The following is a 42,609-nucleotide window of genomic DNA, read 5'->3' on the forward strand; positions in this document are numbered from 1 at the left end:
TTGGGTTTTGCATTATTTAAACGAACGCGTAATCAGCTTTCACCCACATCCGAAGCATTTTTATACCACGCCTCTGTCTTAAGGCTTATGGCGAGTATTCGAGATACTCAGAAAGATGCGGATGCAATTTCCAACAATCAGCTGGGCAGTATTGTCGTCGCTGCTCAACCCATTTTTTGCGATACCTTTTTACTCGACGTTATTAAGCGCTTTAAACAAAAACACCCTAATGTAGGCGTGCGATTGATTGATGCAGGTTTACAAGAGTTGCTTAAAATGATCGACAACAATACCTGCGACGTAGCATTGGGAATTACGCTTGAAGCGGATACCTACGGCGCAAAGGTCACAAGTCTGGCGCGCTGTTCTGCGCGCTGCATCATGCACCGCACCCATCCACTCGCGGAGCAGGACGTTATATCGCTGTCTAGTTTGCAGAATCAGGCATTTGTTGAGCTGATGGCAGATAGCCCTCTGCGTGCCCGTGTGGATTACATGATGCAAACAGTGAATATCAAAAGACATATGGCGGCTGAAATGCGCCATATGCGAGGGGTGTGTGCATTGGTTGACCGAGGACTTGGCGTCGCCGTCATTGATCCTGTTGCAGAACTACTGCTGCCGGGAACAGCCGTCGTGTCAAAGGCGATGGAACCCACCATCGAATGGGAAATTGCCTTGCTTAAATCTAAACACAAGCCGTTAAGCAACGTAGCCGAATCCTTCTGCGAAGAAATATACGCCGAAATCGATAGCTTGCATAAAATGGAAATATTAACGTCCCTTAATGTAAAAAGGGAAACATAAAGCAGTAAAGGGAAATATAGGGCAAAGAGAAGCCACTGGCGGGGCACCTGCCGACGTTTTATGGGAAGCATCACTTGCCCAATGTTACGCCTGGCAGGCGAAGGTGGCCGAAAGCAGTAACTTACGCCTCGCGCCGATAAATCAGATCCCACACGCCGTGGCCCAACTTCTCGCCACGGGCTTCAAACTTGGTCAGTGGGCGGAAGGCGGGGCGGGGTACATAGGGCGCCGTGTCGGCATCGGCTGTGTTGGCGTAGCCGGGAGCGGCTTCCATTACCTCGGCCATCCATTCGGCATACGCTTCCCAGTCGGTCGCCATGTGGAAGGTGCCGCCGGGTTTTAAGCGTGTACGAATCAGTTCGACAAACGCGGGCTGCACAATGCGCCGCTTGTGGTGCTTTTTCTTCGGCCAAGGGTCGGGGAAAAACAGCTGCACGGTGTCGATTGAGCCTTCCGGCAGGCACTTCTCCAGTACGGCCAGCGCGTCTTCCTTGTAGATGCGCAGGTTGGTCAGGCCGCGCTTGTCCACTTCATCCAGCAGCTTGCCGACGCCCGGCGAATGTACTTCGATACCGATAAAGTCGGTGTCCGGGTGGGTTTCGGCCTGCTCGATCAACGAATTACCCATGCCAAAACCGATTTCAACCACGCGGGGGGCTTCCCGGCCAAATAGTGCGGTCAGGTCCTGCAGGCCGTCGTCAATCGTTAGGCCAAAGCGTGGCCATACGTCTTCAAGGCCCCGGTTCTGGGCTTGAGTCATGCGCCCAGCACGGATTACATAGCTTTTAATACCGCGACGATGCAGCGGCGCTTCAGCGCTTTCTGGCCCGGTTGAGGACTCGTCGGTACTTTTAATATCAGTCATAAGATCTCTTAACCGTTAATGCGGCCAGCAAAAGGTGATGAAGGGTCTGCCGTTTGGCGGCGCGGCATGCGCCCGGCCAGGAAAGCATCGCGCCCGGCTTCTACGGCGCTCTTCATAGCGCGCGCCATGCGCAGCGGTTCACGAGCGTGGGCAATGGCGGTATTCAACAGCACGCCATCACAACCCAGTTCCATGGCCATGGCCGCGTCGGACGCCGTGCCGATACCGGCATCCACCAGCACCGGTACGCTGCTTTGTTCCACAATCAGGCGCACGTTGTGTGGGTTCTGAATGCCGTGGCCTGAACCAATCAGCGAGCCCAGCGGCATGATGGCGCAGCAACCCATGGCTTCAAGCTCACGTGCCACAATGGGGTCGTCGCTGGTGTACACCATGACGTCAAAGCCATCGGCCAACAGCGTTTCGGCAGCCTTTAACGTTTCGACGACATTGGGGTAAAGCGTGGTCTCATCGCCCAGTACTTCCAGTTTGACCAACTTGTGGCCATCCAGCAGTTCGCGGGCCAGGCGACAAGTGCGCACGGCGTCTTTGGCGGTGTAGCAGCCTGCCGTGTTGGGCAGCAGGGTATAGCGCGACGGCGAAATCACGTCGAGCAGGTTGGGTCCGGCTTCCTGGCCTAGGTTGGTACGGCGTACGGCAAAGGTCACAATCTCGGCGCCGCTTTCGGCAATCGCCGCACCGGTCTCGTCGAAGTCTTTATATTTGCCGGTGCCGACCAGCAGGCGAGAACTAAAATTACGTCCGGCGATAGTAAACGGCGCATCGTTTTGAAGTGTCATAGCGAATCCTGGATAAAGCGCAAGAAATAGGGCGTAGCCAGTGGAAGAATCATGAGAGCTGCGGGCTAGCCACCGCCAATGGCGTGCACCACTTCAACCTGGTCATCCTCGGCCAAGGGAGTGATCGCTAGCTGGCTGCGTGGCACAATCTCTTCGTTGATCTCTACCGCGACCCGCCGACCCGTAAGCGCCAATTGATCGATTAGATCCGCAGCCGTCAGGCCCGCTTCCAGCGCGTAAGGCTCGCCATTGAGTTGAATTTGCATAAGGGCGTCTCGTCTATCGAGGCATGGGGTCTATAAGAGTTAGGGCTAACCCTAGCGAAATACCAAAAAGTGCCTCTATTGTAGCGGTTTCCTGCGGCGCAAGGTATGCCGAGTCGTACGCGTGCTTACACAGGCGCGCTAACACCTTGAAAGGAGCAATAATGCAACGTAGCGAACGAATCATTTGGTGCCTGGTAGCGCTCTCTGGAGCTATCACGGTCATGGTGGGCGCGTATGCTGCTCATGGTCTGGCCGCGCGAGTATCGGCGGAGTTGGTGCACGCGGCCGAAACCGGCGTGCGCTACCAGGCCTGGCACACACTGGCGATAATGGCGGTACTGGTCGGTCAGCGTGTGTTCGGTTTCAAGGGCTGGCAGTGGCCAGTTGCGCTGTGGGGCTTGGGAATCGTGGGCTTCTCCGGCTCGCTTTATGCCATGGCGATGGCCGGTTTGAATGCAGGCATCGTGACGCCTATTGGTGGCGTTTTACTGATTGCCGGGTGGCTGATGCTGGCGGTAGCGGTGATCAGAAGCCCTTAATCAAGAAGCCCCGGTAGACTTTTTACGGCTGACCTTTAAGCCGCCCAGTGCTTTTACGCACGATCAAGTGACTACTTAGCGTCTGATGCCGAATGGGCTGCTCGCCGCGCAAAAGGTGGAGCAGCAACTGCATGGCCTGCTGGCCGATTTCATTGCGCGGCTGGCTAATGGTCGTCAGTTCCGGGTCGCAGTATTCACTCAGGCCGATATTATCGAAGCCGACAACCGACAGCTGGTCGGGCACGCTAATACCCAACTGGCGGGCGGCTTTCAGCACACCAACCGCCATCTCGTCACTATGACAAAAAATTGCGGTGGGTCGGGGCGTTTTCCCCTCCAGCAGGGCTAGCCCCTGCTGATACCCGGAGCGAAAGCCAAAGTTACCCTCTGCAATACGCGCTTCATTGCTCAATTGATGGGCCGCGAGCGTATCGCGGTAGCCGCGGTTTCTCTCCTCGCAAATAGGGTTGTTCGCCGGGCCGGAAAGCGTGGCAATACGTCGGTGGCCGAGCGACACCAGGTAATCAATCGCCTGACAGCTGGCTTGATGGTTGTCGATAGCAATTAACGGCAGGTCGATATCGCTAAAAAATTCACACGCCATGACCAACGGAAAGTCCGCTTGATTATCCGCTTGCTTGACCAGCGCTTTGGGAATCTCGGAGGTCAACAGCACAATACCATCGGCCTGGTTGGTGGAAAGCAGCCGAAAGTAGGCCTCAGCACGCGCAGGGTCGTGTTCGCAGTCGCCAATCAGTATCTGATAACCCGCCTGATGGGCAACATCCTCCATGCCGCTAATAATCTCGGAGAAGAACGGATTCGAAATATCCGGCAAGAGCGCCACGATGGTTTTGGACTCCGCGCGGCGCAAGTTGCGTGCGGCAATGTTGGGCGAATAGCCCACCTGAGCAATTGCCTGATTCACCCGCTTGCGAGTGGCATCGCTGACTTTTTCAGGCGTTGCCAGGGCGCGTGATACGGTCGCTGTCGAACAGCCCGCCGCTTTCGCCACGTCTTTAATCGTCGGCACGCTATGCGGCTGTTTGCTCGTTACCTGGGTGTTAAGCATTGAACGATGGTCCTGAAAAAACGCGCCTGAAAGTGGGCGGTTAAAGACAGTGTTGGCGCACTACTAACTAGAATGTAAATGTTTACATCCAAATTCTAGCAGTGTTAACCACAATATATAAACGCATCCTTACTATTAGCGCGTTAATTATGCGGCTATTTATTCCCTCTTTTTATTTATTCTTTAGTCTAAAATATAAGCGCTTACCGAGAGGTTTAAGATTTAAAGCCCTTTTACAGCAGTGCGTTATCCATTTTATATCCCCCTTTTTGACGCGCTTGACCGATGTGCGTTGCTCTGCTGAAATGTAATCCATTACATTGTGTCTTTCAGCACTGATTGCTGACGCCAAAACAACAAAACAAATGAGGTCGATGATGAAGACCCTTAAAGGGCCCGCGCTCTTTCTAGCCCAGTACATTGGTGACGAGCCGCCTTTCGATAGCCTGGAAAATATTGCTCGCTGGGCATCGGAGCTGGGCTTTAAAGCGCTGCAAATGCCCACGCTGGATAAGCGGTTTTTTGATCTTGAACGAGCGGCAGAAAGCCAGGTGTATTGCCAGGAAGTCCAAGCGCTTCTAGCGCAATATGACTTGGAAATTTGCGAGCTTTCGACGCATTTGCAGGGCCAATTGGTGGCCGTGCATCCGGTTTATGACAGCCTGTTTGATGGCTTCGCCCCGCCTGAACTGCACGGCGACCCGGTCGCGCGCCAAGCCTGGGCTGTCGAACAGCTAAAGCTTGCTGCCCAGGCCAGCGCCAATCTGGGTTTGAAGGCCCATGCCACGTTCTCCGGCTCGCTGCTTTGGCCGTTTCTTTACCCGTGGCCGCAGCGCCCCGCAGGGCTGGTTGAAGAGGGTTTTGCCGAGCTTGCCAAACGCTGGCGCCCTATTCTGGATGCCTTCGATGCGGCGGGTGTGGACTTATGTTTTGAGATACATCCCGGTGAAGACCTGCACGATGGCGCGACCTTTGAGCGTTTTCTAGCCGCAGTGGACCATCACCCGCGCTGCTGCATGCTGTATGACCCTTCGCACTTAGTGCTCCAGCAGCTTGATCACCTTGCCTTTCTTGACCGCTATCACCCCTATATCCACATGTTTCATGTCAAGGATGCCGAGTTTCATCCTACCGCCCAGCAGGGCGTTTACGGCGGCTACACTTCTTGGGTCGAGCGGGCAGGCCGCTTTCGCTCCTTGGGCGACGGGCAGGTGGATTTCAAAGCGGTGTTCTCGAAACTGGCCCAGTACGATTTTGATGGCTGGGCAGTCATCGAGTGGGAGTGCGCGCTCAAACATCCTGAGCAGGGCGCGGCGGAAGGCGTCACGTTCGTGAACGAGCACATCATTCAGGTGACCGACCGCGCGTTTGATGATTTTGCCGATACCGGAACGGATCGCCAGGCCAACCGCACGCTGCTGGGCCTCGGTTAAATTAACGCTCAGGGATTACTTCATGACAATAATCAATAACACGCCGCGCAGACTTCGCCTCGCCATGATAGGCGGCGGCCAGGGGGCTTTTATCGGCGGTGTGCACCGTATGGCGGCGCGCCTGGACGACCGTTTTGAGCTGGTAGCCGGGGCTTTTTCATCCCAGGCCGAGCGCAACCTGGCGACCGCCAGCGAGTTAGGTATTGATGAGCAGCGTTGCTATACCGACTACGCCGCGCTGTTGGCAGGCGAAGCCGCTCGTGAAGATGGTGCGCAGGTCGTGGCGATTGTGACGCCTAACCACCTGCATTACCCGGCGGCGCTGGCAAGCCTGGAAGCGGGCTTTCACGTGGTGTGTGAAAAACCCATGACGTTCAGCGTTGAGGAAGCCGAACAGCTGGCGCAAGCGGCTGAGAAAAGCGCTCGCCACTTTGTATTAATGCACAACTATGCGGGTTATCCACTGGTTCAGCATGCCCGTGAACTGATTGCCGAAGGCGTGCTGGGGCAGCTTCGCCATGTACAGGTCGAGTATATTCAGGAGTGGTTAAGCGAACCCCCGGAAGCTGATAACCGCCAGGCTGCCTGGCGGCTAGACCCTGCTCAGGCAGGGGCGGCGGGCTGCTTGGGTGATATTGGCGTGCACGCGTTTCAGTTGGCCCAGTTTATAAGCGGCCAGCGCGTCAGTGAGGTCAGCGCTGAGCTGGTGACCGCCGTGCCGGGGCGGGCGTTGGACGATAACGTTCAGGCGCTGCTGCGCTTCAATGGCGGTGCGCGAGGCATGCTGTGGGCAAGCCAGACGGCCGCTGGTTATGAGAACGCGCTAACCATTCGCATCATCGGTGAGAAAGCCAGCCTGCAATGGGCTCAGGAGCAGCCCAACGAGCTGTGGCTGAAACCGCTTAATGGGCCAAGCCAGCGCTTAACGCGGCGCGATGACTGGCTAAGCGCGAATATCGCTCAAGGCGTGCGTGTGCCGGGCGGGCATCCGGAAGGCTACATTGAAGCCTTTGCCAACCTGTATCAGGCGCTGGCCGATGGGTACACATCAGGCGAGTACCCATCCTGGTTGCCCGGCATTGAAGACGGTGTGGATGGCATGCGCTTTATTGCCGCCGCGATTACCTCACACGAGGCGGAGGGTAGCTGGACGCCGCTGCATCTGAGTAAAGCGTCAGGCGCTTCTGGGGGCGCCCCATGAGTGAGCCTATTTTAAAGCTTGAAGGGATCGGTAAAGCCTTCGGCCCCGTTCAAGTACTGAATGATATTTCCCTTTCCGTTATGCCGGGCGAAGTGCTGGGTATTCTGGGGGAAAATGGCGCCGGAAAATCCACTCTGTTAAAGATCATCAGCGGTATTTACACGCCAACGGTGGGTGCGATTCACCTGAATGGCCAGATATTCAGCGCATTGGATCCGATTACGGCGCGTTCTCACGGCGTGGCGATGATCCCCCAAGAATTCAATTTAATCCCCACGCTGCGTGTTTACGAAAATGTCTTTCTCGGCCAGGAAGTACGCCGTCATGGTTTTCTTGACCACGCAGGCATGCGTAAACGCACCCAGCAACTGCTCAGCTCGCTAGAAGTGGACCTGGACCCTGAACTTCCCATCGAGCGGCTAAGCGTTGCCCAAAAGCAGATGGTAGAAGTGGCCAGGGTGCTGGTTAACGACGCGCGACTGCTGATTCTGGATGAGCCCACCACGGTGCTGACCGACCGCGAAGTCGCAGTGCTGTTTAACGTGGTGCGCGCGCTGGTCGCCAAGGGCGTCACGATTCTGTTTATTTCTCACAAGCTAAAAGAGGTCAAAGACCTCTGTGACCGGCTGCTGATTTTACGGGACGGCCAACAAGTAGAACTGTGCGAGACCGCGGCGCTTAATGAAGAGGACATGGCGCGCAAAATGGTTGGGCGTGAGCTGTCACAAATTTACCCTGAGAAGCTTGCGCAACGTGCTGACAATACGCCGCCCGCGCTGCGTGTGCAGGGTTTAAGCCTTAAAGGCAAGCTCAAGGACATCAACCTTGAAGTACGCCGTGGCGAAGTGTTGGGACTTGCCGGGTTAGTAGGTGCGGGGCGCACCGAAATTGCTGAAACCATCATGGGGCTGCACCGTAAAGAGCAGGGCGAGATATTTATCGATGGCGAGCTTGTTGATCTTCGGTCACCCAGCGAAGCCCACGCCCACGGCTTGGCGTATCTGTCGGAAGACCGCCAGGGTAAGGGGCTGATTCTCTCGTTTAACGTCATGCAGAACATTACCGCCCTTAGCCTGAAACGCTATGTGCGCGGGTTTATCAAACATCGCGCTGAACGGCGTCAAGCTGAACATTACCAGCAGCGCTTGGCCATCAAGGCATCCAACCTCGCGGCGCCGGTGAGCCTGTTGAGCGGTGGTAACCAGCAGAAGGTTTACTTCTCGAAGCTGCTTGATATTGAGCCCGATATCCTGATGCTCGATGAGCCCACCCGCGGCATCGACATCAGCGCCAAACAGCAGATTTACCGGTTGATTCGCGACCTTACCGAACAAAATAAAGCTGTTGTCGTGATCTCCTCTGAGCTTGAAGAGGTCATTGGTATTGCGGATCGGGTGTTAGTGATTCGCGAGGGGCAAATAGCCGTTGAGCTTAACGGTGACGAGATCAATGAAGAACAAATAATGCTGTATGCCGCTGGCGCACGGCAGCACGCCAACCGTGAACAAGTGGGGAATCAAGATGGCTCAACCGCCTAATACCAAGACAATGGGGAGCGTTGCACGCCAAGGCCTGCGCAGGCTGCCCCTTAACGCGACGATTCTGGCCCCGCTGGTGGCGCTGATTTTGCTGTTCGTGGTGTCGTCCATCGCCAGCGAATATTTTCTTAATACGCGCAATATTTCCAACGTAATGCGCTAGGTCTCCTATACCGGCATTATCGCTATCGGCATGACCTTTGTGATTATCGCCGGCGGGATCGATCTGTCGGTGGGGTCGATGGTGGCGCTGGTGGGCGTGGTTATCCTGTATATCGTCAATAGCATTAGTGACCCCATTCAGGCGGTGCTTCTCGGCCTGTTGGCCGCTATCGCTGCGGGCGGGTTGTTAGGGCTATTCAACGGCCTGTTAGTCACCCGAGGGCGCATAGCGGCCTTTGTGGTAACGCTTGCCAGTATGTCGATTTTTCGTTCGCTGGCGCTCTACTTCACCGATGCAGCAGTGGTTTCTACCCCCAATCCGCACTTCTCAAGCGTGGGCGGCGGCTTTTTGCTGGGCATTCCGGTTCCGGTGATCGTGTTCTTTGGTTTGGCGATCATCGCTCATGTGTTGCTGTTTCATACCCCTTACGGGCGGCATGTGTGCGCGGTGGGCGCTAATCCTCAGGTAGCACGCTATTCGGGCATCCGGGTTGAGCGCATTGTGCTCTCCACCTTTGTGATTGCGGGCATTTGCGTGGGGCTTTCGGCCATCATGCTGACCTCGCGGCTCAACTCGGTAAGCCCGAGTGATGCGGGCTACTTTTATGAGTTGGATGCTATTGCCGCCGTTGTCATAGGAGGCACGGCGCTTTCCGGTGGGCGCGGCTCGATATGGGGCACGGTCATCGGCGCGCTGATTCTAGGCATTATCAACAATATGCTTAACCTGACCGGCGTTTCCCCTTATTTGCAGGGGCTGGTCAAGGGCGGCGTCATTTTGCTGGCGGTACTGCTGCAGTACAAGCGTGCCTGACTTGTAAAAGCGGACGTTAAAAACGGTCTTTTCGGTCGCTATGCCCAAACAGGGCCGACGATCACACTGGGCGGGGTTGGCTCGCCCATCCACGATGTACGTTAGAAAGGGAGCAATAACAATGACACTATCACGCCTTTTCAAGACTGCCGCGCTGGCAACGGCCATAGCGAGTACGTCCAGCCTGGCGCTGGCCGATGACTACCATATTGGCGTCACCGTGCCGTCCGCTGACCATGGCTGGACCGCAGGCCTTTTATGGTGGGCACAGCAAGCCGCCAACGACCTAAGTGAGGAGTATCCGGATGTCAGTTTTACGGTACTTTCCGCCAACTCCGGCACGGCCCAGGTCTCTAACGTGGAAGATTTGATGATCCGCAACCTGGATGCGCTGGTCATTCTTCCCCACGACCCGGCAACGCTTCAGGCGGTTATTTCTGAAGCCTACGATGAAGGCATCTATACCGTTGTGGTGGACCGCGAGCTTGAAACGCCTGCGCAAAACGTCTTTATTGCGGGCGATAACCCAGGCTTAGGCGAGCACGCCGCGCGTTATATCGCTGAAGAGTTGGGCGGCGAGGGCAATATTCTGGTGCTGGAAGGCCCGCCCATCCCCATCAACAGCCAGCGTGTCGATGCCTTTAACCGGGTGATGGAAAACTACCCCAACATCAATATCCTGGCCTCTCAAACGACCAACTGGAACCCACAGCAGGCGCTTAGCGTAACGGAAGACCTGCTGGGCAGTAACCCGGAAGTAGATGCCATTTGGGCGGGTGACGATGACGTATTGATCTCGGCGCTTCAGGCGGTTGATGAAAACAACCGCGACGATATCCAACTGATTGTGGGCGGTGGCGGTTCTCAGCGCGTGATTGAAATGATCCGTGACGAGCACCCGATGGTTAAAGGCACCGTTACCTATCCGCCGAACATGATTGCCTCTGCCATGGCGCTAGCGGTACACGGCGTGAAAGGCGAGCATCTGGGCGATATGTACCACGGCGTACCTTCACGGCTCATCCTTAACGCTGACCTGATCACCCTCGACAATGTAGAAGAGTACTACGAGCCAGAAGCCGCTTACTAAGCGTTCTAGCCGCCAAAACGCCCCGGGCCCTGGCTTCTTGATAGCCAGGGCCCGGGGCGTTTTTTTGCAAGCTATTCTCTACGATCGCTGCTTACCCCGTTTGTCGGCTGCTACGTAGCGGGCAAGGCATAGCTTGCGGTGACGTGCACAACTGGGCGGCGTTCATCGGCTGCGGAGAATATCTGCACTTCACCCACCGCTAAACGGCGGCCCAGCTTGATCAGTTTAGCGTGGGCGATAATGTCGTGTTCGCCTGAAGCTGCGCGCAGGAAGTGACAGTTTAAGTCGCTGGTCACCGCCATGGGTTCAGGGCCGATTTGAGCAAGGATCGCCACATACAGCGCCACATCGGCAAAGCCCATCATCGTAGGGCCGCTTACTCGGGGGCCGGGGCGCAGGTGTTCATAACCTACCTTTAAGCGCATCGTGGCACACATCTCGCCTACGCTTTCAACTCTGCCCATTCGCTGGGGAAACACCTCATCCAGAAAGTGCTCGATCTGTTCGACAGTCATGATGGTCATTGTTGTTGTCCTTCATAAAAAAGCCCCAAGGCATATGCCTTAGGGCTAGTTGTACCATAAAACGAATTTACTTCGCTTTATGCACCTGGCGCCACTCGTGAAGGAGCGGCTCGGTGTAGCCCGACGGCTGTACGCGGCCTTTGAAAATTAAATCCGATGCTGCCTTGAACGCGGTGGAGTCCTCAAAGTGACTGCTCATCGCGGTGTAAGTGGGGTCGCCTGCGTTTTGCTCATCGACCACTTTCGCCATGCGTTTGAGGGTTTCCTCTACGCGCGGCGCATCGACAATGCCGTGATGCAGCCAGTTGGCAATATGCTGGCTGGAAATACGCAGCGTGGCGCGGTCTTCCATCAGGCCTACATCGTGAATATCCGGCACTTTGGAGCAGCCCACGCCGTGCTCTACCCAGCGTACCACGTAACCCAGAATGCCTTGGCAGTTGTTATCCAGCTCTTGCTGAATCTCGTCATCTGACCAGTTAGGGTTTTCCGCCACTGGGACGCTGAGTAAGTCGTCCAGGAAGTCGGGCTCGCCCAGCGCTTCAAGCTCGCGCTGAACGTCGGTGACATTTACCTGATGATAGTGCAACGCATGTAGGGTAGCGGCCGTGGGTGAAGGTACCCAAGCGGTGTTGGCACCGGCTTTTGGATGGCCGATTTTCTGTTCCAGCATGTTGTGCATTAAATCGGGCATAGCCCACATGCCTTTACCGATCTGGGCGCGACCGCGTAGACCGCAAGCAAGGCCTACTTGTACGTTGCTCTTCTCGTAGGCGGTAATCCACGCGGCGGATTTCATGTCGCCCTTGCGGACCATGGGGCCTGCTTCCATGGCGGTGTGCATCTCATCGCCGGTGCGGTCCAGGAAGCCGGTGTTGATGAACGCCACGCGTGAAGAGGCCTCGGCAATACACGCCTTGAGGTTGACCGTGGTGCGGCGCTCTTCGTCCATGATGCCCATCTTTAGGGTGTCGCGGCTCATGCCAAGGATATCTTCTACGCGGCCAAACAGTTCGTTGGCAAATGCAGCCTCGGCAGGACCGTGCATCTTCGGCTTGACGATATACACCGATCCGGTGCGCGAGTTACGCGGCTGGTCGGCATCTTTTTTAAGATCGTGCAGGGCCAGCAGCGAGGTAACCACGGCATCGAGAATACCTTCCGGCAACTCGTTGCCCTCCTCATCCAGAATCGCGGGCGTGGTCATCAAATGGCCCACATTACGCACAAACATCAGCGAACGGCCGGGTAGGGTCACCTTGCCGCCTTCGGTGGTGTTCCAGGTGCGGTCAGCGTGCAGCTTACGGGCGAAGGTTTTACCGCCCTTGTCGATGTTCTCTTCCAGATCGCCCTTCATCAGGCCGAGCCAGTTGCTATAAACGCCTACCTTGTCTTCGGCATCCACGGCAGCCACGGAGTCTTCGCAGTCCATAATGGTGGTGAGCGCGGCTTCAACGACGACGTCTTTTACGCCCGCCGGGTCAGTTTTGCCAATGGCGTGACTGGCATCGATCTGGATTTCCAGGTGCAGGCCATTATTGGCTAGCAGAATCGTCTCAGGAGCGGACGTTTCACCGGTAAAGCCAATCAGCTTGCCGGAATCTTTTAGGCCTGTTTCCCGGCCGCCTTCCAGCGTAACGACCAAATGACCGTCACGAATCGCGTATTTAACTGCGTCGCGGTGGGAACCGGTGGCCAAGGGCGCCGCACGGTCCAGAACGCCTCGCGCATAGGCAATGACTTTAGCGCCGCGCTTGGGGTTAAAGCGTGTGCCTTTTTCCGCGCCGTCTTCCTCGGAAATAGCGTCGGTGCCGTAGAGCGCGTCATAAAGACTGCCCCAGCGCGCATTCGCCGCATTCAGGGCATAGCGGGCGTTACTTACCGGCACCACCAACTGTGGACCTGCCTGTATGGCAACTTCGCGGTCGACATTGGCGGTGGTCGCTTTTACGTTGGAAGGCAGGTCGGCCAGGTAGCCGATCTCTTTCAAAAACGCCCGGTAGGCTGGCATGTCGCTAACGGGGCCGGGGTTCTCACGATGCCATGCATCAATTTTTTCTTGCAGCGCATCACGCTCTGCTAGCAATTGTTTATTTTTTGGGGTCAGATCATGGAACAGGGCATCGACACCGGCCCAGAAGGCGCTTTCATCAACGCCCGTGCCAGGTAGTGCCTGCTCGTTAATAAAGCGGTCCAGCTCGGTGGCCACCTGCAAACGGTGGCGCGTGATACGCTCGCTCATGGGGTTTCTCCTGTGAAGGTGCCCGTGGGTGGTGAATGGCCACGGCCAGAGTAAAATAAGCGCAAAATACATTTATGGAAAATACTTCCACAACTGTGCAGGCATGTAAACAGCGTAGACGTTAAAGCGGCACAATGCTCGACCAAATGATAAGAAAACAGGGCGCTCATAGAGAGGTTTGGATGCAGGATTTCCAACAGATGGAAAGTTTGTTTCGGCAAACGGCAGGCGAATCAGTCTTTTCCCGATTAGTGCCGGGTGAAGCGCTGTGGGACGTCGTGAAGGGCTATTTTCTGCATTATGGTCTGGAAGCACTCTTTGAAAGCACCGATGAGGTACATGCAGGCTTTATCGATACCGGCCGCTTTGCCTTGTGGTGCCAGGTATGGAGCCCACCCAATCCATCAGGCACAGCCTTTGTGGTGCACGGCTACTTTGACCATTTAGGCCTTTATCGTCACCTGTTAACGCACCTGTTGGCCAAGGGCTGGCGGGTAGTGCTATGGGACCTGCCGGGTCATGGGCTTTCGAGCGGCCCGCGCGCAGAAATTGAAGATTTTGACGACTATCAGCACTGCCTTACCTACATGCAAAACACCCTGATCACGCTAGGCATAGCTCCCAGGCCGTGGTTGGGTGTTGGGCAGAGTACCGGGGGTGCGATTCTTGCAACCGACGCGCTCACCCGGCGCGAAGAGGCCGGTTGGGATGGCCTAGTGCTGCTCGCGCCGTTGGTACGCCCTTGGCGGTGGACTCAGGCGAGTTGGATGCACCTTATCGCTAGCCCGTTCTTAAAGGATATTCCGCGTAAATTTCGGCCCAACTCAACCGACGAAGCGTTTACCGAATTTCTGCGTGATCACGACCCACTGCAGCCCGAGCGCTTAAGTGTGGCGTGGGTAAGTGCCATGCGGCGCTGGATGCCACGCCTGCTAGCGCTTGAGTCTGTCGACGTGCCAACATTGATTTTGCAGGGTGAGCAGGATTTAACGGTTGATTGGCAGTGGAACCTGACCGTTTTAGCACAAAAATTTACCGCTGCCGAGATTCACTACCATCCGGAAGCACGCCACCATTTAGTTAACGAAGCAGAGCCGATTCGCGAGGCCTTGTTTAGCGCTATCAACACGTTTATTGACCAGATGCCTGGCGGGCCGCATGAGCCTGTCGAACCCTAAATAGCCTGTTACTAAGGAGCCCAATCGAATGAGCGTAGTACCCAAGGTATTAGTATTTGCTGGAAGCAGCCGCCAGGATTCACACAACAAACAGTTGGCGCGGCTGGTTGCCAAGCGCATTGAGGCATTGGGCGGCGTGGCCACGTTTGTGGATTTGAAAGACTACCCGTGCCCTCTGTTTGATGAAGATATTGAAACCCAAGGCGTTCCGGAGAACGTGCTTAAACTGCGCGAACTGCTGGCTGATCACCAAGCGCTGTTTATCGCCTCGCCGGAATACAACGGCTTTATCACCCCGCTTTTGAAGAACACGCTGGACTGGCTGTCTCGCCCTTATGAAGACACGCCGGGCCTGGCACTTTATTCAGGCAAGTGGGCTGCGCTGGTGTCGGCCTCGCCTGGTGGGTTAGGCGGCATTCGTGCGATGCCGCTGGCCCAACAGTTGCTCGCCAATCTAGGCTTGATCGTACTGCCCCAGCCCATGTCGCTCTCCAAAGCGCACACCGCTTTTGATGAAGCGGGCACGTTTATCGAAGAAGCCAATAGCAAAAAACTGGATGCGCTCTGCCAGCGGCTGGTGGATATGCTGGCGTGTACGCGTCGTTAAAACTGCATCGCGAAGCGCCTTAAGGGGCACTTTGATGGCGGGGCCTGGCGTGGGGCCGTTGCGTCACGCCAGGCTCCCATCTGTGCTACATTGCCCGTGTATTCCTATACTCGACTGATATTGTTTGAACGGATATTAATGCGATATGGTGCAGGGCTTCTTTTTATTGAAAGCGGCTGTTAACCATAGTAATAGTGCCAATATTAAGGCGTGAACCATCATAATAGCGATTGTTACCCCCGCCCAGCCCCCGGCGCTATAAAGCGTCGCGGAACATATTGCCCCTAGCGCTCCTCCTCCGTAGTAAAAGAAAAGGTATACACCGCTGGCAAAGTTGACCGGTACTTTACGCACTTGGCTTAGCATTGCCGTCGTTAAAGCTTGCAATAGATAGGTAGCTATTGAGAAGAGAAGTACACTAAAAATGACCAGGTAATAATTCTTCGTCATTAGAAGCATAGAACCCCAAAGCAATGCCAGTAAAATTATAAAGAGCAGCGTCTCGTTCTTAGATGTATACATCGTTGGTACGGTGATAACTGCAATTATTGCAGGTAAACAGGCTAGATAGATAAGCCCTATTTCTCCAGCCGTTTTACTGTAGGGGGGATAAGATAGTGCGATGCCTAAAGCAGTAAAGACCGAGCTTTGTGTAAATAAAATCCCGAAGCCTATGCTGTAGATCATTATAAGCGTTTTATCAGACAGTGCGTGCCTAAGTTGTGTTAAATAAAATATTTTTTCGTCATCATTGTTAGTCGTTGCGGTAATGGTGTTAACGTGTTTTTCATGCGCCATGATGAGCAAGGCTAAAAGTAGTAGCCCTGCACAGGATATAAAGCCCCACTGCCAGCCCATAGTGTCGATAGCGAAGGCAGGATAAAATCGGCTCAATGTGCTGCCCATGATTGTTCCAGTAACATAGCAGCCAATCCACTTAGTGCGCCTTTCCTTACATTGCGCCTGACCTATTATCGTCATTCCAGACGTCAGGATGCAGGGCAATATGATACCTTGGAAAAAGCGTATGAGAAAAAGAGTTTCCAGCGTTGTACTTATAGCTATACATGCATTAAGGGTTATTAATGTATAGAGTCCAAAGATGATTGTTTTTCTGGGAGGCAACTTATAGGTTAGTTTGCTGGCAAAGGGGGCGCATAGCATCATGCCAAAGAGACTAGCCATGCTTAGCCATCCCGCTTGGGATATTTCTACAGCATATCGAGCTGCCAGCCAAGGATAAATAGCTTGAGTTTGGTATAAGTTAAAGAATGCGCTAAATGATGCTAATGTTATAAAAATGCGCATAATTTAAAGCTCTGTTTAGAAGTTCTATTAAGCTATATAAGTTTTTGTTTAGATGGAATGTCTTTTTTTATCTCACGGTGAGTGGTTTTATGTTTGAGCTTAAACAGTTACGTTATTTTGTGGCAGTAGCAGAGGAGCTTAACTTTAGACGGGCGGCCGAGCGTTTACACATAACTCAGTCGCCACTTAGTCAAACAATAAAAAATTTAGAAGAGGTGCTAGATGTAAAGCTATTTTTAAGAAATACGCATGGGGTACAGCTAACGCGTGCAGGTGAGGTTTTCTTGATAGAGGCGATTAATCTTTTATCATCGGCAAGGCAAAGCCTGAGCCTTGTTCGACAAGCTGATGCCGGTGAAGCCGGTTCTCTCCACATAGGTTACTCTGCGAGCGCTATTTTTTCGCCAGTGTTTACCTCCGCGCTGGCCACAGTGCTTGAAAAAAGGCCTCATCTTACACTTCAGCTTCATTACGGAAATGCGCTTGACCACCTTTCCTCGCTGCGTTCGGGCCATCTGGATGCGGCTGTTTTAAGAGCAGATATACCTGAAACGGCTACCAAGGGCTTGAGAAAACATCTCTTGGGAGAAGAGCCACTTTATGTCCTCATCCATCCAGACCACCATCTTGCCCAAACCCATCGACTCTTTCTTAAAGACTTGAGTAACGAGCGATTACTTTTACAACCTGCCACCCAGCAAACCTTTCTTCGACGTCAGATCGAATGCTTGTCAGAGAGTGCCGGGCTATCATTGGCGAATGCTTTAGAGGTGCCTGATATTTCAAGCATGCTTTGCTTCGCCATGGCCAGGATTGGCATAGCCGTGCTGCCTAAGAGTGTGGCTGAAATTTCGTCCAGTTTAGTCGCAGTCCCCTTGGCAGATATTGCATCCAATTGCCCGCTTATCCTTGTTACCGCTTCTGAAAGCCCTGTTGTAGTAGCACTGGAAACGTTGATTGATAAGAAGTGCCTGGATTTTTCGCTGCCAGGTAAGCAATGACATACCTATAATTTGATGACCTGACAGGCAATGCCTAATTCAGAGAACTATATACGCTGCTCAGCCACTTCATTAAGCACCCTTCAACAGCCTATCCAGCTGCCGATAGCCAATGGCCTCGATCAGGTGTGCTTGGGAGGGCTTGGGCTCGCCCTGTAGATCAGCCAGCGTCAGCGCTACGCGTAGCACGCGGTGGTAGGCGCGGGCGGAGAGCTTGAGTTTTTCCAGAACGCTGGCAAGCCAGGCGCGCTCTTCATCGTCAAGTGCGCAGGCGGCTTCCAGGGCTTTACCGCTTAACTGGCTGTTGAGTGCGCCGCGCGCCATTTGGCGCTCTCTTGCGGCCATAACGCGCTCGCGCACTGCTTCTGATGATTCGCCCTGAGTTTGGGCGGTCAACTGCTCGGGCGGAAGCGCAGGTACTTCGACCTGTAGATCAATACGATCCAACAGCGGGCCGGAAAGCCGCGCCTGGTAGCGCTGAATCTGACTAGCGGTGCATTGGCAACGCTGGCGTGGGTCGCCCAAATGCCCACAAGGGCAAGGATTCATGGCGGCTACCAATTGAAACTGAGCCGGGTATCGGCGTTCGTGGCTGGCCCGGGCCAGATGTATTTCGCCTGTCTCCAGTGGCTGGCGCAGAACTTCTAGCACGTTGCGGGAGAACTCCGGCAGCTCGTCTAAAAAAAGCACACCGTGATGGGCAAGCGAGATTTCTCCTGGTTTGGGTTTTGAGCCACCGCCCACCAGCGCAGCGGCGCTGGCGCTATGATGCGGTTGGCGAAATGGGCGCTTGCCCCAGTCAGCATCCAGCGACAGCCCACATACCGAGCGCACGGCGGCGACCGCCAAGGCGTCTTCTTCTGAAAGCGGCGGTAGAATGCCCGGCAGGCGGCTGGCCAGCATGGTTTTACCCGTGCCAGGCGGGCCTGCGAACAATAAATTGTGGCCTCCCGCCGCGGCGACTTCCAGCGCGCGACGCGCCTGTTGCTGGCCGCGTACATCGGCTAAATCGGCCATTGGCGTGGTGGTTTTTACTGAGGCGGGTAGGCGGTGGGGCAGGATTTTCTCCTGCCCAAGTAGGTGAGCAACGACCTGCCAAAGCGTATCCGCTGGTAGTACCGGTAAGTCACCGGCTAGTGCGGCTTCGTCGGCGCAGGCGCGAGGAATGATCAGAGCGTTTCCGGCCCGGCGCGTTGCCAGCGCGAAAGGAAGCATACCGGGTACGGCGCGCAGCTTGCCGTCCAGCGCCAATTCGCCCGCGCACTCCATGCCTTCTAGCGCGTCTACTGGAATCTGGCCTGAGGCCGCAAGAATGCCGAGTGCGATGGGCAAATCGAACCGGCCTCCCTCCTTGGGAAGGTCCGCAGGCGCCAGGTTGAGCGTAATGCGCCGGGTGTTGGGAAAATCAAACCCGGCATTAACCAATGCGCTACGCACGCGTTCACGACTTTCCTTGACTGCTGTTTCGGGTAACCCAACCAGCGTAAGCCCCGGTAAGCCGTTGGCAAGATGTACTTCTACATGGACGGCTGGTGCATCCAGGCCCACGCCCGCACGCGTGGCCACAATGGCTAAGGTCATTCCGCTTCCTCGCTTATTTCCTAATTCTACTTGACGTTAGCGGTTAACTTAACGCAACTAAGAAAACTTTGATAGCAGGCAGGGTTTTCAGCGTTATGATTTTGGCGGGAATATGACGCGAAGTGCGAACGTCATTTCTAAGGAGTGGGCTGGTTGTGGCGGGAAAAGTCATCCAGGGCGGTAGCCAACACACGGGCAAAGCGCTGGGCTGAGGGCAGTGCGCCAAAGCTCCATACGGGTGGCAGGCGCAAAAAGTTGCCGCTTTGCACAACGGGCAGCTGTTGCCACAGGCCACTTTCTGCCAGCTCTTCTTCTACGCCCATGGGCACCGGGTCAACAATTACCAGCGTCGCTTCTGAATAGCGGGCAAGCACTTCGATACCTGCTAAGGCGAACCCCCAGGCGTTGGTGGGTTGGTCCCAGGCATTGTCCAGGCCAAGCTGCTCAAGCACCGCATTGTAAAGGCTGTTATCCCCGAAGATCCGCACATGGCGTGCATCCATAAACTGCACCATCAATAGCGGTGCGGTGTCAGGTTGCGCTTCACGTAGTGATGCCATTAGCGTCTGTGTGTCGGCAATTAACTGTTCTGCCTGGGGCTGTCGCTCGGTGAGCTCACCCAGTTGGCGCGTTAATGCCTGGATTTCCTGCCAGGTATCGGCGCCGGGAGAGTAAAGCGGAATGGAGGTTACCGGTGCGATGCGCTCCAGACGAGGCGTGAGTGCAGCAAACATCGGCGAGATCAATATCTGCTCGGGAGCCAGCTGGGCCAACAATTCAAAATTGGGCTGGGTGCGCAGCCCAAGGTCGGCCACACCTTCTGGAAGTCGCGGCTCGCCGACCCAGTCGTAGTAGTCCTTCTGTTGGGCCACGCCGCTGATCGGCGCGTCGATAGCCACCAACGTCTCGGCAATGGTCCAATCCACCGTGGCAAACTGGGCATGGGCGCTGGTAAATGCTAGCAGGCTGGTGAGCAGAAGCGCGGCTCGGGCGAAAAAAAGCGTCACGGTACGGCGCATGAGAAAGAGCCATTTTGAAAGAAGAGCTTTATTTAAACGATAATCTTTCTTGCTTGCAACGCCGTGCAGGCTTGTCGTTAGCTAAACCCCGACGACGTGTGGTTAAACAGGGCGACGGGGCTCAGCGGCTCTCTTAAGTGTTTAGAAACGGTAGTGAACGCTTGCTGTAATCCCGCGCTCAGCGCCAAAGTAGCAGTAATCCAGCGAGTTGCATGACGCTACGTAGGATTTATCCAGTACGTTGTTGACGTTAAGGCGGGTTTCGACGTCGTTAACGCCCACATGGCTGAGGTCGTAGCCGATGGTGGCATCGACCAGCGTGTAGTCGGGTACGCTTTCGGTATTTGCGCGGTCTGCGGCGATATCCGCGTAATGCCTCACACCAACGCCTACATCCACGCCGTTTAGCCAGCCGCTGTTCGCTTCATAATGTCCCCATGCCTGTAGCTGGTGCCGGGGCGAGTAAATCGCATTGTTGCCCTGGTTGCCGTCGTTACTTTTAGCGTAGGTAATATCGGTAAAGCTATAGCCTGCCTGAAGCGAGAGCGTTTCGGTCAGTTGGGTCTGGGCTTCCAGCTCAAGTCCTTGGGATTCAATTTCACCCACGGCGCGGTAAGGGTCAGAGGGCTGCTCTTTGGTGGCTACGTTTTCCTGGCTGATATGGAAAATGGCCGCGCTGTACTGGTTGGCGCTACCGCTGGGTTGGTACTTCACCCCGGTTTCCCACTGCTCGCCTTCCATGGGCGAGAGCAAATCGCCGCTTTCATCCACAAAGCTTGTGGGCGTAAACGCGGTGGAGTAACTCAAGTAAGGCGCTACGCCGTTATCGAATAGATACACCACGCCCGCACGGCCGCTAAGCTGAGTATCGTTTAGTGAGCTTGAAGCGTCGGTATCCTTGTTCGTGTTATCAATGCTTACCCAGTCATAGCGTCCGCCCAGCGTGAAGCGCCAGTTATTAAGCGCAATTTGGTCCTGTAGATAAACACCGGTCTGTTCAATGTTATGTTGTTCCCGAGTAGGGGCATAAAATGCGACGGGATCATCGCCATAAACGGGCTCAAAGGCGTTAATGGGCTGGAAGGCACCGGAAGGCCATGACACGTTGTTTTCGCGCTGCTGGTAGTCCACGCCAAAGAGCAGTGTATGCGCCATAGCAGCGCTATCAAATCGAGCTTCAAGCTGATTGTCGATGGTCCATGCTTCAAGGGACTCGTCGCTGCCGGAGTAATAGCGGGTTAACTCATTGGAAGTGGGCGATGTCCAGCCAAAGCCATATACCTGATTGAGTACTACGTCCGAATTCAGGTAACGCAGCATCTGACGGCCAGTGACCTGGTCATTAAAGCGGTGCTCAAGCGAGTAGCCGAACATACGCTGGGTGCGCTCGTAGGCGTCGTAATCTTCTTCTCCGTCAAAGAAATTATTGCTGATTTTACGCCCATTGCGGGGTGTTACGGCACCTTCATAAGGCACGCCGGAGTGATAGCCGCCTTCAGGTTCATCCTGCAGGTAGGCTTCAACCGTTAGGCTGGTGTCGTCGGTCATGTCCCATGTCAGGCGTGGTGCGATGGCGTAGCGCTGCTCTTCGGCGGACCCGAACTGGGTGTCCGCACCGCTGGCAATACCCGTTAAGCGAAATGCTATGCGCTGCTGCTCGTCAATCGGCCCGGTCAGGTCAAACGCGGCGCTACGCTGATGGTGATTGCCCATCCGTAAGCGCAGCTCGCCGCCTTGCTCAAACGCTGGGCGTTTGCTGCTCAGCGCCACCATGCCGCCCGGGGAAGCGCGGCCATAGAGCACGGAGGCAGGTCCGCGAACGACTTCGATGCTTTCCAGAAACCACGGGTCGATACGCATCGAGCTGTGCGAGTTGGCATCGCCCATCACCTTCAAGCCATCCAGAAAGGTGTTGCTTAAGCTGCCGTCGGAAAAGCCGCGCAGCACTAAATAGTCAAAGCGGTTTGAAGCGCCCACCTGATTGGAGTAAACCCCTGGCGTATAGTCGGTCGCGCGCTGGACGGTGGTGACGCCACGCTCCTCCATCTGCTGCTGAGTAATGGTTGACACACTTTGCGGGGTCTCGATAAAGGGCGTTTCGACTTTGGTAGCCGCCTGCTGAGCAGTGACGGTGACCGTCGTTAACTGCTGGGCATCATCCGGTGATGGTTGGGCATAGGCAACAGTTACCGAGCCCCCTGCCAAGGCAATGGATAATGCAAGTTGACGATAGTAAAAGCGGTGTGGGCACATAAACATGACAATAAGTCTCTACTGTTTGTAATAATGAGAATTATTGCTTTTTAAGGGCCTGTTGAGCTATGCCATATGCTAAATCAGCTATGCGTAACGCCAGCGTTGGTGGCGCGCATCTTATGCTCTGGCCTTGCCGATTACTTCTGTGGGCGCGATACCGAAGAGGCGCTTAAAGGCTGTCGTAAAATTGGTGGCATGACGGTAGCCGCAAGTATGTGCTGTCTGTTGAACGCTATAGCCTTTTTCCAGATAGCTATAGGCTTGTTGAAGCCGACACTGGCGTAGATGATCAAAAATTGAGCAACCGTAAAGTGCGCTAAATTTCTGCCGCAAGCTGCTGGGGCTCATCGCTGCGCGACGAGCCAGGTCGCTTAGGCAGTAATCGGTCATTGGGTTATTACTTAGCTCTGTATGCAATTGAGCAAGCTGTTCACGTTCACGGGCCTTCATGCCTCGTGCCGATTGAGGCTCCCTGGCAGGCGGCGTGGGTAAGCCGTGCCCAAGAAGCTGTAGGGCAAGCCCTTGCCAAACTAATGAATGCCGCCAGTGATCCAGTGGCGTCTCGCAGGTCGCGCTTAGTTGAGCAAAAAGTGTGGAAGGTGGCGCCCAGGCATGCAGCTGTGGTGCTTGCGCGCTAGGCAACGCGTTAGGAATCGTGGCCAGTACCGCAATATTGAGAGTACGCAGCTGTGGCTGCGCCGGCTGTTCAACAATCAGCGGTGCCTGGGGGGTAAAGTGAACGCAGAACCCCTGCCCCGCGCCGATGGTTAGCCGCTTCTGGCCTTGGGTAATGTCAATCCAGCCCTCTATAACAACGCTTAGAAACCAGGGTATCGTCTGTGTGGAACGTGAGGCGTAGCGTTGGCGTACTTCAAGGTCGGAGAGGGTGAGATGCAGCGCAGAAGAAAGCGGCAAATCACTCACGCTGCCTTGGGCAATCGGGTCGTCAATTCCCTTACCGGCATACAGGTAATCAATACCGAACGTTTGGCCCAGTTGGCTAAGTGTCGATGGCGTTAACGACGTAAAGGTTGGCATCAATAGGGGCCCTGCGGCTTGGTAATCCAGTGATCAACCCAGCGAGAAAACGCCGCCCAAAAGAGCGACGCTTGAAAAGAGGAGCGGTTCGTGGGTTATCCAGAGAACGCGTAAATCATCGTGATCCTACCATCAGTAGATTAAAACGCAATGATAGGTGTTCTCATTTTGGTGGCGGCAGGCGTTACCAGCACTGTGCTTACGTATCGCTTTTCTTATCGTCGTTCAGTGTGCTGCTGGCAGCCGGTTTTGGGGCAGCGGGCGCATCCGTATCGGCGTTGGGCTGAGCGCTTTCAGTGGCCTTAGTGGCGACTGGTAGGTGCTTCTCAGGCTGACTCGCTTCCATCGTAGCTTCCAACTGCGCTACTTGCCTCTCCAGGGCTTCTACCCGCGAACGCGTGCGCTGTAGAACGTCCATCAGGATATCGAAGTCTTCCCGCGATACGAGCTCCAGCCGATCAAAGGCACCACGAACCACCTGTTGAACGCCTTTCTGAATATCTTCCGGCGCTTGTGACGCATTTTGTAAGCGGTCGCCAATCTGTTGTGCCAAACGGCTAATACGATCCTGGGGCGTCATGGTTCTCTCCTTAAATAATGATGCTTTAAAAGTGGGCACTATTTTAAGGATACGCAACCCGCCGCCAGTACGCATGTATTGCGTATGGCATTGGTGCATTTATTCGTTTATCTCGTTGCCCAGTCATGGTGCGCCAACCGTTCGCGTCGGTTCTTTTTTGGTGCAATCGGTTGCGCCCTACGCCTTTCGCGATCTTAGGGTGTGCGTAAAAGCGCCTTATGTTTTGTTAAGTCACTAAAAATTAATAAGAAATTAGCTAATGGCACGGTATGCGCATTAGTAGAGCATCGCCATTTTCAGCGGCAATGCCGCTAGCTATCTAGCAGGACTTATCCAGCAGGAGAGATATGGGATGAAACTCATCACCGCCATCATTAAGCCATTCAAACTTGACGATGTCCGCGAAGCACTGGCCGACAACGGCGTGCAGGGCATTACCGTGACAGAGGTAAAAGGTTTTGGGCGTCAGAAAGGGCATACCGAGCTCTACCGGGGTGCTGAGTACGTGGTCGATTTTCTGCCCAAGGTAAAAGTAGAAGTAGCGGTTGACGATGCGCGCCTGGAAAGCGTGATGGATGCCATTTGTAATGCCGCTAACAGTGGAAAAATCGGCGATGGCAAAGTATTCGTCACGCCGCTCGACGATGTTATCCGAATTCGTACCGGTGAACGCGGCGTTGATGCCGTTTAAACAGGGGCTTACCGGGCTACTTCGTAGTTCAACGGGGAACTAACAAATGAACGAACTGGCTGATCTGAGCTACGCGCTCGACACGTTTTACTTCTTGATGTGCGGTGTATTGGTCATGTGGATGGCCGCAGGCTTCTCCATGCTTGAAGCAGGCATGGTGCGCGCTAAAAACACCGCTGAAATTCTGACGAAAAACATCGCGCTGTTTGCGATTGCCTGCACCATGTATCTGCTGGTGGGGTATCACCTCATGTACTCCAGCGGCGAAGGCGGCTTCTTGCCAAGCCTGGGCTTTCTGCTGGGTACTGAGAACAGCGTCGATTCAGTGCTGGCGGGTGGCGAAGATGCGCCGTACTACTCCATGCGCGCTGATTACTTCTTCCAGGTTGTCTTTGTGGCTACTGCCATGTCGATTGTTTCCGGTGCGGTCGCTGAGCGCATGAAACTATGGGCCTTTTTGGCCTTCGCTGTGGTCATGACCGCCTTTATCTATCCGGTTTCTGGCTACTGGACGTGGGGTGGCGGATGGCTGAGCAGCGTGGGTTACTCGGATTATGCTGGCTCGGGTATTGTTCACATGGCAGGCGCTGCCGCTGCTCTGGCAGGCGTGCTGATTCTGGGGCCGCGTAAAGGTAAGTACGGTAAAGATGGCGCTATCCATGCCATTCCCGGTGCCAACATGCCGTTGGCAACGCTGGGTACGTTCATTTTGTGGATGGGTTGGTTCGGTTTCAACGGTGGCTCTGAGCTAAAAGTCTCGGATATCGAGTCGGCCAACAACGTCGCCCAGGTGTTTGCCAATACCAATGCGGCCGCTGCTGGCGGTGTGATTGCCGCGCTGGTCCTGGCCAAACTGTGGTTCCGTAAAGCGGACCTGACCATGGCGCTTAACGGTGCGCTGGCTGGCCTGGTGGCGATTACCGCTGACCCGCTCTCGCCAACGGCATTAGGTGCCACCATTATCGGTGCGGTGGGCGGTGCTATTGTGGTCGTAGCGATTGTATCGCTTGATAAGCTCAAGCTGGATGATCCGGTCGGTGCTATTTCCGTTCACGGCGTGGCGGGTATCTGGGGCGTGCTGGCGGTGCCTATCACCAATGATGGCGCGTCCTTCAGTGCTCAAATGATGGGTATTGCGGGTATCTTCGGTTGGGTGTTTCTGACAAGCCTGGTGGTCTGGCTGGTGCTGAAAGCCATCATGGGCATCCGGGTGAGCGAAGAAGAAGAGTATGAAGGCGTGGATATCGCGGAATGTGGTCTTGAAGCCTACCCTGAGTTTAGCGTTAAGAAATAAGCATAATACTAAGCAAGTGAGCTGGCGTGCTCCTTATGGCCTTCCTTTCGAGGAAGGCCTTTTTATTCTCCGCCTGTAGCGGTGTATGCTTAGCACCAGAGGTGGCTGGCTTTCGCCGCACCCAATAGACAAGACAATGGCCACCAAGCTAGAGGATGTCTCAATGAAATTGATCTCAGCCATTATCAAGCCGTTTAAGCTTGATGACGTACGCGAATCGCTCTCCGATATCGGCGTGCAGGGCATTACTGTCACAGAAGTAAAAGGGTTTGGTCGTCAAAAGGGCCACACGGAGCTTTATCGTGGAGCTGAGTACGTGGTGGATTTCCTGCCCAAAGTGAAGCTGGAAGTCGCTGTCGATGACGATATGGTTGAGCAGGTAATTGATGCGATTACCCAGGTCGCCAACACGGGTAAAATCGGCGATGGTAAAATCTTTGTGATGCCGCTTGAGCAGGTTATTCGTATCCGTACCGGCGAAACGGGTAAAGACGCGGTTTAAGCGGGTGAAGGGTGAGCAGTGAAGGGTAAGTCATGAATCAAAGCCCTGCGGAGTATCTCCGCAGGGCTTTTTATCAGCGAGTGACGTATGAGAGGGCAGCGATCAGGTTCGACTATTCACACCTCGCTCTTCACGACTCACCAATCCATCACTTCTCAACAAACGCACGCTCAATCACGTAGTCACCAGGTTCACCCATGCGCGGTGAGATATTTAGCCCCAGCTCATCCAGCAGTGCGCTGGTGTCATCCAGCATCGCAGGGCTGCCACAAATCATGGCGCGGTCCTGGCGCGGGTCGATCGGCGGAAGGCCGGTATCCTCGAAAATTTTACCGCTGCGGATATGGTCGGTTAAGCGGCCCATGGTATGGAACTCTTCACGGGTTACCGTGGGGTAATAGACCAGCTTATTGGTAATATCTTCGCCCAGATACTCGTGGGCAGGCAGCTCTTTGGTAATAAAATCAGCGTAGGCCAGCTCAGACACTTCACGCACACCGTGTACCAGCACGACTTTCTCATAGCGCTCATAGACTTCCGGGTCCTGAATCAGGCTCATAAACGGTGCAAGGCCCGTTCCGGTCGAGAGCATATACAGGTTGCGGCCCGGCAGCAGGTCGTCGCACACCAGCGTACCGGTCGGCTTACGGCTGACCATGATTTGATCGCCTACTTTCAGATGCTGCAAGCGTGAGGTCAGCGGGCCATCGGGCACCTTGATGCTGAAAAACTCAAGGTGATCTTCATAGTTCGGGCTGGCGATGGAGTAAGCACGCATCAGTGGTTTGCCGTTCACTTCCAGACCGATCATGACAAACTGGCCGGTTTTAAAACGCAGGCTGCGCTCGCGCGTAGTGCGGAAGCTAAACAGGGTATCGTTCCAGTGGTGAACGCTGAGAACTTCTTCCAGAGCAAACTTACTCATACCAATGTCTCCCTATAGCGATGCTGGCAGGAAATCACAGCATCTATATTCTTTAAAAGAATAAAAAATCATGAAATATGTTGTCATCAATTCTAAGTAAAGGTGGTATATCTGTTAAGCGAATTATATTGATAACACTTATCTTTAAAATCGATATAGGCCCTGTATGCACTATACCCTTCGGCAATTGGAAGTCTTTGTCGCGGTTGCTCAGCACGAGAGCGTCTCGCAAGCGGCGCGTGCGCTGGCCATGTCTCAATCGGCTACCAGCACGGCGCTTGCCGAGCTTGAGCGCCAGTTCGACTGCCAACTGCTTGACCGCATGGGAAAGCGGTTAAAATTAAATGCGCTGGGCTTTCAACTGTTGCCCAAGGCGGTAGCGTTGCTTGATCGCGGCGAGGAGATCGAAGAGCTTCTTCGTGGCCAGCAAGGCGTTGGGGCGCTGGACGTGGGGGCCACACTAACCATTGGCAACTACCTGGCAACGCTTCTGATCAGTGATTTTATGCAGCGTTACCCAGGCAGCCGGGTGCGCCTTTCGGTACGTAATACGCGCCATATTATTGAGGGCGTGCGCCAGCACTCACTGGACCTGGGTCTGATCGAAGGCCAGTGCGATGACGAAATGATCATCAGCCAGCCTTGGGTTGAGGATGAGCTGTGTGTTTTCTGCTCGCCGCGCCACCCACTGGCGGGAAAAGAGCACCTCGAACTTGAACAGCTGCTGCGCGAAGACTGGATCATGCGTGAAGAGGGGTCAGGCACCCGCATGACACTAGAGCACGCCGCACGCCACCGGCGCAGCCGGTTTAATACGTTGCTGGAGCTGGAGCATACGGAAGGGATTAAGCGGGCGGTAGAGTCGGGGCTTGGCATCGGTTGTGTCTCGCGGCTAGCGCTACGCGATGCCTTCCGGCGGGGAAGCCTGGTACCGCTTCCCACGCCGGAGTTGGATTTAAAGCGTCAGTTCACCTTTATCTGGCACCGCCATAAATACCTCACCACGGGCGTGCGTGAGTTCCTGCGCCTGTGTCGTGAAATGACCGCAGGCGCTAAACGCAGTGACGATATTGAGCTGCCGCCAGTGCCTTAATGTCTTGATTAAGATGGCAGCTTGTTGGTTGGGTTTGAGGGACGATACACGCCAGTCCAAGCAGGGTAATGCTGCAATATGATACTGCTGGGGCTCCGATATAAAGCCCCGGCAGATAAGCATTGAGATACGTATGTCGCTGACAGCAGCGGCGATATAACAACCTATCGCCGCTGCTGATGGGTTAGTAGGGCGAAGAGGGTGGAGGCGGCAACTGATGCCGAGAAGAAGCGTTGCTGGCTTCAAGCGTAAAGCCACCGACTAATGCCGAGAGCCGCTCCGCTTGATCCTTGAGCTGCTCGGCAGCCGTGGTGGACTCTTCCACCAGCGCCGCGTTTTGCTGGGTCATCTGGTCCAGGTCGGTCACGGCGATGCTGACCTGGCTGATGCCGTCGCTCTGCTCGCTTGCCGCGGTGCTTATCTCGGCCAGCATTTGGGTGACGCGTGTGACACTGTCCGCCAGCTCATGCATGGCCGTTTCAGCACCCTTGACCAGTTGGGTGCCACTTTCCACCTTGCCCGTTGAGGCATCAATGCGCTGGCGGATATCCGCGGCGGCGTCGCTACTGCGAGACGCCAGTTTGCGGACTTCATCGGCGACCACCGCAAACCCACGGCCATGTTCACCCGCACGCGCCGCTTCTACCGACGCGTTCAAGGCCAGCAGGTTGGTCTGAAAGGCGATGCCGTCAATCACGGTTACGATTTCCTGAATTTCAGCCGAGGTAGTGCGAATGTCATCCATTGTGACCACCACCTGCTCAAATGCCGAATTGGTTCGCGAGGCCAGCTGTGAGGCTGTTTGAGAAAGCCCGCTGGCTTCCTGGGAGGCACTGGAGGTATGGCCGACGGTGCTGCTGATCTGCTCCATGGCCGAGGACGTTTGTTGCAAGCTGGCCGCGGCCTGGTCGGTGCGCCGTGAAAGGTCCTGGCCGCCCTGGGTAATCTCACTGGCGGCATGGTGAACGGATTCACTGCTGGCGCGTACATCCACCAGTACATCGTGGATCTTGACCGCAAAGGCGTTGAACTGAATGGCAAGTTCGGCGCTTTCATTGCGTCCACGCACTGGTAGGCGTTGGGTTAAGTCGCCATCGCCTGAGGCAATGTCACGCATACGCTCGGCGAGGGTTCGCAGCGGGCGAGAAATGCTGCTGCCCAACACCCAACTGGCCAGCAAGCCCAGAAACGCGATGACAAGGCCCATGCCCAGCATGCTCAACATGGAGGCCGTGCGTTGCTCATGCATCTGCTCCTGCATGTTGTTTAAGCCAGCAAACACGGCTTGCTCAGGTAAGCGAAGCATCAATACCCAGGGCGCTTCAGTACCGCCGATGGTAAAGGGCCAATAGAGTTCGATCATTCCCTGCGCTTGGTCAACGTTACGGACCACGTCGCCCTGTTGGGCGCTGCGAATATGTGCCTGTAGGGAGGGGGTAAAGGCTTCGTTTGCTGATTTTCCAACCAAGGAGGCATCGCCGGTGTAGGCCGTGACGCCTCCCTGTGAGGCGATAAGTGCTATTTCGCCCGCGCCGTTGTATAGCGTTTGGTTGGCCTCGTTAAGTATCGACTGAATAAAGTCGACCGTATAATCAACGCCTGCAACGCCACGAAACTCTCCATCAACAACGATAGGGGCATTGAACGAGGTGACCAACGTGAGCTTGCCGTCGTAATCGAACTGCGCCGGGTCAACGATACAGGGGGCTAGCGTTTCACGCGGGCATAGATAGTACTCGCCGCTGCGCACGCCGCTTGCCTGAATAGCCTCACTCTCCATAGCGTCGCTTAACGGAAGCGCGGCTAAATCACCGTTATCGGTGCGATACCACCAAGGGCGGAAGCGCCCATCGTCACCATAGCCAAGTCCCTCGCGCCCGGCAAAACGCGCGTCCAGACCAAAGGCGTTTGGCTCCCAGCCGATATAGGCATCCAATATTTCGGGATTGGTGATCACCGTTTGGCGTACCAGCAGCGACATTTCGCGGCGGCTGAGGTTCAGTGCCGGTCGGCCGTTGTCATCCAACTGGCCCAACATGGCATTGGTGGCGGCCAGGCTTTCGGCAATCTTGAGGGTTTTTTCAAACTGACCCTGAATACGCTCGGCCTGTGCTGAGGCGACCGCCGTTAGGCGCTCTTCAATGTTGCGCTCAAGCAGCTCTTTGGTTTGGTCTTCTACCAGCGCCTGAGAGCGCTCATTGGCAACCAGTGAATAGACCACCAATGCCGCCACCACCAGCAGGATACAGCCGCCTACCAGGAGGGTAATTAACGTACGGACTGACTTGAAGTTCATGTTTTTATTGCTCTCAGTACTTGGTTATGCCGTGATTAGCTATGGCGTGATTAACTATGGCGTGACGCGAGGGTGGGAGAGGGCGGTATAAGCCGACCATGTTGGGATGCTGAACCGTTTGATAGGGTGAAACCGCCAACGACATCGGCAAGGCGGAGTGACTGCTCTTTTAGATGCTCGGCAGCGGTAGTGGACTCTTCCACCATCGCGGCGTTTTGTTGGGTCATGCGATCAAGCTCAGCCACCGCGATATTGACCTGATGGATGCCGTCGCTCTGCTCGCGTGTGGCGGCACCAATCTCACCCAACACATCGGTGACACGGGTAATACTCTCCACAATGTCACGCATGGTGGCGCCGGCGCTTTGAACGAGTTCGGTGCCATTGGTGACCGTCTGGTGTGAGGTATCAATCAGCGTTCTGATGTCGCTGGACGCATCGCTGCTGCGCTGCGCAAGCTTACGAACTTCATCCGCCACGACCGCAAAGCCTCGGCCATGTTCTCCGGCACGGGCTGCTTCAACGGAGGCATTCAGGGCTAGCAAGTTGGTCTGGAAAGCAATGCCGTCCATCAGTGACACAATATCACTGATTTTATGCGACGCTGCCGAGATGTCGCCCATGGTGGCCACTACCTGATCAACTACTTGACCGCCTTTGTTGGCCACTTCAGAGGCATTCATCGAAAGCTGGTTGGCCTGTTGTGCAGCCTCTGCAGTGTGTTCAATGGTGCTGGTAATCTCTTCAATAGATGCCGAGCTTTGTTGCAGGCTGGATGCGGCATTGTCGGTGCGGCGAGACAGATCCTGCCCGCCCATGGAAATTTCATTGGCGGCAGTCTGTACCGACTGGCTGCTATCGCGAATGGTCAGCATTACGTCGTCCATTTTGGCGACGAAGCGATTGAAATAGCGGGCAATTTGGGTGACTTCATCATTGCCTTCTTCAGGCAGGCGTTGGGTCAGGTCCCCTTCACCAGAGGCAATGTTGTCCATAGCGTTACGCACAACTAACAGTCGGCGCAGCAGTAACGACAGCAGCAAACCAAAAGCGAGGGCTGTTAAGACCGCGACCACCACCAGAATAATGAGGGAAGAGGTGGCAATGGCGCGTAGTCCTGCGGTGGCTTCGTATTCATCCAGAGCGACAATGAGTTGCCAGTCGCTGCTACTACCGACTTCTCGGCTCATCAACAGTTTATCGTTAGCGTTTAGAACCAGCGGCTTTGGACTTGGCGCCGCGGCAAGCTCATGCAGGTAGGATATGTTTAACTGATCACTGAGGGTAGTGGCAGGCTGAAGGGCCATTTCCCGGTCTGGATGGGCCACAATAGTGCCATCCTGGGTGACCAGGAAACCGAAGCTTGCAGGCGTTGGTGATATGTTGGCCACAATGTCCACAACATCATTGATACTGATATCTGCACCTACAACCCCCAAAAAGCGATTATTCTCGTAATAAGGGTGGATAAAGGAAACGACCAGCTCGCCACTGATCATATCCAGATAAGGCGGCGTTATGACCGTTTTGCCTGCTTTCTCGGCTTGCTGATACCAAGGGCGTTGGCGAGGATCGTAATCACTTGGCGGTTGCCAGCCATCTGAAAAAATCGCGGTGGGCGTATTGGGAAAGGCCATATAGGTAGCCATAAAGCCACCCGATGCTTCCAGCTGACGCAGCGCCGGTAGAGGATCATCACTGCTTATCGCGTCGGAAAGCGCTGATACCATGCCGCTACGAGAACTAACCCATTCATTAAGTGCTTGTGTATTGCCTTTAACTACTGCATTAAGGTTATTTGTAATTTGCTGATTATTATTATGTTTCACGGTCATATAACTGGCGATGCCGTTGATAACCAGCGCGATAATAATAGCCGTCAAGGCAGCCAGAAGAATACGTGCTCGAAGGGAGGAAAACATGGTCGCTCTCTTTGTCGATAAGCTGACGTATGCTGCATAGCGGCATACAACATTGATAATTGTTAGCTTATCGGCAAAAGCGACCACTACTTTAGTAGAAATCCCACAATTGCCGGGAATTACTTACCGCATATCGCTAACCGCCTCCTGAATGTCGTTAATGGACGCTTTACTCAAATCCTTGGACAGCGTGTGCGTTACCAGTTTTTGAGTTGGCGCATCCAGCTTTTCGCGCAGTAGACCCAAAAACTTGGGCGGTGCGACCAGAATCAGCTTTTCCATACTGTTATTGACGCGGGCGTTATACAGGCATTGAGTCACTTCTTTGGCAAACAGCTCGTTTTCGTGCTTTAGCGCTGTCCCCCCTTCGGCAGACGAGCGCGAGCCAGATGACATGGATTCATGCACATCCGCACCTGCACTGTCAGTAATCAAGTCACCCTCATGCAGGCGCCCTTCAGCATGCACCAGGCTCTCTTTTTCCTTCAGGTGAAGAGAGTCACGAGTAAAAATGCGTGCTCGAGCGGCATCCGCTACCACAATATAGGTTGTCATCGGTTAACGTCCTCCATGCCGTTTAGGAATGTATTAACCATGGCAAGCGTTTGGCATTCGGTCAACCAGGCACCGTTGAAATGGTCCCGCCAATCATCGGCAAGTTGTCATCTCGTTCTTGTATGATGCCGATGGTATGTTAAATCATCCGTTTTTCGAGGCTTGTGACAAGGTTATGCCAACGACTTCTCTTTGCGCCCCCAGCCATTGGCGTAATCGCTACCTGTTGATGCGCCACGGCCATAGCCAGGCAAATCAGGACGCGTTGATTATTAGCAGCCCCGAGCGGGGTGTTGAAGCATTTGGACTTTCTACCATCGGCGAGCATCAGTTGTTGAGTGCGGTGAACGGGTGGGTCTGGCCTGTACCCACACAGGTGGTGCATTCTGATTTTTTGCGCACTACTCAAACCGCCGCCCGCGTGGCCAAGGCCTTTCAGCTTACGATGACGCCCGACAAGCGCCTCAGAGAGCGCTTCTTCGGTGAGTTGGAGGGCGGCTCGGACGAGCGTTATCCGGAAGTGTGGGCGCTGGATGCCCAGAAGGCTGACCATACTGCGCACCAGGTAGAGGCGGTGAGCGCCGTGGCCGCACGTATGAGGAAGGTGATAGACGAGTGGGAGCAGCAGCGCGAGGGAGAAACCATCCTTGTGGTTAGTCACGGCGACCCGCTACAAATACTGCTGACCGCCTTGCAAGGCAGGCCGCTCACCCAACACCGTGAGCAGCCTGCTCTGTTACCTGCCAGCATTACCCAAGTGGGCGCGCCTTAGATCGCGCCTCCCCCGTATGCCTTAGTGCCCCAGAATCTGGCTCAGGAACAGCTGGGTGCGCTCGGACTGCGGGTTGTTAAAGAACGGCTCGGGTGCGTTCTCTTCAATGATCTGCCCCTGGTCCATGAAGATCACCCGGTCGGCGACGGTCTTGGCAAAGCCCATCTCATGCGTTACGCACAGCATGGTCATGCCCTCTTCGGCAAGTTCAACCATGACGTCCAGCACCTCCTTGATCATCTCGGGGTCGAGGGCTGAGGTAGGCTCATCAAACAGCATTACATCCGGGTGCATGCACAGCGAGCGAGCAATCGCCACGCGCTGTTGCTGACCACCGGAAAGCTGGCCGGGGTACTTTTTCGCTTGCTCGGCAATGCGTACGCGTTCCAGATAACGCATGGCCTGCTCTTCAGCTTCCCGGCGCGGCTTCTTCTGCACCCACATGGGCGCGATGCAGCAGTTTTCCAGCACTGTCAGGTGCGGGAACAGGTTGAAGTGCTGAAACACCATGCCCACGCTGCGGCGTATCTGCTCGATGCGCTTGACGTCCTGGGTCAGCGGCACCCCGCCGACCACGATATCGCCCTGTTGGTGCTCTTCCAGGTGATTAATGCAGCGAATCAGCGTTGACTTGCCCGAACCGGATGGGCCGCAGATAACGATACGCTCGCCGCGTTTTACTTCAAAATCAATATCGCGCAGTACGTGAAAGTCGCCGTACCACTTGTTAACGCCGTGCATTTCGACCATCAGGTCCGACGTACTGTTAGACATGCTGTTGCCAGAGAGGTTGGTGGCTGCTTGTGTCATGGTTATATCCTGCTCAAATTCTTTTGGGAAAAAGCGGCGTTAGCGTTTGTGGCCGGTGTTCAGCTTGCGCTCCAGGTACTGGCTATAGCGCGACATGCTGAAACAGAAGATCCAGAACACAAAGGCGGCAAACACGTAGCCTTCCAGCGAAAAGCCCAGCCAGTTCGAGTCGGAAAGCGCCGCCTGCACAATCCCCAGCAGATCAAACAGCCCGATGATCATAACCAGCGTGGTGTCCTTGAACAGCGAGATAAACGTATTCACGATGCCTGGAATCATCATCTTCAGCGCTTGGGGAAGAACGATCAGGCCCATGCGCTTCCAGTAGGTCATGCCCAGTGCCGCGGCGGCTTCCTCCTGGCCCTTGGGGATCGCCTGAAGACCGCCACGAATGACCTCGGCCATGTAGGCACTTTGAAACAGCGTTAGGCCAATCAGCGCCCGCACCAAGCGGTCAACGCTAATATCAGAGGGCAGAAACAGCGGCAGCATCACCGAGGCCATGAACAGCACGGTAATCAACGGTACACCGCGCCAGAACTCGATGAAGATGACGCAGAAGCTCTTCACGATGGGCATGTTAGATCGCCGCCCCAGAGCCAGTACGATGCCAATCGGCAGCGCCCCTATCATGCCCACCGACGCCAGCAGCAGGGTCAGCATCAAACCGCCCCAGCGGTGGGTGGGCACGCGTGGCAGGTCAAAGTAGCCGCCATGAAGAAGCACGTAGGCCGCGATGGGAAAGCCCACCAAGGCAAACACGGCCACCCAGCGCTTGAACGGCAGGCGTGGAATGGCAAGCCAGGCGATCAGGGTAAAAAAGCCGCCAAACACAATATTGGCGCGCCAGATTTCGGTACGCGGGTAAAGCCCGTAGATGAACTGCGTAAAGCGCGCATTAACGAACACCCAACAGGCGCCCTCTCGCGAGCAGTCATCCCGGGTGGTGCCTACCCAGTCGGCGTTGATGAACGCCCACTGAATGGTCGGTACCAAGAGCAGATACAGAACGTACAGCCCCACCAGCGTAAACAGCGTATTGAGCGGGCTGCTGAACAGGTTGGTGCGCAGCCAGGCCACGGGCCCCAAGGTATTGCTGGGGGCAGGCCGCTGGTCAATCATTGTTTGGTTATGAATCATAAAGCTATCCTCACCGGCGCCTAGCGCTCAACCAACGCTACGCGGGCGTTGAACCAGTTCATGAACATGGAAACCAGCAGGCTGATCGTCAGATACACCGCCATGGTCATGGCGATCACCTCAATGGCCTGCCCCGTTTGATTAAGCGTGGTGCCCGCAAATACGGATACCAGGTCGGGGTAGCCGATGGCCGTGGCAAGCGAAGAGTTCTTGATCAGGTTCAGGTACTGGCTGGTGAGTGGTGGGATAATGACCCGCAGTGCCTGTGGAATGACTACCAGGCGCAACACCAGGTTACGCGGCAGGCTCAGCGCTTGGGCGGCTTCAGTCTGGCCGTGGGAAATGGCCTGAATGCCCGAACGAACAATTTCAGCAATGAACGCGGCGGTATAGATGGAGAGCGCTAGCCACAAAGCCAGAAATTCCGGGATCACGGTAAAGCCACCGCGGAAGTTGAAACCGCGCAGTTCCGGAATATCCCAGGTGATCGGTACGCCGGTGGCGACCGTAATCAGCAGTGGCAGACCCAGAATCAGCGCAAGCGATATCCACCCGGCAGGGACTCGCTTACCGGTTGCCTCTTGGCGGCGCTTGTTCCAGACACACAGCGCAATACTGGCGATAATCGCGACGATAAAGGTCGCTGGAATCATCCCAAAGCCTGACTCAAAAAGCGGCTCAGGCAGATACAGACCGCGCACGTTAAGAAAAATAACCTCGCCAAACGAGAGGCTGTCCCTTGCACTGGGTAGCGTGCGCAGCACGGCGAAGTACCAGAAAAAAATCTGTAGCAGTAACGGGATATTGCGGAAAGTTTCGATATAGGCGGTGGCCAGGCGTGCCAGTAGCCAGTTGGGCGACAGGCGAGCAATGCCGACAATAAAGCCAATCAGCGTCGCGGCCACCACTCCAAAAGCGCCGACCAATAGCGTATTGAGCAAGCCCACCAAAAAGGTGCGGCCGTAAGTATCCTGAGAGGAGTAATCAATCAGGCTTTGTACGATACCAAAGCCTGCGGTGTTATTTAAAAAGCCAAAACCGGTGGTGATACCCCGGGCGGATAGGTTGTCCTGAGTATTGCCGACGATATATAGCAAAAAAACGATAACGGCTGCCGTTAAAAGCAGCTGGAACACAAGCGCGCGCTTGGCACGGTCTCGCCAAAACGGTGGCTTGTGGCCAGCGGGGCGAGTGTTTGGTCTTACGGACATGGGTGGCGTCTCCGCTACACGGAAGGTCAATCAAATGGCCCGCCTGCACTTATTTGCTAAGCGCGACGGGCCGGGTCAAGCGAGACGCTTAGCGAATCGGCGGTGCGTACTGGAAACCACCCTGGTTCCATAACGCGTTGGCACCGCGTTCAATCTCAAGCGGCGAGTCCATGCCGACGTTGCGCTCAAAGCTTTCGGCGTAGTTACCCACTTGGCTAATAATGTTGTAAGCCCAATCCGCATCAAGCCCCATGCCTTCACCGTAGTTACCGTCCTGGCCAAGCAGGCGGGCGATGTCGGGGTTTTCGGAGCCGGTCATTTCCTCTACGTTTTCGCTGGTTACGCCGTACTCTTCAGCATTGAGCATGGCAAACAGTGACCATTTCACGATGTTGAACCAGGTGTCATCGCCCTGGCGAACCACCGGGCCCAGCGGCTCCTTGGAAATGATGTCGGGCAGAATAACGGCGCCATCCGGATCATCTAACTGAATGCGCAGCGCCGCCAACTGAGAAGTGTCCGAGGTTAGAACGTCACAGCGGCCAGCCTGGAAGCCGCCCACGGTCTGCTCTGAGGTATCAAATACGATAGGATCAAATTCCATATCGTTGGCGCGGAAGTAATCGGCCACGTTAAGTTCGGTGGTGGTGCCCGTTTGGATACAGATCGCCGCACCGTCCAGCTCATCAGCACCGCCGATGCCCAGGTCACGGCTAACCATAAAGCCGATACCGTCATAGAAGTTGACGCCTGCGAAGTTCAGGCCCAGCGTGGTATCGCGGGTGGTGGTCCAGGTCGTGTTACGAGAAAGCAAATCGACTTCGCCAGACTGCAGCGCAGTGAAACGCTCAACGGCGTTGAGAGAGATGTAGTTGACGGCATCCGCATCACCCAGCACGGCAGCGGCGACCGCACGGCAAACATCGACATCCAGCCCTTGCCAGTTGCCATCACCATCGGGTGCTGAAAAGCCTGGCAAACCGTCGCTGACGCCACACTGCACGGCTCCACGTTCAATGGTTTCTTCAAGTGTTGCTGCGTTAGCGTTAGTGGCGCCTGTCAGTGTGATGGCGCCTGCAGAGGCCAGTAATACCCAGTGTTTCTTGTTCAACATGGTAATTCCCTTCCTCGATTAATATTGTTATGCATGCAAAGGCATGACATATAAAGCTAGCAAGGAAGATGCCAACATGGGTACAACGCCAAATTCAGCGCTTTTCAACGCAAAATGATTCTGCTTCTACGAAAGTTTAGGTGCAAAAAATAAGAAGTGGTTACTGCGCGCCCCGTTTTGGTGCGCGCCATGTTATTTGTTTACTTTTTTATAGATGGTGGCTGTTTTATCTTACTAACGCTCTTGCGAGTCTTTCTGCTCAAGATTACGCAGCGCCATCTTTAACAGACTCATGCCTTCTTCTTCGTTTTTGATCAGCGTTTGGATATCGATACTGCGCAACACGCCCCCGTCTTCATCGCCCATGACGACGAAAACACTGTCCGGCGATGTTTTAACGCCATTCGTATAGGCCGGTAATTCAGCAAGATTCCCATTAGCTGCTTGGGGTAGCATAGTCTCTTCGTAAGCAGCCGATACGCCGCGCCAGGCTCTCTCCGCCTCTGTCATGCCAGAGATCAATTTAGCGTCGACCTGCCTAGCCATGCGAGTCAGCCCCCCCCCGTAGTCACCTTCCGCAGCATATGTGTCGCTGTACAATTCATGCGCTTGGTTTCTGAAGTGAGTATCGTTTTCCGTCATCTGTAGAAATGCTAAATGGCGCTCTGCTGAAGTAAAGTCTCCAGAGTCATCAAAGGCTATTTTGGAAAGGGAGTGCCTATCCAGTTCGGCAAAAGGGTTTTCGGAAGATGCTTGCGGGTACGGCTCGTCGCTATTATAAAATTTCGACATCAAGTGGTTGGCCGCCTGCTCGGCGATAGAAAGCCGGGTTTTGTCGAAGCTGTCCGGGCGCTCCAGCAGTACCTCCGCTACCTTGCCCGCTTCCTGCCCGACCATTTCCTGAAGTTGCCCATGTATTTCTTCCAGGAAAGCGTCAAATGCGGCGGGAGAGGCGGTTGCTGCATTTTCCTTCGAGAGGATCTTCGACATCTCCATCGCCATGGAAGAGAGGTTGACCACGGCGCTTTTTTCGTCACTCCGCGCCAGGGAAAGGCTGCCGTCCATCCCGGATGAACCCTTTAGCAGAGGGGAGTCACCGGCCTGCAAACCAGTATAGCTCCCATTAATTATATAGTGGCCGCTCATGGTACCGCGCCCTAGCACCTTTTCATTATAATGATCATTAACGTTCAAGAGGCTGCTAGCATGGGCATAAGAGTATGTTTTCACGATTTGTCTCCACTTATAAATAGACGAATAGCACCCTCGGCTTTACCGGGCCGAGGGCAGTCAATGATCAGTAGACCGTAAAGGTTGCGGTGTATCGGTAAGGCTCGGACCACTTCTCGTTACTCAGCCTATCCATGCAACTAGGGCCGCCTCCCACTCTATTGGAGCTGCTTTAGCGCGGTAAAACACGTTGCGTTGGTTTTCCAAAGCATTTTTCTTTCACCAATACTAAACGGCTCGTTGAGCGATCAAGACGTCGACTATTTCTTGATGCCTACACAAAGCATCGGCAGGCAAGCTATAAAGTTAAGTAAATATTGTCATTTTTTATTGGCTACCGCTAATTTTATTTTAATTTTCCGCATCCAATACTAGCGCCTGTGAACGTTGCACATAGGTAGCTGCTGCTCGCTCATTTACTGTAATCGATGGCAGGCCTGGTTTTAAAACGCGCTTCTGCAATATCTCCGTTGCCTTCCATTCTTTCTCAACCGTTTCCTTCATAAGCTATTCAATAGTCAGTAGTTACAGTTATTTATTCGCCGGTGGTTTCAGCCAATCAAACATTTTCATTATAAAGCTACGTTCTGTGGGTTTTTCATCGTTCTTGCCAATAAAAGCCTCAAGCAGGCTTTTATTAAGCTGCTGAGGGAGTGCTTTGGCATCGGCTACGAGTGCTTCGCGTGAAGCCTCTTCCTCAGCATTAGACGTATTTCGAACAAAATCAGCTGCTGGCTCATCCGTGGTATGTATTACGTAGTTATTTGCCTTATACACAAAGGTAGAGAACTTAGGGTCGAGTGGGGTGGTGTCGTTACCATTAGTTGAAAATCTAGAAACCATTTGCTCAAGGAACTCAAAGTCACTGCTGTGAGTAAAGCCATAGCCAGGATCCAGAATGTAATTCAGAAAACCTTTGTCTAACCTTGTAGAGCTAATGTCGCCGCTGCTTTGAATGTGTTCTACAGTAGCCGCATCTTCATCGGTAAAGCTGGCGGTTCGCACTCGGCCTTCGAGATCATAGCTACGGCCATCGTTAAAATTTGCTACCGCTTCGCCATTATTACGTTGGCGATATAGTCCGATATCCCAGGCTAGCCGATCCACGTGCTTTAAATCTGCCCCTTGTTCCTGAGAAAACTCATACATGTCTGCCAGTAGATTTCGATCATCCTGAGTCAGGAAGTTATGAGGGAGCATCATCCCGTATTCATTCATACCTTTAGAGCCAGATAGTACAGATGGCTCACTGGTGATGTCTTCAGTAAGAAAAAGCCGTGACAATAATAAGGCTTTTCCACTTAGGGAGACGCTAGTGCTTTCGCTAGGCTGGGGCATCCTAACGTCATTGGTACGCTTAACGACACCGATACCATCCTGGGTGTCGGATACTTGCTTAGCTCCTTGATTGTATGTAGAAATCGGGCCTTCGACTTTCATCGTTCAATCTCTCTGGCATGCAACCTCTCCGTATTCGGGGAGACTGGTATGAGTTCTTAATAAGCATAATGGAAGCTAGCTATAATTTTGTCTGCAAGTTGTATAACATTTCTTCCACCATTAACTTGATGAGAAATAGTTACTTTAACACCATTGCCAAATCGCCGGTTATTGAAGTTATTAATTGTTCCAGATGAATTGGGCGGGTTAGCTTCTTCAAACATTGTCTATCTCATTATTATCACTAATCCGCTTGGCTTTTTCGGCATCTTCCAATTCTTGAAGAAGAAGGGCCAGTTTCAGCTCTTCGGGCAGCTTAATCTCTTTCTCTTCCCGCCCTGACAGTTGCTTGGCAAGTTCAGAAAGTTCGACATGAAAGCTTTGGCTATCCCCCTTTGCAACGGCTCTATCCAAATCCTGTTGTGCAAAGACTTGGGAAGAGACAGTTTCGCCGGTGATGGGGGATGCATTAGCGATAGCTGCCACCAGCTTCATTGCGCCAATCGCGATATGCCGCGTTGCAGGTAAATCAGCATATTTGGGTAGTGTTTGCCGCTGATACTCAAGTTGGTTGTACTTAACATCGCGGTTGATTTCATTGCCTCCGATTGGAGAGGAGAACTCCGCTGGCCCAAGGCTTGTACCAATCACTCCCTGTGGAGTCTCTAAGCCAGCCTCACGCAAGCGACGACTCATGGTCGACATCTCGCTAATACTGGCATCCTTGACGTTGAGATCCTTCACGATATCCATGAAAGTGTCATAATCTTTTTGGCTAAGCACGCCGCCCAGTAAACCTTCACCCCCTGTTTTTTCACCTACCTTGATGGTGAAGTTTTCATATCTTGCAGGGTCAAGCAACGTTCCACGACTCATGCTCGCATTCAAATTGCTGAGCATTGAGGCAACAGCCGATGTATTTGAGATCATGGTTGTTTTCCTAGGTTAACAGTATATCTGTTTGGTGCTTTTCATTAATAACTTAAGGCTCATCGGATAGGAAAAAAGCTAATAGTAGGAATACTCCCAGTCATAGACCAATTTCGCACTGTATTATCTTCAATCCGATATCTATATTTACCGGTAGGCATGGGCATGAAGGCTCGTGTGGCTTGCCTCGCATTTACTATTATCTCTTTTCAACTAATCGTTGAGTTTGCAAAGCGTTTACCAAGGTTGGCGAAGTCTTCACTTGACATCAGTATGTCAAAAATATCTTCAGGTGCCCCTTTGCCTTCGGCGCGATGGGTTATAAAGTTGAAGTCCATCTCGATCAGGTGTTCAAGGCGTGGTGCATAGAAATCGGGATACTGCGCCTGCATGATAGGTGGCAGCTCGTTGTAATTCCCCAGCACTTCTTTGAAAAATTCGGTCATCTTGCCAGTTTGGCTGTACTCCAGCTGGCCTCGAGCAACAACCGCCTGTTTCCATGCGGTTTCTTGTGCACGTCCCTCTAGCCAAGCCGCCCGTCGCTCATTGGCAGTAAACGTGCCGCTATCATCATAAATAACCAATGCTAGTTGATCTTGGGATAGGCTGCTAAAGGGGTTGCTACCTCTGCCGCTGACAAATGAGGTGGCTTGTTTTGCTCTTTCCAGTAGTTCGGGATCATCGGTGTCAGGTACTTCAGCATCATATTTTGCCCGGTGAAGATGAAAGTCCCGAACGATTGGCTGGAGCAGTGCATCAGCTT

Annotated in this window: 42 protein-coding genes; 16 read left to right on the forward strand and 26 right to left on the reverse strand. The window is 54.3% G+C overall.

The window, feature by feature from the left end:
• On the forward strand, positions 1 to 807 hold an 807-nt coding region (locus tag ACT3R4_RS15155), incomplete at its 5' end, for a LysR substrate-binding domain-containing protein (RefSeq protein ID WP_444614773.1).
• A gap of 121 nt (positions 808 to 928) precedes the next feature.
• On the opposite strand, the gene trmB is transcribed toward ACT3R4_RS15155, so the two are convergent.
• From trmB to thiS, 3 genes are all read right to left on the reverse strand, one after another.
• Positions 929 to 1,672 (reverse strand): tRNA (guanosine(46)-N7)-methyltransferase TrmB, encoded by a 744-nt coding sequence (gene trmB, locus ACT3R4_RS15160; RefSeq protein ID WP_172116864.1) that lies wholly within the window; start codon positions 1,670 to 1,672, stop codon positions 929 to 931.
• Positions 1,673 to 1,680: 8 nt separating this feature from the next.
• On the reverse strand, positions 1,681 to 2,472 hold the full coding sequence (locus ACT3R4_RS15165) for a thiazole synthase (protein WP_087110513.1): 792 nt from the start codon (positions 2,470 to 2,472) through the stop codon (positions 1,681 to 1,683).
• Positions 2,473 to 2,537: 65 nt separating this feature from the next.
• On the reverse strand, positions 2,538 to 2,738 hold the full coding sequence (gene thiS / locus ACT3R4_RS15170; RefSeq protein ID WP_193054032.1) for a sulfur carrier protein ThiS: 201 nt from the start codon (positions 2,736 to 2,738) through the stop codon (positions 2,538 to 2,540).
• 161 nt (positions 2,739 to 2,899) lie between these two features.
• Between thiS and ACT3R4_RS15175 the strand changes: the two genes are divergently transcribed.
• On the forward strand, positions 2,900 to 3,277 hold the full coding sequence (locus tag ACT3R4_RS15175; RefSeq protein WP_193054031.1) for a DUF423 domain-containing protein: 378 nt from the start codon (positions 2,900 to 2,902) through the stop codon (positions 3,275 to 3,277).
• Positions 3,278 to 3,299: 22 nt separating this feature from the next.
• Here the strand turns inward: ACT3R4_RS15175 and ACT3R4_RS15180 are convergent, their stop codons facing one another.
• Positions 3,300 to 4,349, reverse strand: coding sequence for a LacI family DNA-binding transcriptional regulator (locus ACT3R4_RS15180; protein ID WP_193057263.1), 1,050 nt, complete (start codon positions 4,347 to 4,349; stop codon positions 3,300 to 3,302).
• Positions 4,350 to 4,726: 377 nt separating this feature from the next.
• On the opposite strand from ACT3R4_RS15180, the gene ACT3R4_RS15185 reads away from it, so the two are divergent.
• From ACT3R4_RS15185 to ACT3R4_RS15210, 6 genes are all read left to right on the forward strand, one after another.
• Entirely contained in the window at positions 4,727 to 5,782 is a 1,056-nt protein-coding gene (locus ACT3R4_RS15185; RefSeq protein WP_193057265.1) for a sugar phosphate isomerase/epimerase family protein, read from the forward strand.
• A gap of 22 nt (positions 5,783 to 5,804) precedes the next feature.
• Positions 5,805 to 6,983 (forward strand): Gfo/Idh/MocA family protein, encoded by a 1,179-nt coding sequence (locus ACT3R4_RS15190; RefSeq protein WP_192526897.1) that lies wholly within the window; start codon positions 5,805 to 5,807, stop codon positions 6,981 to 6,983.
• Positions 6,980 to 8,521: a sugar ABC transporter ATP-binding protein gene (locus ACT3R4_RS15195; protein ID WP_192526898.1), complete on the forward strand. Its 1,542-nt coding sequence runs from the start codon at positions 6,980 to 6,982 to the stop codon at positions 8,519 to 8,521. Before ACT3R4_RS15190 ends, ACT3R4_RS15195 begins: the two co-directional genes overlap by 4 nt.
• On the forward strand, positions 8,505 to 8,684 hold the full coding sequence (locus tag ACT3R4_RS15200) for a hypothetical protein (protein ID WP_496203800.1): 180 nt from the start codon (positions 8,505 to 8,507) through the stop codon (positions 8,682 to 8,684). Before ACT3R4_RS15195 ends, ACT3R4_RS15200 begins: the two co-directional genes overlap by 17 nt.
• 30 nt (positions 8,685 to 8,714) lie before the next feature.
• A complete protein-coding gene (locus ACT3R4_RS15205; RefSeq protein ID WP_496203801.1) occupies positions 8,715 to 9,497 on the forward strand; it encodes an ABC transporter permease in 783 nt (260 codons plus the stop codon).
• Between the two features lie 121 nt (positions 9,498 to 9,618).
• The gene (locus ACT3R4_RS15210; protein ID WP_192526900.1) at positions 9,619 to 10,587 is read left to right on the forward strand and encodes a substrate-binding domain-containing protein; all 969 of its coding nucleotides are present in this window, start codon (positions 9,619 to 9,621) and stop codon (positions 10,585 to 10,587) included.
• 110 nt (positions 10,588 to 10,697) lie between these two features.
• Here ACT3R4_RS15210 and ACT3R4_RS15215 read toward each other — a convergent pair whose 3' ends face one another.
• The gene (locus tag ACT3R4_RS15215) at positions 10,698 to 11,111 is read right to left on the reverse strand and encodes a PaaI family thioesterase (protein WP_193057262.1); all 414 of its coding nucleotides are present in this window, start codon (positions 11,109 to 11,111) and stop codon (positions 10,698 to 10,700) included.
• A 67-nt stretch (positions 11,112 to 11,178) separates the two neighbouring features.
• The gene (locus tag ACT3R4_RS15220) at positions 11,179 to 13,353 is read right to left on the reverse strand and encodes a malate synthase G (RefSeq protein WP_193054026.1); all 2,175 of its coding nucleotides are present in this window, start codon (positions 13,351 to 13,353) and stop codon (positions 11,179 to 11,181) included.
• 182 nt (positions 13,354 to 13,535) lie between these two features.
• Here ACT3R4_RS15220 and ACT3R4_RS15225 point away from each other — a divergent pair, with 182 nt between their 5' ends.
• Together ACT3R4_RS15225 and ACT3R4_RS15230 are read left to right on the forward strand one after the other, a co-directional pair.
• Positions 13,536 to 14,531 (forward strand): alpha/beta hydrolase, encoded by a 996-nt coding sequence (locus tag ACT3R4_RS15225; protein WP_193054025.1) that lies wholly within the window; start codon positions 13,536 to 13,538, stop codon positions 14,529 to 14,531.
• A gap of 28 nt (positions 14,532 to 14,559) precedes the next feature.
• Positions 14,560 to 15,138, forward strand: a complete 579-nt coding sequence (locus ACT3R4_RS15230; protein WP_172116887.1) for an NADPH-dependent FMN reductase — start codon at positions 14,560 to 14,562, stop codon at positions 15,136 to 15,138.
• 135 nt (positions 15,139 to 15,273) lie between these two features.
• Here ACT3R4_RS15230 and ACT3R4_RS15235 read toward each other — a convergent pair whose 3' ends face one another.
• A complete protein-coding gene (locus ACT3R4_RS15235) occupies positions 15,274 to 16,446 on the reverse strand; it encodes an MFS transporter (RefSeq protein ID WP_193054024.1) in 1,173 nt (390 codons plus the stop codon).
• Positions 16,447 to 16,535: 89 nt separating this feature from the next.
• Here ACT3R4_RS15235 and ACT3R4_RS15240 point away from each other — a divergent pair, with 89 nt between their 5' ends.
• Entirely contained in the window at positions 16,536 to 17,447 is a 912-nt protein-coding gene (locus ACT3R4_RS15240) for a LysR family transcriptional regulator (RefSeq protein WP_193054023.1), read from the forward strand.
• 72 nt (positions 17,448 to 17,519) lie between these two features.
• Here ACT3R4_RS15240 and ACT3R4_RS15245 read toward each other — a convergent pair whose 3' ends face one another.
• The 5 genes from ACT3R4_RS15245 to ACT3R4_RS15265 form a co-directional block, all read right to left on the reverse strand.
• Positions 17,520 to 19,028 carry a YifB family Mg chelatase-like AAA ATPase gene (locus ACT3R4_RS15245; RefSeq protein ID WP_441678123.1) on the reverse strand — a complete coding sequence of 503 codons (1,509 nt, stop codon included), beginning with the start codon at positions 19,026 to 19,028 and terminating at the stop codon, positions 17,520 to 17,522.
• Positions 19,029 to 19,165: 137 nt separating this feature from the next.
• Positions 19,166 to 20,047, reverse strand: coding sequence for an ABC transporter substrate-binding protein (locus ACT3R4_RS15250; protein WP_193054106.1), 882 nt, complete (start codon positions 20,045 to 20,047; stop codon positions 19,166 to 19,168).
• A gap of 141 nt (positions 20,048 to 20,188) precedes the next feature.
• Complete coding sequence (locus ACT3R4_RS15255; RefSeq protein ID WP_441678120.1) at positions 20,189 to 22,306, reverse strand: TonB-dependent siderophore receptor; 2,118 nt, start codon at positions 22,304 to 22,306, stop codon at positions 20,189 to 20,191.
• Positions 22,307 to 22,420: 114 nt separating this feature from the next.
• Entirely contained in the window at positions 22,421 to 23,341 is a 921-nt protein-coding gene (locus tag ACT3R4_RS15260) for a helix-turn-helix transcriptional regulator (RefSeq protein ID WP_192527781.1), read from the reverse strand.
• A gap of 199 nt (positions 23,342 to 23,540) precedes the next feature.
• Positions 23,541 to 23,921, reverse strand: a complete 381-nt coding sequence (locus ACT3R4_RS15265) for an accessory factor UbiK family protein (protein WP_172116896.1) — start codon at positions 23,919 to 23,921, stop codon at positions 23,541 to 23,543.
• 352 nt (positions 23,922 to 24,273) lie between these two features.
• Here ACT3R4_RS15265 and ACT3R4_RS15270 point away from each other — a divergent pair, with 352 nt between their 5' ends.
• From ACT3R4_RS15270 to glnK, 3 genes are all read left to right on the forward strand, one after another.
• Complete coding sequence (locus ACT3R4_RS15270) at positions 24,274 to 24,612, forward strand: P-II family nitrogen regulator (RefSeq protein ID WP_172116897.1); 339 nt, start codon at positions 24,274 to 24,276, stop codon at positions 24,610 to 24,612.
• Between the two features lie 46 nt (positions 24,613 to 24,658).
• Entirely contained in the window at positions 24,659 to 25,906 is a 1,248-nt protein-coding gene (locus ACT3R4_RS15275; protein ID WP_193057139.1) for an ammonium transporter, read from the forward strand.
• Positions 25,907 to 26,069: 163 nt separating this feature from the next.
• Positions 26,070 to 26,408 (forward strand): P-II family nitrogen regulator, encoded by a 339-nt coding sequence (glnK, locus tag ACT3R4_RS15280; RefSeq protein WP_027337179.1) that lies wholly within the window; start codon positions 26,070 to 26,072, stop codon positions 26,406 to 26,408.
• Between the two features lie 148 nt (positions 26,409 to 26,556).
• On the opposite strand, the gene ACT3R4_RS15285 is transcribed toward glnK, so the two are convergent.
• Positions 26,557 to 27,333 carry a ferredoxin--NADP reductase gene (locus tag ACT3R4_RS15285; RefSeq protein WP_087110558.1) on the reverse strand — a complete coding sequence of 259 codons (777 nt, stop codon included), beginning with the start codon at positions 27,331 to 27,333 and terminating at the stop codon, positions 26,557 to 26,559.
• 166 nt (positions 27,334 to 27,499) lie between these two features.
• Here ACT3R4_RS15285 and ACT3R4_RS15290 point away from each other — a divergent pair, with 166 nt between their 5' ends.
• Positions 27,500 to 28,426 carry a LysR family transcriptional regulator gene (locus ACT3R4_RS15290; protein ID WP_087110560.1) on the forward strand — a complete coding sequence of 309 codons (927 nt, stop codon included), beginning with the start codon at positions 27,500 to 27,502 and terminating at the stop codon, positions 28,424 to 28,426.
• Positions 28,427 to 28,610: 184 nt separating this feature from the next.
• Here ACT3R4_RS15290 and ACT3R4_RS15295 read toward each other — a convergent pair whose 3' ends face one another.
• The 3 genes from ACT3R4_RS15295 to ACT3R4_RS15305 all read right to left on the reverse strand — a co-directional run bounded on the left by ACT3R4_RS15295 (position 28,611) and on the right by ACT3R4_RS15305 (position 33,199).
• Positions 28,611 to 30,722 carry a methyl-accepting chemotaxis protein gene (locus ACT3R4_RS15295; RefSeq protein WP_441678118.1) on the reverse strand — a complete coding sequence of 704 codons (2,112 nt, stop codon included), beginning with the start codon at positions 30,720 to 30,722 and terminating at the stop codon, positions 28,611 to 28,613.
• A gap of 50 nt (positions 30,723 to 30,772) precedes the next feature.
• Positions 30,773 to 32,644, reverse strand: a complete 1,872-nt coding sequence (locus tag ACT3R4_RS15300; RefSeq protein ID WP_441678116.1) for a methyl-accepting chemotaxis protein — start codon at positions 32,642 to 32,644, stop codon at positions 30,773 to 30,775.
• Positions 32,645 to 32,767: 123 nt separating this feature from the next.
• Positions 32,768 to 33,199, reverse strand: coding sequence for a host attachment protein (locus tag ACT3R4_RS15305; protein ID WP_441678114.1), 432 nt, complete (start codon positions 33,197 to 33,199; stop codon positions 32,768 to 32,770).
• A 175-nt stretch (positions 33,200 to 33,374) separates the two neighbouring features.
• Here ACT3R4_RS15305 and ACT3R4_RS15310 point away from each other — a divergent pair, with 175 nt between their 5' ends.
• On the forward strand, positions 33,375 to 33,971 hold the full coding sequence (locus ACT3R4_RS15310; protein ID WP_441678112.1) for a histidine phosphatase family protein: 597 nt from the start codon (positions 33,375 to 33,377) through the stop codon (positions 33,969 to 33,971).
• A gap of 21 nt (positions 33,972 to 33,992) precedes the next feature.
• On the opposite strand, the gene ACT3R4_RS15315 is transcribed toward ACT3R4_RS15310, so the two are convergent.
• From ACT3R4_RS15315 to ACT3R4_RS15360, 10 genes are all read right to left on the reverse strand, one after another.
• Positions 33,993 to 34,721: an amino acid ABC transporter ATP-binding protein gene (locus ACT3R4_RS15315; RefSeq protein ID WP_441678128.1), complete on the reverse strand. Its 729-nt coding sequence runs from the start codon at positions 34,719 to 34,721 to the stop codon at positions 33,993 to 33,995.
• Positions 34,722 to 34,820: 99 nt separating this feature from the next.
• On the reverse strand, positions 34,821 to 35,921 hold the full coding sequence (locus ACT3R4_RS15320; protein ID WP_441678110.1) for an amino acid ABC transporter permease: 1,101 nt from the start codon (positions 35,919 to 35,921) through the stop codon (positions 34,821 to 34,823).
• Positions 35,922 to 35,941: 20 nt separating this feature from the next.
• The gene (locus ACT3R4_RS15325; RefSeq protein WP_441678108.1) at positions 35,942 to 37,132 is read right to left on the reverse strand and encodes an amino acid ABC transporter permease; all 1,191 of its coding nucleotides are present in this window, start codon (positions 37,130 to 37,132) and stop codon (positions 35,942 to 35,944) included.
• Positions 37,133 to 37,220: 88 nt separating this feature from the next.
• Positions 37,221 to 38,246 carry an amino acid ABC transporter substrate-binding protein gene (locus ACT3R4_RS15330; protein ID WP_441678106.1) on the reverse strand — a complete coding sequence of 342 codons (1,026 nt, stop codon included), beginning with the start codon at positions 38,244 to 38,246 and terminating at the stop codon, positions 37,221 to 37,223.
• A gap of 234 nt (positions 38,247 to 38,480) precedes the next feature.
• Positions 38,481 to 39,476, reverse strand: a complete 996-nt coding sequence (locus ACT3R4_RS15335; RefSeq protein WP_441678104.1) for a hypothetical protein — start codon at positions 39,474 to 39,476, stop codon at positions 38,481 to 38,483.
• A 351-nt stretch (positions 39,477 to 39,827) separates the two neighbouring features.
• Positions 39,828 to 39,980, reverse strand: coding sequence for a hypothetical protein (locus ACT3R4_RS15340; RefSeq protein WP_441678103.1), 153 nt, complete (start codon positions 39,978 to 39,980; stop codon positions 39,828 to 39,830).
• Between the two features lie 27 nt (positions 39,981 to 40,007).
• Positions 40,008 to 40,916 carry a hypothetical protein gene (locus ACT3R4_RS15345; RefSeq protein WP_441678101.1) on the reverse strand — a complete coding sequence of 303 codons (909 nt, stop codon included), beginning with the start codon at positions 40,914 to 40,916 and terminating at the stop codon, positions 40,008 to 40,010.
• Between the two features lie 56 nt (positions 40,917 to 40,972).
• Positions 40,973 to 41,140 carry a hypothetical protein gene (locus tag ACT3R4_RS15350; protein WP_441678099.1) on the reverse strand — a complete coding sequence of 56 codons (168 nt, stop codon included), beginning with the start codon at positions 41,138 to 41,140 and terminating at the stop codon, positions 40,973 to 40,975.
• Positions 41,133 to 41,846 carry a hypothetical protein gene (locus tag ACT3R4_RS15355; RefSeq protein ID WP_441678097.1) on the reverse strand — a complete coding sequence of 238 codons (714 nt, stop codon included), beginning with the start codon at positions 41,844 to 41,846 and terminating at the stop codon, positions 41,133 to 41,135. The genes ACT3R4_RS15350 and ACT3R4_RS15355 overlap by 8 nt, the downstream gene beginning before the upstream one ends.
• Positions 41,847 to 42,055: 209 nt before the next feature.
• Positions 42,056 to 42,609, reverse strand: a 554-nt coding sequence (locus ACT3R4_RS15360) for a hypothetical protein (RefSeq protein ID WP_496201870.1), incomplete at its 5' end; no start/stop codon positions are given.

This window comes from Halomonas sp. AOP7-E1-9, assembly GCF_052376035.1.
In the GTDB taxonomy this organism is placed as follows: Bacteria; Pseudomonadota; Gammaproteobacteria; order Pseudomonadales; family Halomonadaceae; genus Vreelandella; species Vreelandella citrativorans.

Bases quoted from the DNA above. Each gene is read 5' to 3' on its own strand.
- trmB (WP_172116864.1), bottom strand. From the start codon at position 1,672: ATGACTGATATTAAAAGTACCGACGAGTCCTCAACCGGGCCAGAAAGC.
- ACT3R4_RS15165 (WP_087110513.1), bottom strand. From the start codon at position 2,472: ATGACACTTCAAAACGATGCGCCGTTTACTATCGCCGGACGTAATTTT.
- thiS (WP_193054032.1), bottom strand. From the start codon at position 2,738: ATGCAAATTCAACTCAATGGCGAGCCTTACGCGCTGGAAGCGGGCCTG.
- ACT3R4_RS15175 (WP_193054031.1), top strand. From the start codon at position 2,900: ATGCAACGTAGCGAACGAATCATTTGGTGCCTGGTAGCGCTCTCTGGA.
- ACT3R4_RS15180 (WP_193057263.1), bottom strand. From the start codon at position 4,349: ATGCTTAACACCCAGGTAACGAGCAAACAGCCGCATAGCGTGCCGACG.
- ACT3R4_RS15185 (WP_193057265.1), top strand. From the start codon at position 4,727: ATGAAGACCCTTAAAGGGCCCGCGCTCTTTCTAGCCCAGTACATTGGT.
- ACT3R4_RS15190 (WP_192526897.1), top strand. From the start codon at position 5,805: ATGACAATAATCAATAACACGCCGCGCAGACTTCGCCTCGCCATGATA.
- ACT3R4_RS15195 (WP_192526898.1), top strand. From the start codon at position 6,980: ATGAGTGAGCCTATTTTAAAGCTTGAAGGGATCGGTAAAGCCTTCGGC.
- ACT3R4_RS15200 (WP_496203800.1), top strand. From the start codon at position 8,505: ATGGCTCAACCGCCTAATACCAAGACAATGGGGAGCGTTGCACGCCAA.
- ACT3R4_RS15205 (WP_496203801.1), top strand. From the start codon at position 8,715: ATGACCTTTGTGATTATCGCCGGCGGGATCGATCTGTCGGTGGGGTCG.
- ACT3R4_RS15210 (WP_192526900.1), top strand. From the start codon at position 9,619: ATGACACTATCACGCCTTTTCAAGACTGCCGCGCTGGCAACGGCCATA.
- ACT3R4_RS15215 (WP_193057262.1), bottom strand. From the start codon at position 11,111: ATGACCATCATGACTGTCGAACAGATCGAGCACTTTCTGGATGAGGTG.
- ACT3R4_RS15220 (WP_193054026.1), bottom strand. From the start codon at position 13,353: ATGAGCGAGCGTATCACGCGCCACCGTTTGCAGGTGGCCACCGAGCTG.
- ACT3R4_RS15225 (WP_193054025.1), top strand. From the start codon at position 13,536: ATGCAGGATTTCCAACAGATGGAAAGTTTGTTTCGGCAAACGGCAGGC.
- ACT3R4_RS15230 (WP_172116887.1), top strand. From the start codon at position 14,560: ATGAGCGTAGTACCCAAGGTATTAGTATTTGCTGGAAGCAGCCGCCAG.
- ACT3R4_RS15235 (WP_193054024.1), bottom strand. From the start codon at position 16,446: ATGCGCATTTTTATAACATTAGCATCATTTAGCGCATTCTTTAACTTA.
- ACT3R4_RS15240 (WP_193054023.1), top strand. From the start codon at position 16,536: ATGTTTGAGCTTAAACAGTTACGTTATTTTGTGGCAGTAGCAGAGGAG.
- ACT3R4_RS15245 (WP_441678123.1), bottom strand. From the start codon at position 19,028: ATGACCTTAGCCATTGTGGCCACGCGTGCGGGCGTGGGCCTGGATGCA.
- ACT3R4_RS15250 (WP_193054106.1), bottom strand. From the start codon at position 20,047: ATGCGCCGTACCGTGACGCTTTTTTTCGCCCGAGCCGCGCTTCTGCTC.
- ACT3R4_RS15255 (WP_441678120.1), bottom strand. From the start codon at position 22,306: ATGTTTATGTGCCCACACCGCTTTTACTATCGTCAACTTGCATTATCC.
- ACT3R4_RS15260 (WP_192527781.1), bottom strand. From the start codon at position 23,341: ATGCCAACCTTTACGTCGTTAACGCCATCGACACTTAGCCAACTGGGC.
- ACT3R4_RS15265 (WP_172116896.1), bottom strand. From the start codon at position 23,921: ATGACGCCCCAGGATCGTATTAGCCGTTTGGCACAACAGATTGGCGAC.
- ACT3R4_RS15270 (WP_172116897.1), top strand. From the start codon at position 24,274: ATGAAACTCATCACCGCCATCATTAAGCCATTCAAACTTGACGATGTC.
- ACT3R4_RS15275 (WP_193057139.1), top strand. From the start codon at position 24,659: ATGAACGAACTGGCTGATCTGAGCTACGCGCTCGACACGTTTTACTTC.
- glnK (WP_027337179.1), top strand. From the start codon at position 26,070: ATGAAATTGATCTCAGCCATTATCAAGCCGTTTAAGCTTGATGACGTA.
- ACT3R4_RS15285 (WP_087110558.1), bottom strand. From the start codon at position 27,333: ATGAGTAAGTTTGCTCTGGAAGAAGTTCTCAGCGTTCACCACTGGAAC.
- ACT3R4_RS15290 (WP_087110560.1), top strand. From the start codon at position 27,500: ATGCACTATACCCTTCGGCAATTGGAAGTCTTTGTCGCGGTTGCTCAG.
- ACT3R4_RS15295 (WP_441678118.1), bottom strand. From the start codon at position 30,722: ATGAACTTCAAGTCAGTCCGTACGTTAATTACCCTCCTGGTAGGCGGC.
- ACT3R4_RS15300 (WP_441678116.1), bottom strand. From the start codon at position 32,644: ATGTTTTCCTCCCTTCGAGCACGTATTCTTCTGGCTGCCTTGACGGCT.
- ACT3R4_RS15305 (WP_441678114.1), bottom strand. From the start codon at position 33,199: ATGACAACCTATATTGTGGTAGCGGATGCCGCTCGAGCACGCATTTTT.
- ACT3R4_RS15310 (WP_441678112.1), top strand. From the start codon at position 33,375: ATGCCAACGACTTCTCTTTGCGCCCCCAGCCATTGGCGTAATCGCTAC.
- ACT3R4_RS15315 (WP_441678128.1), bottom strand. From the start codon at position 34,721: ATGGTCGAAATGCACGGCGTTAACAAGTGGTACGGCGACTTTCACGTA.
- ACT3R4_RS15320 (WP_441678110.1), bottom strand. From the start codon at position 35,921: ATGATTCATAACCAAACAATGATTGACCAGCGGCCTGCCCCCAGCAAT.
- ACT3R4_RS15325 (WP_441678108.1), bottom strand. From the start codon at position 37,132: ATGTCCGTAAGACCAAACACTCGCCCCGCTGGCCACAAGCCACCGTTT.
- ACT3R4_RS15330 (WP_441678106.1), bottom strand. From the start codon at position 38,246: ATGTTGAACAAGAAACACTGGGTATTACTGGCCTCTGCAGGCGCCATC.
- ACT3R4_RS15340 (WP_441678103.1), bottom strand. From the start codon at position 39,980: ATGAAGGAAACGGTTGAGAAAGAATGGAAGGCAACGGAGATATTGCAG.
- ACT3R4_RS15345 (WP_441678101.1), bottom strand. From the start codon at position 40,916: ATGAAAGTCGAAGGCCCGATTTCTACATACAATCAAGGAGCTAAGCAA.
- ACT3R4_RS15350 (WP_441678099.1), bottom strand. From the start codon at position 41,140: ATGTTTGAAGAAGCTAACCCGCCCAATTCATCTGGAACAATTAATAAC.
- ACT3R4_RS15355 (WP_441678097.1), bottom strand. From the start codon at position 41,846: ATGATCTCAAATACATCGGCTGTTGCCTCAATGCTCAGCAATTTGAAT.